Annotated in this window: 57 protein-coding genes and 1 pseudogene (1 of these 58 cut by a window edge); 40 read left to right on the top strand and 18 right to left on the bottom strand. The window is 56.2% G+C overall.

What is annotated here, in order from left to right; translation table 11 throughout:
- Positions 1–262: 262 nt before the first annotated feature.
- Positions 263–991, bottom strand: a complete 729-nt coding sequence (locus tag ACW17M_RS10170) for a CDP-alcohol phosphatidyltransferase family protein (protein WP_041157840.1) — start codon at positions 989–991, stop codon at positions 263–265.
- A 360-nt stretch (positions 992–1351) separates the two neighbouring features.
- Here ACW17M_RS10170 and ACW17M_RS10165 point away from each other — a divergent pair, with 360 nt between their 5' ends.
- The 4 genes and pseudogenes from ACW17M_RS10165 to ACW17M_RS10150 all read left to right on the top strand — a co-directional run.
- Positions 1352–2371, top strand: coding sequence for a zinc-dependent alcohol dehydrogenase (locus ACW17M_RS10165; protein ID WP_190373716.1), 1020 nt, complete (start codon positions 1352–1354; stop codon positions 2369–2371).
- A gap of 27 nt (positions 2372–2398) precedes the next feature.
- Positions 2399–2797: a 6-pyruvoyl trahydropterin synthase family protein gene (locus tag ACW17M_RS10160; protein ID WP_027959807.1), complete on the top strand. Its 399-nt coding sequence runs from the start codon at positions 2399–2401 to the stop codon at positions 2795–2797.
- On the top strand, positions 2794–4746 hold the full coding sequence (locus ACW17M_RS10155) for a glycosyltransferase (RefSeq protein ID WP_457547338.1): 1953 nt from the start codon (positions 2794–2796) through the stop codon (positions 4744–4746). The genes ACW17M_RS10160 and ACW17M_RS10155 overlap by 4 nt, the downstream gene beginning before the upstream one ends.
- A pseudogene (locus ACW17M_RS10150) lies at positions 4667–5677 on the top strand (lysylphosphatidylglycerol synthase transmembrane domain-containing protein); the annotation flags it as partial. The gene ACW17M_RS10155 and the pseudogene ACW17M_RS10150, both read left to right, overlap by 80 nt.
- 57 nt (positions 5678–5734) lie before the next feature.
- On the opposite strand, the gene ACW17M_RS10145 reads toward ACW17M_RS10150, so the two are convergent.
- Positions 5735–6358, bottom strand: coding sequence for a RibD family protein (locus ACW17M_RS10145; RefSeq protein ID WP_457547376.1), 624 nt, complete (start codon positions 6356–6358; stop codon positions 5735–5737).
- A 331-nt stretch (positions 6359–6689) separates the two neighbouring features.
- On the opposite strand from ACW17M_RS10145, the gene ribA reads away from it, so the two are divergent.
- Positions 6690–7793 (top strand): GTP cyclohydrolase II RibA, encoded by a 1104-nt coding sequence (gene ribA / locus ACW17M_RS10140; protein ID WP_009287250.1) that lies wholly within the window; start codon positions 6690–6692, stop codon positions 7791–7793.
- 194 nt (positions 7794–7987) lie between these two features.
- Here the strand turns inward: ribA and ACW17M_RS10135 are convergent, their stop codons facing one another.
- From ACW17M_RS10135 to ACW17M_RS10125, 3 genes are all read right to left on the bottom strand, one after another.
- Positions 7988–8779, bottom strand: a complete 792-nt coding sequence (locus ACW17M_RS10135) for a creatininase family protein (protein ID WP_009287251.1) — start codon at positions 8777–8779, stop codon at positions 7988–7990.
- 21 nt (positions 8780–8800) lie between these two features.
- The gene (locus ACW17M_RS10130; protein ID WP_457547337.1) at positions 8801–9583 is read right to left on the bottom strand and encodes an FkbM family methyltransferase; all 783 of its coding nucleotides are present in this window, start codon (positions 9581–9583) and stop codon (positions 8801–8803) included.
- A gap of 72 nt (positions 9584–9655) precedes the next feature.
- Positions 9656–11218: a glucan biosynthesis protein gene (locus ACW17M_RS10125; protein ID WP_457547336.1), complete on the bottom strand. Its 1563-nt coding sequence runs from the start codon at positions 11216–11218 to the stop codon at positions 9656–9658.
- 238 nt (positions 11219–11456) lie between these two features.
- On the opposite strand from ACW17M_RS10125, the gene ACW17M_RS10120 reads away from it, so the two are divergent.
- Positions 11457–13061 carry an alkaline phosphatase family protein gene (locus ACW17M_RS10120; protein WP_009287254.1) on the top strand — a complete coding sequence of 535 codons (1605 nt, stop codon included), beginning with the start codon at positions 11457–11459 and terminating at the stop codon, positions 13059–13061.
- Positions 13062–13081: 20 nt separating this feature from the next.
- On the opposite strand, the gene ACW17M_RS10115 is transcribed toward ACW17M_RS10120, so the two are convergent.
- From ACW17M_RS10115 to ACW17M_RS10100, 4 genes are all read right to left on the bottom strand, one after another.
- Positions 13082–13432: a DUF4870 family protein gene (locus tag ACW17M_RS10115; protein WP_039859293.1), complete on the bottom strand. Its 351-nt coding sequence runs from the start codon at positions 13430–13432 to the stop codon at positions 13082–13084.
- 19 nt (positions 13433–13451) lie between these two features.
- Positions 13452–14387, bottom strand: a complete 936-nt coding sequence (locus ACW17M_RS10110) for a lysophospholipid acyltransferase family protein (RefSeq protein WP_039859294.1) — start codon at positions 14385–14387, stop codon at positions 13452–13454.
- A 2-nt stretch (positions 14388–14389) separates the two neighbouring features.
- Complete coding sequence (locus tag ACW17M_RS10105) at positions 14390–14779, bottom strand: DUF4870 family protein (protein WP_022520530.1); 390 nt, start codon at positions 14777–14779, stop codon at positions 14390–14392.
- Positions 14780–14891: 112 nt separating this feature from the next.
- Positions 14892–15275: a VOC family protein gene (locus tag ACW17M_RS10100; protein ID WP_022520529.1), complete on the bottom strand. Its 384-nt coding sequence runs from the start codon at positions 15273–15275 to the stop codon at positions 14892–14894.
- A gap of 40 nt (positions 15276–15315) precedes the next feature.
- On the opposite strand from ACW17M_RS10100, the gene ACW17M_RS10095 reads away from it, so the two are divergent.
- The 12 genes from ACW17M_RS10095 (at position 15316) to ACW17M_RS10040 (ending at position 27102) form a co-directional block, all read left to right on the top strand.
- Positions 15316–15960 carry a class I SAM-dependent methyltransferase gene (locus ACW17M_RS10095; protein ID WP_039859295.1) on the top strand — a complete coding sequence of 215 codons (645 nt, stop codon included), beginning with the start codon at positions 15316–15318 and terminating at the stop codon, positions 15958–15960.
- Positions 15961–16140: 180 nt separating this feature from the next.
- Complete coding sequence (locus ACW17M_RS10090) at positions 16141–17514, top strand: MFS transporter (RefSeq protein ID WP_009287257.1); 1374 nt, start codon at positions 16141–16143, stop codon at positions 17512–17514.
- Between the two features lie 123 nt (positions 17515–17637).
- A complete protein-coding gene (locus ACW17M_RS10085; RefSeq protein ID WP_190373712.1) occupies positions 17638–19425 on the top strand; it encodes an acyl-CoA dehydrogenase in 1788 nt (595 codons plus the stop codon).
- Positions 19426–19556: 131 nt separating this feature from the next.
- Positions 19557–21185, top strand: coding sequence for an acyl-CoA synthetase (locus ACW17M_RS10080; RefSeq protein ID WP_427768631.1), 1629 nt, complete (start codon positions 19557–19559; stop codon positions 21183–21185).
- 55 nt (positions 21186–21240) lie between these two features.
- Positions 21241–22089, top strand: coding sequence for a 3-hydroxybutyryl-CoA dehydrogenase (locus tag ACW17M_RS10075; RefSeq protein WP_027959794.1), 849 nt, complete (start codon positions 21241–21243; stop codon positions 22087–22089).
- A gap of 117 nt (positions 22090–22206) precedes the next feature.
- Positions 22207–22980, top strand: a complete 774-nt coding sequence (locus tag ACW17M_RS10070; protein WP_457547335.1) for an enoyl-CoA hydratase-related protein — start codon at positions 22207–22209, stop codon at positions 22978–22980.
- A 100-nt stretch (positions 22981–23080) separates the two neighbouring features.
- On the top strand, positions 23081–23698 hold the full coding sequence (locus ACW17M_RS10065) for a LysE family translocator (protein ID WP_027959792.1): 618 nt from the start codon (positions 23081–23083) through the stop codon (positions 23696–23698).
- Between the two features lie 52 nt (positions 23699–23750).
- Positions 23751–24452 (top strand): glutathione S-transferase family protein, encoded by a 702-nt coding sequence (locus ACW17M_RS10060; protein WP_457547334.1) that lies wholly within the window; start codon positions 23751–23753, stop codon positions 24450–24452.
- Positions 24453–24521: 69 nt separating this feature from the next.
- Positions 24522–25061, top strand: a complete 540-nt coding sequence (locus ACW17M_RS10055; protein WP_039859297.1) for a YaeQ family protein — start codon at positions 24522–24524, stop codon at positions 25059–25061.
- Positions 25062–25325: 264 nt separating this feature from the next.
- Positions 25326–26315, top strand: coding sequence for a lipid A deacylase LpxR family protein (locus ACW17M_RS10050; RefSeq protein ID WP_041157849.1), 990 nt, complete (start codon positions 25326–25328; stop codon positions 26313–26315).
- Between the two features lie 55 nt (positions 26316–26370).
- Positions 26371–26700 carry a hypothetical protein gene (locus tag ACW17M_RS10045; RefSeq protein WP_027959788.1) on the top strand — a complete coding sequence of 110 codons (330 nt, stop codon included), beginning with the start codon at positions 26371–26373 and terminating at the stop codon, positions 26698–26700.
- A 78-nt stretch (positions 26701–26778) separates the two neighbouring features.
- Positions 26779–27102 (top strand): DUF6693 family protein, encoded by a 324-nt coding sequence (locus ACW17M_RS10040; protein WP_022520517.1) that lies wholly within the window; start codon positions 26779–26781, stop codon positions 27100–27102.
- 94 nt (positions 27103–27196) lie between these two features.
- Here the strand turns inward: ACW17M_RS10040 and yghU are convergent, their stop codons facing one another.
- Positions 27197–28069 carry a glutathione-dependent disulfide-bond oxidoreductase gene (gene yghU / locus ACW17M_RS10035; protein WP_027959787.1) on the bottom strand — a complete coding sequence of 291 codons (873 nt, stop codon included), beginning with the start codon at positions 28067–28069 and terminating at the stop codon, positions 27197–27199.
- A gap of 104 nt (positions 28070–28173) precedes the next feature.
- Between yghU and ACW17M_RS10030 the strand changes: the two genes are divergently transcribed.
- Positions 28174–28869 carry an aspartate/glutamate racemase family protein gene (locus ACW17M_RS10030; protein ID WP_138799953.1) on the top strand — a complete coding sequence of 232 codons (696 nt, stop codon included), beginning with the start codon at positions 28174–28176 and terminating at the stop codon, positions 28867–28869.
- Positions 28870–28884: 15 nt separating this feature from the next.
- Here the strand turns inward: ACW17M_RS10030 and ACW17M_RS10025 are convergent, their stop codons facing one another.
- A complete protein-coding gene (locus tag ACW17M_RS10025) occupies positions 28885–29316 on the bottom strand; it encodes an organic hydroperoxide resistance protein (protein ID WP_022520514.1) in 432 nt (143 codons plus the stop codon).
- 118 nt (positions 29317–29434) lie between these two features.
- Positions 29435–29878, bottom strand: a complete 444-nt coding sequence (locus ACW17M_RS10020) for a MarR family winged helix-turn-helix transcriptional regulator (RefSeq protein WP_022520513.1) — start codon at positions 29876–29878, stop codon at positions 29435–29437.
- 250 nt (positions 29879–30128) lie between these two features.
- On the opposite strand from ACW17M_RS10020, the gene ACW17M_RS10015 reads away from it, so the two are divergent.
- From ACW17M_RS10015 to ACW17M_RS09990, 6 genes are all read left to right on the top strand, one after another.
- Positions 30129–31202: a TRAP transporter substrate-binding protein gene (locus tag ACW17M_RS10015; RefSeq protein ID WP_009287266.1), complete on the top strand. Its 1074-nt coding sequence runs from the start codon at positions 30129–30131 to the stop codon at positions 31200–31202.
- Positions 31203–31272: 70 nt separating this feature from the next.
- On the top strand, positions 31273–31866 hold the full coding sequence (locus ACW17M_RS10010) for a TRAP transporter small permease (RefSeq protein ID WP_457547333.1): 594 nt from the start codon (positions 31273–31275) through the stop codon (positions 31864–31866).
- 2 nt (positions 31867–31868) lie between these two features.
- Complete coding sequence (locus tag ACW17M_RS10005; RefSeq protein ID WP_009287268.1) at positions 31869–33149, top strand: TRAP transporter large permease; 1281 nt, start codon at positions 31869–31871, stop codon at positions 33147–33149.
- 29 nt (positions 33150–33178) lie between these two features.
- Positions 33179–33706 (top strand): gluconokinase, encoded by a 528-nt coding sequence (locus tag ACW17M_RS10000; protein ID WP_022520512.1) that lies wholly within the window; start codon positions 33179–33181, stop codon positions 33704–33706.
- Positions 33707–33792: 86 nt separating this feature from the next.
- On the top strand, positions 33793–34788 hold the full coding sequence (gene gntR, locus ACW17M_RS09995; RefSeq protein WP_400668786.1) for a gluconate operon transcriptional repressor GntR: 996 nt from the start codon (positions 33793–33795) through the stop codon (positions 34786–34788).
- 71 nt (positions 34789–34859) lie between these two features.
- Entirely contained in the window at positions 34860–35708 is an 849-nt protein-coding gene (locus ACW17M_RS09990; RefSeq protein ID WP_027959783.1) for an MOSC domain-containing protein, read from the top strand.
- Here the strand turns inward: ACW17M_RS09990 and ACW17M_RS09985 are convergent.
- A complete protein-coding gene (locus ACW17M_RS09985; protein ID WP_022520509.1) occupies positions 35662–36567 on the bottom strand; it encodes a DMT family transporter in 906 nt (301 codons plus the stop codon). The two genes, ACW17M_RS09990 and ACW17M_RS09985, sit on opposite strands and share 47 nt — an antisense overlap.
- A 204-nt stretch (positions 36568–36771) precedes the next feature.
- Here ACW17M_RS09985 and ACW17M_RS09980 point away from each other — a divergent pair, with 204 nt between their 5' ends.
- Positions 36772–37194 (top strand): OsmC family protein, encoded by a 423-nt coding sequence (locus ACW17M_RS09980; RefSeq protein WP_027959781.1) that lies wholly within the window; start codon positions 36772–36774, stop codon positions 37192–37194.
- A 184-nt stretch (positions 37195–37378) separates the two neighbouring features.
- On the opposite strand, the gene ACW17M_RS09975 is transcribed toward ACW17M_RS09980, so the two are convergent.
- Positions 37379–37807 carry a PRC-barrel domain-containing protein gene (locus ACW17M_RS09975; RefSeq protein ID WP_138799955.1) on the bottom strand — a complete coding sequence of 143 codons (429 nt, stop codon included), beginning with the start codon at positions 37805–37807 and terminating at the stop codon, positions 37379–37381.
- 420 nt (positions 37808–38227) lie between these two features.
- On the opposite strand from ACW17M_RS09975, the gene ACW17M_RS09970 reads away from it, so the two are divergent.
- The gene (locus tag ACW17M_RS09970; RefSeq protein WP_190373709.1) at positions 38228–39184 is read left to right on the top strand and encodes a L,D-transpeptidase family protein; all 957 of its coding nucleotides are present in this window, start codon (positions 38228–38230) and stop codon (positions 39182–39184) included.
- Between the two features lie 14 nt (positions 39185–39198).
- Here ACW17M_RS09970 and ACW17M_RS09965 read toward each other — a convergent pair whose 3' ends face one another.
- Both ACW17M_RS09965 and ACW17M_RS09960 read right to left on the bottom strand, forming a co-directional pair.
- A complete protein-coding gene (locus tag ACW17M_RS09965; protein ID WP_022520504.1) occupies positions 39199–39867 on the bottom strand; it encodes a 2OG-Fe(II) oxygenase in 669 nt (222 codons plus the stop codon).
- Positions 39864–40535 carry a CoA pyrophosphatase gene (locus ACW17M_RS09960; protein WP_022520503.1) on the bottom strand — a complete coding sequence of 224 codons (672 nt, stop codon included), beginning with the start codon at positions 40533–40535 and terminating at the stop codon, positions 39864–39866. Before ACW17M_RS09960 ends, ACW17M_RS09965 begins: the two co-directional genes overlap by 4 nt.
- Before the next feature lie 94 nt (positions 40536–40629).
- Between ACW17M_RS09960 and ACW17M_RS09955 the strand changes: the two genes are divergently transcribed.
- Entirely contained in the window at positions 40630–41187 is a 558-nt protein-coding gene (locus tag ACW17M_RS09955) for an NUDIX hydrolase (protein ID WP_022520502.1), read from the top strand.
- A 20-nt stretch (positions 41188–41207) separates the two neighbouring features.
- Here ACW17M_RS09955 and ACW17M_RS09950 read toward each other — a convergent pair whose 3' ends face one another.
- The gene (locus ACW17M_RS09950) at positions 41208–41519 is read right to left on the bottom strand and encodes a hypothetical protein (RefSeq protein WP_022520501.1); all 312 of its coding nucleotides are present in this window, start codon (positions 41517–41519) and stop codon (positions 41208–41210) included.
- A gap of 141 nt (positions 41520–41660) precedes the next feature.
- Between ACW17M_RS09950 and ACW17M_RS09945 the strand changes: the two genes are divergently transcribed.
- The 12 genes from ACW17M_RS09945 (at position 41661) to ACW17M_RS09890 (ending at position 54253) form a co-directional block, all read left to right on the top strand.
- Positions 41661–42611 carry a sugar-binding transcriptional regulator gene (locus tag ACW17M_RS09945; protein ID WP_022520500.1) on the top strand — a complete coding sequence of 317 codons (951 nt, stop codon included), beginning with the start codon at positions 41661–41663 and terminating at the stop codon, positions 42609–42611.
- 192 nt (positions 42612–42803) lie between these two features.
- Positions 42804–44123: an ABC transporter substrate-binding protein gene (locus ACW17M_RS09940; RefSeq protein WP_022520499.1), complete on the top strand. Its 1320-nt coding sequence runs from the start codon at positions 42804–42806 to the stop codon at positions 44121–44123.
- A 70-nt stretch (positions 44124–44193) separates the two neighbouring features.
- Complete coding sequence (locus tag ACW17M_RS09935) at positions 44194–45084, top strand: carbohydrate ABC transporter permease (RefSeq protein ID WP_009287276.1); 891 nt, start codon at positions 44194–44196, stop codon at positions 45082–45084.
- Positions 45085–45113: 29 nt separating this feature from the next.
- Entirely contained in the window at positions 45114–45980 is an 867-nt protein-coding gene (locus ACW17M_RS09930) for a carbohydrate ABC transporter permease (RefSeq protein ID WP_427768658.1), read from the top strand.
- A gap of 12 nt (positions 45981–45992) precedes the next feature.
- Positions 45993–47144, top strand: a complete 1152-nt coding sequence (locus tag ACW17M_RS09925; RefSeq protein ID WP_027959777.1) for an ABC transporter ATP-binding protein — start codon at positions 45993–45995, stop codon at positions 47142–47144.
- The gene (locus tag ACW17M_RS09920) at positions 47141–47824 is read left to right on the top strand and encodes an HAD family hydrolase (protein ID WP_144810231.1); all 684 of its coding nucleotides are present in this window, start codon (positions 47141–47143) and stop codon (positions 47822–47824) included. The genes ACW17M_RS09925 and ACW17M_RS09920 overlap by 4 nt, the downstream gene beginning before the upstream one ends.
- Positions 47825–47837: 13 nt before the next feature.
- On the top strand, positions 47838–48623 hold the full coding sequence (locus ACW17M_RS09915) for an L-iditol 2-dehydrogenase (protein WP_427768662.1): 786 nt from the start codon (positions 47838–47840) through the stop codon (positions 48621–48623).
- Between the two features lie 7 nt (positions 48624–48630).
- Complete coding sequence (locus ACW17M_RS09910; RefSeq protein WP_427768665.1) at positions 48631–49251, top strand: nucleoside/nucleotide kinase family protein; 621 nt, start codon at positions 48631–48633, stop codon at positions 49249–49251.
- Positions 49252–49352: 101 nt separating this feature from the next.
- Entirely contained in the window at positions 49353–50858 is a 1506-nt protein-coding gene (locus tag ACW17M_RS09905; RefSeq protein ID WP_457547332.1) for a mannitol dehydrogenase family protein, read from the top strand.
- Positions 50858–52345, top strand: a complete 1488-nt coding sequence (gene xylB, locus ACW17M_RS09900; RefSeq protein ID WP_027959772.1) for a xylulokinase — start codon at positions 50858–50860, stop codon at positions 52343–52345. The genes ACW17M_RS09905 and xylB overlap by 1 nt, the downstream gene beginning before the upstream one ends.
- 20 nt (positions 52346–52365) lie before the next feature.
- The gene (gene tal / locus ACW17M_RS09895) at positions 52366–53319 is read left to right on the top strand and encodes a transaldolase (protein WP_414122470.1); all 954 of its coding nucleotides are present in this window, start codon (positions 52366–52368) and stop codon (positions 53317–53319) included.
- A 91-nt stretch (positions 53320–53410) separates the two neighbouring features.
- Positions 53411–54253 (top strand): fructosamine kinase family protein, encoded by an 843-nt coding sequence (locus tag ACW17M_RS09890; protein ID WP_414122468.1) that lies wholly within the window; start codon positions 53411–53413, stop codon positions 54251–54253.
- A gap of 18 nt (positions 54254–54271) precedes the next feature.
- Here the strand turns inward: ACW17M_RS09890 and cynS are convergent, their stop codons facing one another.
- A protein-coding gene (gene cynS, locus ACW17M_RS09885; protein WP_233973737.1) for a cyanase crosses the window boundary here: on the bottom strand, positions 54272–54660 show its 3' portion. Its footprint extends 52 nt past the window's final position; the window shows 389 of its 441 coding nt (coding positions 53–441); its start codon lies beyond the right edge, outside the window; the stop codon is at positions 54272–54274.

Here is a 54660-nt window from a genome sequence, read left to right as displayed (position 1 = left end):
AACAGCCTAAACTCCAAAAGGATAAGTGCCTAGCTCTCCCTGGGGAGCGCTCGACAGTAGCAAAGTCATCGCGTGATGAGGGCACGTGCGCGGCGGAATTCAGAAGGGCCGTGGGGAACTGTTGCTGAGTGATCCATAAGAGTCTCCCAGTACACGAAAGGCGAAAAGATAGCCTAACAATGACTATAGTCAGGAGGAAACAGCTTATCCAAACCGTTATTTCCCTGAGTCGCCAAGCGGCTCGCTAACAAGATGCAGTGGGCTAGGAGCGCTGTGTTTTTCGATACAGCCACCACACGTCAACACCAAACGAATAGAGCAATGAGATCAATGCACTAATGGCCAGCAGGCTGGCAACAAGGTGGGAGGTTAGTGGCGTTAATGCTAGCAGTAGCGCCACCGCCTGCCAGACACAAACGGCCTTACGGCGAAAACTTGCAAACAGCGGCTTTGAAAGCCACGGGAACTGCCAACTGGCGGCGATAAACAGGTAGCGCATTGCGCCTATCAACAGCACCCAAAACCCCAGTGATTCCAGCCGCAACAAACCTGCGCACAGTAGCAAAATCAGCAGGGCATCCAACTCCATATCAAAGCGCGCCCCGAATCGGGTGTGGCTTTTGGTGCGCCTGGCTATCCAGCCGTCAACGCCATCCAGCAGTAGGGCGATCACCGCGATCGCCAGCCATTGCCAGATTGCCCCTACAAAGGCATTGGCGGCGAGCGCACCTGCCACTAATGAAACCACAACCGCACGCACCAACGTGACCCGGTTAGCCCAACCCAGTGCGCCGTGGGGCCAGAAGATGATGACCAGAGCGGAAATAAACGTGTAGAAGGCAAAGGCCACCCACCAATTGGCCGGAGTAGCCATTAAAAGTGGTAAGCCTTTGCCTACAGCAATTAGCAGCAAGCTGCCCAGCAGTAGTTCTGCAGCGCCATAGAGACGCTTAGGCAGGGTGTAAGAAGAAGCGTTGGAAAAAAGCGGCATGGTGGCTCACGAAGCGGCGTCGCTATCCGCAGTTGAAATAAATGATGCAACTATTTTTATATGTACCATTCTTGTAGAAGAAGGTAGTGTTGTCCATAAGATCAAGAAATAGACGGGTTAGTTTCAATTGTTCCAAATGGTTAATCGAATATATTCTTTTCACCCGCTACGCTGAAGATGGTGAACCATTGAAAACTGTTCTGCCTAAGGCCATGCAATGCATGGCCACACATTATACTCGGGGGCTGAGACACACGGCGTGTCTCTTACCCCTAACTTGCAGCGCAATGGTGCCACGCCACATTCAACGGAATGAAAGAGAGCCCGAATCAAGTGGGCTCGTAACGAAAAGGAACGCTCATGTCGGCGCTTGACGATGTTGGCAAAGCTCCCAATGCCGCTAAAAAAACCTGGGCCACCGCCTTTTGGGTGACCAACCCAGCACAAGGCGAGATGAGGCGTGAACAACTAAGTCCTCCCGCCCAGGATGAGGTGCGTATACGTACCTTATACAGTGGTATCAGCCGCGGCACCGAATCGTTGGTGTTCAATGGTCGTGTGCCTGAAAGCGAATTCTCGCGCATGCGGGCTCCCTTCCAGTCGGGTGAGTTTCCTGCCCCGGTCAAATATGGCTACTGCAGCGTTGGCCGCGTTGAGCAGGGGCCAAGCGTTCTCCTGGATAAAACCGTTTTTTGCCTGTTTCCCCACCAGGATCACTACATTGTGCCTGCTTCGGCAGTGCTGGAAGTACCCACCAATGTGCCTGCTAAACGTGCCGTCTTGGCGGCCAATATGGAAACCGCCATCAATGGCGTGTGGGACGCCGAGCCGATGCTGGGTGAGCGAATCACTATTATGGGCGCCGGTGTCGTCGGTGCGCTGGTAGCGTACCTGTGCGCTCAGGTGCCTGGTGTTACCGTTCAGTTAGTCGATATTAACCCTGAACGTCGCCAGCTCGCCGAGCAGTTGGGCGCCACCTTCTGCACTCCCGAACAAGCTCTCCATGATCAAGATTGCGTGATCCACGCCAGCGGCCAGTCCGCCGGCTTGCGCCAAGCACTGGCGTTAGCGGGCAGCGAAGGGCGCATTATCGAAATGAGCTGGTTTGGCCAGGGGGATATTGCGATTCCATTGGGCGGAGCTTTTCACTCCCAGCGACTGACGCTCAAGGCCAGCCAAGTAGGTCAACTGCCGCCCAAGTTACGCCCACGCTGGGACTACCAGCGCCGCCTTCAATTAGCGCTGAGCCTGCTGGTGGACGAGCGGTTGGATGCGCTAATCAGCGGTGAAAGCGACTTTGCACAACTGCCCACGCTTGCTCCTCAGTTGTTTGGCCGTGGTAGCGTTGAGCTCTGTCACCGCCTGCGCTACCCCTCATAACCCATTTACCTCTCATTTGGAGTTTTTATGTTCCGTTTATGTGTCCGTGACCACTTTATGATCGCCCACAGTTTCAATGGTGAGATCTTTGGCCCTGCCCAGCGTACCCACGGCGCTACCTATGTTGTCGATGTGGTTTTTCAGCGCCCCGAGCTGGATGAGGACGGCCTGGTGATCGATATCGGCCTTGCCAGCGAAACGGTAAAATCAGTACTGGCGGGTTACAACTTCTGTAATTTGGATGAAGTGCCCGAGTTCGCGGGTAAAAATACCACCACCGAGTTCATGGCCAAGGTGATCTTTGACCAGCTCGCCAAGGCGATTGGTGAGGGCAAAATGGGCATCACCGCCAAAGGGATTACCCATATGGAGATCAAGCTACATGAATCCCATGTAGCCTGGGCAAGCTATGAAGGCGCTCTATGAGTAAGTGGTTTAACCTTATCGTTGCCGGTGACCCTGCTCAGCGTACCGGCGGCTATATTTACGACGCCCAAATTGTCTCGGCCCTGCGTGACCAGGGATGGGAAATTGACGTCGTCGGCTTGGCTGGCACGTTTCCTGATGCGGATGCCGAGGCAGCAGAAGCGCTCACTCAGGCCCTAGCGTCGCTTCCCGATCAGGCGGCGGTGGTGATTGATGGCCTGGCCATGGGAGCGCTGCCGGAGGTGGTTGCCCAACATGCCCAGCGGCTGGAAATCACAGCGTTGCTGCACCACCCCTTAGGCGATGAATTGGGCCTTGAGGAGGCTGATCAGCAGCGCTTTCATCGCAGCGAGTTAAACGCGCTTGCCCACGTGGCGCGGATTATCGTCACCAGTCACTTTACCGCCCGGCGCTTACCGGAGCTGGCGGCCCACTATGAAATGCCACTCAATCCCAGTGTCACTGTGGTTGAGCCGGGTGTTGCCCAGGCGCCGATCAGCCCCGCAGCAGAACCGGGTGAGCTACTACGTTTGCTATGTGTGGCAACGTTAACGCCGCGCAAAGGGCAGGATATTCTGGTAAAGGCATTGGCGGGCGTTAGCGGCGATCACTGGCAATGCGACTGCTACGGTGGCGCTCGGGATGCCACTTTTACCCAGCGTGTACAGCAACTGATTGATCAGAACGGCTTGCAAGACAGCGTACGGCTTCACGGCGAGTGCGATGGCGCTACGCTGGAAGCGGCCTATCGCAGCGCCCATGCGCTGGTACTGCCCTCTTGGTATGAAGGCTACGGCATGGTGGTCACCGAAGCCCTGGCCCACGGCCTGCCAGTGATTACCACTACCGGTGGTGCGCTTCGCGATACCTTGCCTGCAGGCGCTGGTTTGAGCGTTGAACCGGGTGACGTCGACGCGCTTCAAGATGCCCTCAGCCGTTTTTGCCATGACGACAAACTACGCCACCAACTGCGCCAGGGAGCGGCCCAGGCCCGGGATGCGTTAAGCGACTGGCAAGAAGCGGGGGCCAGGTTTGCCGCGGCGTTAACTGCGCCCGCCGATTCTCCAAATTTGCGCCCAGGCAGCCAGTTTGCGTCCGACTGGCTGACGCTGCGGGAGGCGGCTGATGTCGATTCCCGTAGCCAGCCCTTGGCTGAGCTTGCCGCGGAGTGGCTGAGCGCGCGTACTCCGGCGCCGCTGATAGCGGATCTTGGCTGCGGCCGGGGCAGTAATATGCGCTTTCTGGCGCCGCGCCTGAATGGCCAACAGCGCTGGAAGCTGATCGATCACGACGCCATTTTGTTAGCCCAGGCGCGCCAGCGTGCTGCCGGATTAAGCAATAGCCAAGGGCAGCCCGTGGCCGTTGAGACGCACTGCGTATCGTTGGAACTGCTTGCTGAGGTGTCGCTTGACGACGCGCACCTCGTCACCGCATCGGCGCTGCTGGATCTGGTCTCCGAGCAGTGGATCGATGCTTTTGTGGCTCGCATTGCCGGGCAGCAGCAGGCGCTGCTGATAGCGCTAAGCGTGACCGGTGAGTGGCACTTTATTGACCCCCAAGGCGCGCCGGTGCTGGATGACGAAGACCGCTGGCTGCAGGCGATGTTTATGGCTCACCAGCAGCGCGATAAAGGTTTAGGTGATGCACTAGGCGGGCAGGCGCACGGGGCATTAGCTGCCGCGTTAGAGAGGGCTGATTATCGCATTGAACAAGCTGAAACACCGTGGCAGCTCGCTGCTGGCAGTCAAGAACAACAGCCGTTGATGTTGGCGCTGCTCGAAGGCTGGGCCGAAGCCGCCACCGAGCAAGCCCCAGAAGCGGCGGCGCGTATTGCCACCTGGTTACAGCAGCGCCAGCAAGCGGTGGCCAATGGCGAACTGGGTATTTGGGTGGGGCACCGCGACCTGTTTGCTACGCCTCTGTTTGCCAACCCCAGGGAAGAGGCCTAATCCTATGGGGCCGGATCAAGGTATGTTCACTCGACTGGGGGCTTGTTATAAAAAGCTGGCGCGGAGAAGCCCATGGCTACGCCGCATGGTGGTCAGCATAGCGTTGCTGGGTGCGGTGGCGTTGTGGGTGGAGCCCCAGGCGATTGTGGCGGAGGTGCAACGTTTCTCCGCGGAGTGGGTCGTGCTGGCGTTAGCCATCAGCACGCTACAGATCATGCTTTGCGCCTGGCGCTGGCAGTTTACCGCGGGTCTTATTGATGTACCGCTGCGGTTTGCTTACGCGCTACGGGAGTACTACCTGGCCCTACTGGTCAATCAGCTGTTGCCCGGCGGTGTATTAGGCGACGCCGGGCGGGCGCACCGCCATGCCACTCAAGCGCAGTCTAGGGGGCGCGCCTGGCGAGCGGTGATTATTGAGCGCGCCTCGGGGCAGGTCGCCGTGGTGATGCTAACGCTAACCGCGCTGCTTTTCTCACCGCTCTGGCATGCCGCGCTGGGTGAGTCAGTGATCACAGCGGTGGGGTTAAGCGCATTCGCCGCTCTTGCGGCGCTCATCGCCAGCGGCCTGCTGCTGCGCCAACGTTTTAGCCATGGGCTGACAAGGCTGCCGAGCTGGTGCCAAGCCCTGGCGCGCGATGTAAGGCGTGGTTTGTTGCGGCACGGCGTGTGGCCCCAGCAGTTGCTTTCGTCTCTGGTGATTGTGTTGAGCTATGGTCTGGTAATGGTCTGTGCGGCTCGGGCGATTGGCGTTGAGCTACCGTCGCTGCAAGTGCTGGCGCTGACACCGGTACTGCTACTGGCCATGCTGATCCCGTTTTCGGTAGCCGGATGGGGATTGCGTGAAGGCGCCGCTGCCGGGGTCTGGGCGCTGGTCGGCCTGCCACCCGCTCAAGGCGTGGCGGTGTCATTGGCTTACGGGGTGCTGGTGTTGCTGGCGAGCCTACCGGGTATCTGGGTGGCGCTGAGTCGTCGTGAAAAAGCGCAACCTTCAGGCGGTAGTATCCCGCAGTCGCAGATCGAACAGCGTATCGTCACCGCAGCGGAAAGTTCGCGCGGGCGGGCGCAGCGCACTCTCAAGGGTCTCGATGGGCGTCATTTGCAGCCCTGGCCTACCGGAGCCGATCAGCAGCGGGGCGACCAGCAGATGCAGTCGATCAACGGTTCCCGCTTCGATAAACTGAGACACCGTAATGCCGCCGCCTTCTATCAACACCCGCGGCAGGCCCTTCTTGGCCAGCAGGGTGACAACACCATGGGGAGCGAACTGACCGCTGGCGTTCAGGGGCAGTACGCAACGTTCAACGTGGGCCAGGCTCGTCGTTGCCTGCAGCTCAGACCTTACGTCAGACCCCACGATATGCAGCGTCGGGGCGCTATCGGTGTTCAGCAGTGCCAAGTCGCTGGGAATGCGGCCGCGTGGATCCAGCACCACCCGCGTCGGGTTAGTGCCGCTAACATAGCGCACGGTCAGCTGCGGGTTATCGGCGCTGGCGGTACCCGCGCCGACCACCACTGCGTCGACCAAAGCGCGCAGACGATGCAGGTGAACCAAACTTTCATGGCCGTTGATGTAGTGGGAGTGGCCGCTTTCCGTGGCAATGCGGCCATCCATACTCTGTCCCAGCTGCGCCACCACCCACGCCGGTCGACTGGCCAGCGGGGTCAGGCAATCGAGCAGCTCTCGCGCCTCAGCGGTGATCGCTTTAGCCGTTTGCCACTCGCCGGTTGGCGCCAAGGTGATCGCCACATCGCAAGAGCGCCGATGACGCAACGCCAACAGCCATTCCCAAGCATCGGACAGCGCAATAATGTTGACATGGGATTCGGGCATGACGCCTCCGTGCTAGAAAATCCGCTTCATCATGCGGGCTCTCGTCAGTTGAGAGCAAGTTGTTTAGAGCAAGCATGCGCCATCCCCCTCGTAAGGAAGCCAGGAGGCCTACATGTACCAGATTGAACGCGCTATTTTCGACATCCGCCGTGGATTGCCAGTGGTGGTGAATGCCAGTGGGCAGCGTTTGCTCGTGCAGGCGCTGGAAGGCAGTGAATCGGTCGAAGCGCTGGCTTTGCTAGCAGGCGAGCGGCCTTCGCTGGTGCTTACTCGTCACCGCCTGACGGCGATGGGCATGAACTTGTCCGCCGAGGCCGCCAGCCTACCGCTGGTAGCTCACATTAGCACCAATGAGCTGAATGGCTTGGCCACGGCGGAAACGCTTTCACAACCTGCGGGTGGGTTACTGAGCGGGTTAAAGCCCGCCGGAATAGCCGAACTAGGCGCCGTGACGCTGATGCGCAGAGCCCTGCTGATTCCCGCAGCGCTCTGCGCTTTTGTTAGCCAAGAGGCTACAGCGACCATTGAGCAGCAGTTGGCAGAAGGACGCCTGCTGCAAGTCAGCGCTGAAGACGCTACACAATGCCTTGCCGGGGCGCCGGGCATGCTCAAGCGGGTGAGCGAAGCGAATATCCCCCTCGAGGATGCTGCCGACAGCCGCTTTGTGCTTTTCCGTGAGCCGGACGGCCTGCGTGAGCACGTTGCTGTGGTGATCGGTAAACCGGAGCGCTGGGAAGGCGCGGTGCCGCTACGCCTGCACTCGGCGTGTTTAACCGGTGACCTGTTCGGCAGTCTGCGTTGCGACTGCGGCGAGCAGCTACGCAACGCCGTGGCGGATATTCAAGCCATGGGTGGCGGTGTGCTGCTCTATTTGGCTCAAGAGGGCCGGGGCATTGGCTTAGCCAATAAACTACGCGCCTACACCTTACAGGATGGTGGCCTGGATACCGTGGATGCGGATCAAGTACTCGGTTTTGGTGACGATGAGCGCCAGTATGCGGTGGCGGTGGATATGCTTAACGCGCTTAACATTGACCAGGTGCAACTGCTGACCAATAACCCCTTGAAGATGGAGGCATTGCGTCAAGGCGGTATCGAGGTGGTCTCACGCCAGGCGCTTTACGGCAGCGTTACCGACCATAACCAGCGCTATCTAAATGCCAAAGCCACCCGAGGCGGGCACTTCTTGGAAGATGTGCTCAGTGGCCAGCGTTAAACGCACAACGGTCGCGAGCTAAAGCTGCCTTCCACTGGTGCAGCGGGCTAGGAGCCTGTCTGGCTTGGCCGATCGTCGCGAGAAGCATGGATTTTGAGCCAAATTTATCGATCGATTGAGGCGAATAGCGCGCTATTTAACGAAATCGATCGAATAAATTTGGCCAAAATACCGGGATTCGCAGTAGATCAGTGTTAAGTCAGGCAGGCTCCTAGGTTGGTTAGCGGTGGTAGGTGGGCGGTTTCCGTCACCACGGCCGCCAGTTGGCGGGCATAGTGGTGAACCAGCTGCTCGCCTAGTTCAGCGCTGGCCTTGCTGGCATCGCCCGCTACGCCTTGGGTGCTTAAGTCTTCTGCCAGCCAGGCAAAAGCCGCAGCACCTTCTGCGCTCACTAATGCATCGCCTTGGGGCGCTGCAGGCGGGGTGGCCTGATAGCCGTCCAGCTGCACCAGCGTTGGCGCTAAATAGAGCATCATAGCGGTTTCGAGCAGTCCTCCGTGTAAGCCGTAGCGCAACTCTTCAAAGGCAATCGCGCCCTCTAGCGGTGGTAGCCGTGTGTAAGTCGCTTTGACCACGCGCATACCATGCTGCCGACGCAGGGTTAACCCTGCCAAATCCATCACTGCCTTATTACCACCATGGCTGTTAATCAGCACCAGGCGGCGAATGCCGGCGTGGGCTAAGCTGTCGCCGTAGGCTTCAAGAGTAGCAATGGCCAGCGGCGCGGGTAGGCTGAGCGTGCCGGGAAAATTGGCGTGCTCGTCGCTGGCGCCCACCGCAATCGGCGGTAGGCAGATTACGTTCAGGTGAGTATCCAGCTTCTCCAACATAGCGGCCTGCAGTCCCTCACCAATAGTCAAGTCGGTGGCTAAAGGGAGGTGAGTGCCGTGCTGCTCAATGGCACCGAGCACCAGTACCGCTACAGGGTCGCATTGGGCGAACTCGGCTAACTGCGGAGCGGTGAGGGTTTGCCAGTGGTGAATCATAAAATGAGAAGCCTTTAGGTATTAAGCATTATACAGAAGTAACCGATGATCCGAGCGGCAGGCGTACAAGTCACCGGAAGGCAATCCTTCGGCTCCTGCGCTTAGCCACTCGCTAACCGCTTGTGGCGTTTGCCACTCGGCCCAGCGAAAGTGGCGTTGCTCACCAGCTACCACGTTGTAGCGGTACTCGCCAAGGCGGCTTAAGTGGTTCACGCAGGCGTTGTTTATTTCCAGGGCGCCTGCCACAAACTCCACCGACAGCGCGGCCACCGGGCAACTTAGCCCCGCCAAAACCTCCGCCTCAAAACCTTCAACGTCGATTTTTATAAAGCTGGGCTCGCCATACTCGTCAATTAACGCATCCAGCGTGGTCACCGGCACCCGTAAACGCTGCTCCCACCGTACCTGACTAAAGCCTGCGTTGCGTTCGCCGATCTGCTCCCGCCACTCGGTGGCCAGGGTAGACAGGGTCGGGTTGCTGGGGCTGATCGCTATCTCAGCAAAGCCCACCGTAGGGCCCGCCGCCATCGGCAGCAGGGTAATGGTCGGCGGCTTTACCAGGCGTTTAAACCATTTGGCGAGGTCGGGCTGGGGCTCCAGCGCCACCACCTTGGCGCCGAGCGCATGAAAAGCCGCGCTACGGTCGCCTAGATGCGCGCCAATATCAAAGGCAACGGTGCCGGGTTGTATGAAAGGCTGATAGAGGCGCTGCAGGCCACGCTGACGCCCAGGCCGCCAATAAATAAACAGCGAGCGGGCTAGCCCACCCGCGCTGCGCAGTCGTCGTAGCGCCATGCGCCGCATTAGTTGGGCTCTCTGAATGGACGTGCCTTGATCCACACAGGCGCTGGCGAGATAAGGTTTGCTTGATAAGTGCTATTCGTCATCGGGATACCACACGTAATTCCAGGTTTCGCTAACTGGTTCGCCGTTTAAGGTGAGCCTTAGTCGAACATCGCTGGGTTGATCGCTGGCGGGTAGCCGGAAGCTGGCTCGCCAGCCATTGTTGGGCAGCGCGGTGACCTGGGGGAGCAGTACCTCGCCGTGTTGGGCGCTAATGTCTAACTCGACGGGCTGGTCAGCGGTGAGTTCCTCTAAGGCACCTCCCTGAAAGTCGACAATAAACTGGCGCTGGCCTTGTGAGGCAGAGTCCGCTTGCCCCGGCACCGCCGCATTGCCATGACGAGTGCGAATGGCGCGGCCAAGATTGTGCGCATCAGGCTGAGTGTTCAGCGTGTGAGTGAGATAGTGCAGGCGGCGCGATTCGCCGGCATCCAGGGTGTCGTCCGCCACCCAGTAGGCGACTATATTGTCGTGAGTCTCATCGGGGGTAGGGATTTCGACAAGTTCCACGTGACCCGGGCCCCAATCATCCAGCGGCATAATCCATTGGCTGGGGCGACGGTGATACTGGGCTTCGGTATCCAAATAGCGGTTAAAATCCCGCTCCCGTTGCATTAATCCAAAGCCTTGAGGGGAGTCGTCTACAAAGGCGGATGTATGCAGGTGAGATGGGTTACTCAGCGGGCGCCAGATCCACTCGCCGCTACCGGCATGTATCAGTAGGCCATCGGAGTCATGCACCTGTGGACGAAAATCGTCCGGCCGCTCGCGGCTTGCCTCACCATAAGTGAACATACTGGTGAGCGGTGCAACGCCCAGCTTGGTAATATCTTGCCGGGCAAACAGCTCCGCTTCGACCTCGACCTGAGTATTCTCACCGGGTTGGATAACAAAGCGATAGGCGCCGCTGACCGAGGGGCTATCCATTAACGCCAGCAGTTCAATCTGTTCGGCATCAGCCTCGGGTTTATAGAGCCAAAACTCGCGAAATGCCGGAAACTCTTCGCCATCTGGTGAGGCGGTATCGATCGCCAGCCCGCGGGTAGAGAGTCCGTAAGCCTGGTCACGCCCCACAATGCGGAAGTAGCTGGCACCGAGAAATACACCAAATTCGTCGGCGTAGTCATCGCTGTTAAGAGGGTAGTGGAGGCGAAACCCCGCATGGCCGCTGCCGGCTAAGTCTTGCTCTTTCAGTGCGGCGGCATTGCCATCGTAGGTGTAGTCCTCTGCTGAAAAGGGCAGGGGCGTTACCGTGTCGTTTTCGATAACGTTCAAGGCAATCGGGGTTTGAAACAGAAAGCCGCTATGAAATAACTGTAGGTTAAAAGGGCTCTCGTCTTTCCAGTAGGCGTGTTCGGGATCAAAGCGAATTTGCCGGTAGGTATCGTAGTCAAGCTCACGCAATACCTCTGGTAAGGTCTCTTCCGGGGCTTGGTAGGTTTCTTGAGCAAGCTGTTTGGCGCGTTCAATAACCTGCCTGAAGTGCGCATCGTCTGCGGCCAACGCTGGCAAGGTCAGCGCGCAGCCAATTAACACTATCCATTTGCCAGGCCGCCACTTGGCAACCGGCTTCCTACCAACTTGATTACAACGCATGGGCGAAATCCTTTCCGGTGAGGGCCTGCAAAGCGCATGGCCTAAAGCCAAGCAAAGCGTGAAATTTTTACACAACAACTATACGATAAAATATTACAGTACATGATTGTTGCGCTTTTCAGCAGCCTTATTCCTTGCTCTCTTATCTTGCGATTGGGTACAGCTACTCAACGAGACCAAGCGCTGACAGACTGTACCTTTGACACTGTAAGCTAAAGTAGGCACCTATGGGGATGCGATGAGTCGATTATTACTAATGCTTCTAACGCTGAATTTCTTACTCATCGCGCCGCTCTGGTGGCGTTTTGGCGAGATCAGCTCATATTTGCTCGCTTGGGAGGCGCTTATCATTGCGCCGCTCATGTTGCTGCTTCCTGTCGGCCAAACGCGCCGCATAGTGTCCATCGGACTCGTTAGTTGGGTGATGTTGGCAACCGCCGCGAATCTAGGCACAGCCGCCACCCAAATGGCCTTTGCCCGGCCACTTAATCTTTATCTTGATATACCTTTGCTGCGCTCAATTTATCACCTGCTAGTAGGTAATGTAGGTCAACTGTTGGCAGTTTGCGCAATGCTGCTGGGGGTTGCCCTGCTGATAGCCATCACTCTGGTTTTGGCACGCCTGATGATGCCACCCGTTGCCTACTCTGTTAAGCGCCTGCCTGGCGTGGTCGCGTTAACGCTGCTGGCCACTGCCACTACCGGTGCGGCGCTTGAACTCAATGGAGTACGGCTGATAGAAAGCGCGCGCTTGCCAGCGGTGGACACCACGCGTTTTCAGTGGCAGCAAATTACCGATACCCACGCCGCCCGCCTCGCCTTTACTGCACAGCTGGAGGCCGCACCAATGGAGGCGCGACCACTACCGGGGGTGGCGGGGCGCAATGTACTGCTCACTTTTATTGAGTCCTACGGTATCTCGGCGCTGGAAAACCCACGTTACTCCGACGTTCTACTGCCTACTCTAGCCGAGATGCAACAGCGCCTGGGGGAGCATAACCTCCACGTGGTCTCTGGCATGTTGGCCTCACCCATTCGTGGTGGGCAGTCATGGCTAGCCCACGCGACAGCCCTCAGCGGCCGCTGGATCGACAACCAGCTGTGGTATCAGCTGATGTTGGACAGCGGCCACTCCACTTTGATCGATGATTTTCGTGCCACTGGTCAGCGAACCCTCAGTGTGATGCCCGCCATTACCCTGGCGTGGCCGGAAGGGGAGGCCTACGGTTTCGATGAAATTGCCGCAGCGAAAGATATCGCTTACGCCGGGCCTGCTCTCAACTGGGTAACCATGCCGGATCAATTCACTCTCGATTACACCCAGCGCTACTTGCTAGGTGAGACACCGGTGTTTGCCCAATTGGCACTGATCTCCAGCCATGCCCCATGGACGCCGATTCTGCCGGTACTGGACAATTGGTCATCCATTGGCGATGGGCGTATTTTTGCCCCCTGGGAGGATGCCGGTGACCCACCAGAAGTGCTGTGGCAGGACATTGAGCGCATTCGTGACCACTACGCCTGGTCGGTGGACTACGCTGTGAAAGTCACCGGCCGCTGGGCTGAACGTGTAGTGGATGATAATACCTTGATGATAGTGCTGGGGGATCATCAAGCCGCGCCGTTGATTACCGGTGACGATGCCAGCGCGGCAGTACCGGTGCATATTATTAGTGGCGACCCTGAGCTATTGGCGCCCTTTATAAAGCGTGGCTTTGTTCCCGGCACGTTGCCTACGCTCGAAGAGTCGCGCGACGCACCTAGAATGAGCCAATTACGCCACTGGCTACAAGCCGATTTTGGAGAGTTAAATGATGTTTACACCGAGGATGGTGATGAGTGAAGGGCGGAATGACTTGCGGCTTACCAAAGCCAGCTATTAGGGCGTGCCGGTGTTAGCCCTTTGCGAACATCGACCCAGCCGAGTACGCAGCGCACGCCTAGCCATACCGCTAGCAGCGGCCAGAGCAGGGTGCCGACTATCACAATGCTGAGTAAAAAGGCGATGCCGGCATAGAGCGTGCCGATCCAGAAGGTGCGGATCAGATACCGGTAGTGCTGCTGCAGCCAGGGCGCCGCTTCTTTACGATAAACATAGGCGATGATTACGCCAATCAGCAGGGTGATATTGGCAGTGACAATACCCGCTAAGTAAAGCGCGTAGATAATCTGCGGAGCGCGTATCTCATCGCGGGGTGTAGGGGGTTGTGCCATCAGTTCTCTCTTTTTCAGCCTAATAAAGACGATAGTCGCGAAAGTTGGCTAGATTTTGCTGCTCCTGCACTACTTTACGGTAGCGCTTGTACTCCCATTGATACTGTGCAGGCTCCAAGGCAATCGCACTCTCGACGCTGGCATTGACGCCTGTGGCAGACTGCACATCATCGTCGCTATAGACCCGCTCGTCGGCATCCAGAAAATGGATCTCAAACCCTTTACCAGGAATACGTAGCGCGACGCCGGTGACTACCCGTGCCTGGGTGCGGGCGACCAATTTCGGCAGCAGGGTGGCGGTGTAAGCCTCGCGACCAAAGAAGGGTGCAAAAACGCCGCTGCCCCAGTCGGGCTCCTGGTCAGGTAGTATGCCAATCGCTTCGCTGCGTTTAAGCGCTTTAAGTAATGCCGCAACGCCGCGGGGGTTGGTGGGAACCAAACTTGCCCCCATACGCTCGCGGCCATGACGAATGACGGGATCGAGGGCGGTGATTTTGGGTGGCTCGTACATGGCGGTGAAAGGGAAATGGCTCGAGAGCCAAAAGTTAAGCACCTCCCAGTTGCCGAAGTGCGGGGCAAGCACAATCACGCCGCGGCCTTCGGTGCGGGCGTTATCGAGCTTGTCGCGACCGTGCACCGCTAAAATGCTGGTCTCTACCTTGTTTGGTTCCGCCATCCAGGCGTGGCCCAGCTCCAACATCGTAGCCGTTGAGTGGTGTAAACTGTGCTGACCAAGGGTTTTACGTTCAGCAATGGAGAGGTCTGGGTAAACGATCGCTAAGTTGCGATCGGTTACCCAACGCTCACGCTTATTAAAGCGGTAAACCAGGGGGCCGAGCGCCGAAGAAATACGCCACAGGCGCGCAAGCGGCCAGCGTGACAGTTGACGCCACAGCCAACTGATCGCACTGGCTTTGGAAAAACGCCTAGCGTTATTAGCCCCCTGTGGTGTCATCGTTAAATCAACCAAGTATCTACATTGGAAGGTGCGCGCTTCTCTTGCAGCCCTTTGAAACCTTTAACACAGCGAATAATGAACCACACGGCTAGCGCCAGCAAAAGTGGGAAACCGATCACTGCAAAGAGCAATATCGAGAAAATAATGCCGTACACCAATCCTATCCAGAAGGTGCGGATCTGGTAGCGGTAGTGCTCGTCCAGCCACGTAGGGCCTTTGCCCTTATAGACATAGGCAATGACCACACCAATAATCGACGTAAAACCAAGGATAAAACTGGCCAGATAGAGCGCATAAATAACCATTGCCATGGTTGTGTCGGGCTGGGAGCTCTGCTCTTCGCTTACGACTTGGCCGTCGAGTGGGGATTCACTTTCGTTATCAAGCATAACGTTTCCTTTCATTCAATTGTATAGATGCTGAAGTGGGTGATGGTGCTTGGCACATCAGTGCGCGCTATTTAAGCGCGATATATAATACCTTGATTCATTAGACTTAGCATTAACGCGAAGAGGGGCGGCAAATCTCTAGCAGGTTACCGTCCGGGTCACGCAGATAAATCGACTCAATCGGGCCTGTGGCGCCTTGGCGGGCGACGGGGCCTAGCTCTACGTCTATCGCCAGCGCATCTAAATGCTGCTTGAACTCATCCAGCGGCAGCTGGCAGCGCAGGCATAAGTCCAGGCTGCCAGGGGTGGGTGTGGCTGAAATGGGGGCAATATCGGTGTCGGTTTGATGTAGGCGAAGTGCCGTATCACCGAGCATTAAATCGACCCGTTGGGCATCGCGATAGCGCACGTCTAGGCCCAAAACGCGTGAGTAAAAATCGACTGCGCGACCCATATCGGTCACGGTTACTACAAGATGATCCAGACCTGATAGCATGCCACCTTCCTTAATACGTAACGATAAGCCAGAGAATACGATGATGCGCTGCTGTCCGCTCTGTGTGGAGCCCACTACTGCGCCCTACCACCGGGATCGGCGTCGTGACTACTACCAGTGTGCCACGTGCAAGCTGGTATTTGTCCCCCCCGAGCAGCATTTAAGCGCCGCTGCAGAAAAGGCCGAATACGATAAACATCAAAACTCGCCGCATGATACGGGATACCGGCGCTTTTTAGGGCGTTTATTTACCCCGCTGTTAGCTAAGCTCGAACCCAACGCCCGCGGTCTTGATTTTGGTTCAGGGCCAGGGCCGACGCTGTCGGTTATGTTCGCAGAGCAGGGGCACTCGATGGCTATTTACGACCTTTTTTACGCCCCCGATGCCTCAGTTTTGACACAAATATATGATTTTATCACCGCCACAGAAGTTGTTGAGCACTTGGCGCAGCCCGGCAAGGTGCTTACGCAGTTGGCGGCTCAGCTCTCGCCAGGTGGCTATCTGGGCTTAATGACCAAGCGCGTCACTTCGCCGGAGGCTTTTGCCCGCTGGCACTATATTAGCGACCCCACCCATATCAGCTTTTTTAGTGAGGAGACCTTCCGTTGGTGGGCACAAAAGAATAGTTTAGTAGTGGAATTTCCTGGGCCAGACACGGTTATTCTACACAAAACGCTAACGTGAATAATTATAACGTTAGAAAAGCATTGACTTTGCCCCCTTTGGGGTAATAATTGCGCGCCGCTATCCCGGCCTGACTCGATGTGCCAGGTGAGATGACGGTTCCTGTGAACACGCTTAGTAGCGTTTTTACGCCTGTTTTCAGTCCTTTGTTTCACCACTTTTAGGCAAGACGAGGTTTTCATGTCGCGGCAACTGCTAGCCATGGCGCTGGCGCCCCTGTTAGGGCTCTTCATTCTCGGGATTGGCAACGGTTTTCTTGCCACCTTAATTACCGTGCGCTTGGATGCTGCCGGTGAGTCGGCCACGGTCATCGGTATTGTCTCGTCGGCTTACTTTATCGGTTTAGCGTTGGGCGCAATGGTGAATGACCGCCTGTTGCTGCGCATTGGCCATATTCGCGCTTACGGTAGTTTTGCCTCATTAGTGGCCGTCACGGTGCTGCTGCAAGGCTTGTTCTTCGACCCCTGGGCCTGGTTTGTACTGCGCCTTATCGGCGGCTGGGCCACGGTTGGGGTTTATCTGGTTATCGAAAGCTGGCTGCTCACGTCAGGCGACCAGAAGGTTCGCGGCCGCCTGCTGGCGCTTTATATGATTTCACTTTACGCCGCCGGTGTATTGGGCCAACTGCTGCTGGGTGTTACCAACGCCATGGGCGTCACTGCGCCCTTTATGGTGATTGGGCTACTGGCCTCGCTCTCTGTGCTACCTATGGCGATGATTCCTCGCGTGTCACCGATTATGGAGCACGCCGAACCGCTTCCCCCGCACCGTTTGATCACCCTGACGCCCACCGGTGTGATGGGTAGTTTAGGCTCTGGGATGGTGGTAGCCGCAGCGTACACACTGCTCCCGCTCTATTTACAGCGTATTGGCATGAGTGTCAGTCAGGTGGGGCAGATGATGGCGGTGGTGATTATGGGCGCGATGCTGCTGCAGTACCCGATTGGCCGTTGGTCGGATCGCCATGACCGACAAATGGTACTGATTGGCATTAGCGGTTTCTGCGTGCTGATCTCGGCGGCGATGCTTTGGCTGCCGCTCTCTACGCCGCTGTTGGCGGTACTGCTATTCTTGCTTGGCGGTGGGGTATTTGCGCTCTACCCGGTGGCGGTGAGCCACGCCGCCGACCGCGCCCCCGCAGGGGCGCTGGTGCGTATGAGCCAGGGCCTGTTGCTGATCAACTCCATTGGCGCCACGATCAGCCCGCTAATGATTTCTCCGGTGATGACCGCGATGGGCGATGCGGGTTTGTTTTGGGCCTTCGGCTCACTAAGTCTGTTCTTTGTTATGTTCTTCTCCTGGCGGCGTAGCGTGCGCCCGGCGCCTGTGCCTGTGGCACCCTTTACGCCGACTACGCCAATGACCGCTGCTGGTGCTGAGCTGGTGGTCACCGAGGAGTTGATGCAGGGGGCACTGGAGCACGAGCACTTGGAGGATCTCTCAGATGCCGTATGGGACGTCGACGCCGCTGAACCGGTGGTAGGGCCGCCTGCGGAAGATGAGAGCCATATCACTTATTATGATGATGTGGAGCAAGCAAGTGAGCGAAAGTAAAGACGGGTGAGGACGCTAATCATAGCGGGTGATACCTTGGGCTAATGGTGTGGGCAAGAGAGTGTTACTACTATCAAGGGTACACTTTCAAACAATTGTTTAATTTTCAGCCCGAGGTTCGCTATGAATGTTTACGCCGCACCGGTACGCGATTTGCGCTTTGTGCTTGAAGAGCTGCTAGCGCACCGTTCGCTTAGCCTGCCGGGCTTTGAAGAGGCCACGCCAGACTTGGTCGAGGCGGTACTCGAAGAGGCCGCAAAACTGGCCGGTGACATTTGGGGCCCGCTTAATAAGATTGGTGATCAGCAAGGGGCCAAGCGCCACTCCGATGGCAGTGTGACGACGCCAGAAGGCTTCGCGACGGCTTACCAGGCTTATGTCGAGGGTGGCTGGAACGGTATTGGTGTATCAGAAGCACTAGGTGGTCAGAACCTGCCAGAAGTGGTTGCCAGTGCGGTGCAGGAGATGCTTCACGGTGCCAATATGGCGCTGGGGCTCTGCCCCATGCTGACCGCTGGCGCTATCGAAGCGCTGGCCCATCACGGTAGCGATGCGCTCAAAGCGACCTACTTGCCCAAACTGGTGGAAGGCACCTGGACGGGCACTATGAACCTGACCGAATCCCAAGCGGGCTCGGATCTCTCCCAAGTACGCACTCGCGCGGTACCTGAAAACGACCATTACCGCATCAGCGGCCAGAAGATCTATATCACCTGGGGCGAACACGATGCCGCCGAAAATATTATCCATCTTGTGCTAGCCCGCAAACCCGATGCGCCGGAAGGCAACAAAGGTATTTCCCTGTTTCTGGTACCCAAGTTCCTGATCAATGAAGACGGCTCCTTGGGCGAGCGCAACGACGTCACCTGCGCCTCTATCGAGCACAAACTGGGCATTCATGGCTCGCCCACCTGCACCCTGAGCTTTGGTGAAAACGGCGGGGCGATTGGCTACCTTGTTGGCGAAGAAGGGCGTGGCCTTAATCATATGTTTACCATGATGAACGAGGCGCGTCACAAAGTCGGTATTCAGGGTATTGGCGTGGCCGAACGTGCCTGCCAGCACGCCTTTGCCTATGCGTTGGAGCGTCGCCAAGGGCGCTCTCCCAAAACCCGTGGCGGCGCTGAATGCAGTATCAGCGATCATTTAGACGTGCGCCGCATGCTGCTCTCCATGCGTTCCCGCACCGATGCGCTGCGCGCCCTGGCGCTCTACTGCGCCGCAGAGTTGGATACTGCCCGCCACGCTGAAAGTAACGAAGCCCGCCAAACCGCCCAGGCCCGCGCGGATATTTTGATTCCAGTGATCAAAAGCTTCTCTACCGATCAGGCAGTGGATATCGCCTCCATGGGGATTCAGGTGCACGGTGGGATGGGCTATGTGGAAGAGACCGGAGCAGCGCAGCTACTGCGCGATGCCCGCATTGCGCCTATTTACGAAGGCACCAACGGTATTCAGGCACTCGACTTGGCGGGACGTAAACTCCAGCGTGACAATGGCGAAGCGCTCGCTGCGCTGCTTCACGACGTTTCCGCCACCGTGGAACAACTCAATGCCGACCCCGCTTTGTCAGCGTTGGGCAGTAGTTTGGCCGCAGGGCTTGAGGATTTGAAAGCTGCCCAGACAATTGTGCAGGAACAAGGCAGTGACCCTGAAATCGGCGCAGATGCGGTGCAGGCTTACGCAACGCCGTTCCTGAACTTGGCGGGCCACGTGCTGTGTGCTTGGCAGATGGGGCTGGCGGCTCTCAGCGCCCATGCTGCCCTTAACAACGGCAGTGATGATCCCTTCTATACTGCCAAGATGCGCAGCGCCGAATTTGCCATCACTCAATGGCTGCCGGTAGGCCGCGCCCAGCGTACGGTGATTGAGGCGGGTATGCAGTGCTTAAGCGATTTTGAGGTTCACTAACGCTAATTTTCAGCTTCACGCCGCCGCCTCTTGAGGCGGCGGCGCTGTTTCTAAGCGATCAAAACAACCATTTTAAACAAACTCTTAAAACGAACGCTTTCAAAAACATCAACAAAAGTCAGGAGCCGACCATGACCGCTATCTTTGAGCAAGGCTTGCCCAAAACTGTTGCCAATCACGTGCCGCTTTCACCGCTGACCTTTATCGAGCGCTCGGCGTCGATCTATCCCGATTACCCGGCGGTGGTACATGGCAGTACGCGACGCACCTGGAGCGAAACCTGGTCGCGCTGCCGCCAGCTTGCCTCGGCGCTCGAAAAGCGGGGCATTCAGCCGGGTCAGACAGTGGCGGCGATGCTGCCCAATATCCCCGCCATGTTTGAAGCACACTTTGGCGTGCCGCTGGCCGGCTGCGTGCTTAATACGCTGAATATTCGCCTGGATGCTGAGGCGATCAGCTATATGCTGGAGCACGGCGAGGCTAAAGCCATTTTGGTCGATCCCGAGTTTGCTGAAGTCATCCAGCAAGCCGTTGCCAAGCTAACCCACAAGCCGCTTATCATCGATGTGACCGATGTGGAGTTTCTTGGTGAGACCCCGAGCATTGGGGAAGTGGAGTACGAAGCGCTGCTTCGAGAGGGCGACGCTGACTTTGCCTACCAGCTTCCTGCCGATGAGTGGGATGCGATCTCGCTCAACTATACCTCTGGCACCACCGGCAAACCCAAGGGCGTGGTCTACCACCACCGCGGCGCTTACCTCAATGCGGTGAGCAATATCATGGAGTGGGCGATGCCCCACCACCCGATCTACCTGTGGACGCTGCCGATGTTCCACTGCAACGGCTGGTGCTTCCCATGGACGATTGCCGCCAACGCCGGGGTAAACGTGTGTCTGCGCCGCGTCGATCCTAAAAAGATCATGCAGCTCATTGCCGAAGAGAAGGTCACCCACTTCAGCGGGGCGCCGATTATTCTTAATGGCCTCGTGAACCTGCCTGCGGAAGATAAGCATCAGTTCGATCATCCGGTCAAAGTCACCACCGCCGGTGCCGCGCCGCCTGCCTCGGTGATCGCCGGGGTGGAGAAGCTGGGCATTGAGGTAACCCACGTTTATGGCCTGACGGAAGTCTACGGGCCGGTAACCGTCTGCGCCTGGCGGGAAGCGTGGGATGAATTGCCGCTGGAAGCGCGGGCCAAAATCAAAGCCCGCCAGGGGGTGCGCTACCACATGCTCGAAGCGCTGTGCGTGGCTGATCCGCTCACCATGGAGCCAGTCCCCAAGGATGGCCAAACCATGGGTGAAATACTGATGCGTGGCAACAACGTTATGAAGGGCTATTTAAAGAACCCGGAGGCCACCGAGCAAGCGCTGAAGGGCGGCTGGTACCACACCGGCGACCTGGCGGTTTGGCATCCGGATGGCTATATCGAGATTAAAGACCGCTCCAAGGACATCATTATTTCTGGTGGTGAAAATATCTCCACCATCGAGGTGGAGGACGCTATTTATGGCCATCCCGCCGTTGAAGAGGCCGCGGTGGTCGCTAAGCCCGACGAGAAGTGGGGTGAAACGCCCTGTGCCTTTGTGAAGCTCAAAGTCGGTTACGGCGAAGTCACCGAAGCTGACATTATCGCCCACTGCCGCGAACATTTGGCGAGCTACAAAGTCCCCAAAACGGTCATTTTCAGCGAACTCCCGAAAACCTCAACGGGCAAGATTCAGAAATTCGTATTGCGCGAAGAAGCTAAGCAGCATTGATAACCCCCCAGTGGTAATAATAGATAGTAGTGATAATAGATAGTGGAGAGCGTGCATGAGTGATCAACAAATTGGCGTTGTAGGGGCTGGCACTATGGGGCAGGGAATTGCCCAAGTAGTGGCTGCCAGTGGTTTTCAGGTGCACCTTTACGATGTGGCCGAAGAGCAGCTTGGCCGTGCCAAAACGAACATCGAAAAAGGCATGGCAAAGCTGGTGGCGAAAGAGAAAATCAGCGAGGCGGATAAAAGCGCCGCTCTAGCCCGTCTCTCTACCACTACCACACTCAATGCCCTAAGCGACTGCGCAATTATTATCGAGGCCGCCCCCGAACAGCCTGAACTAAAAGAGAAATTGTTTCGCGATCTTAGCCAAATGAGCAGCACGGCTATCTTAGCCTCCAACACCTCATCGCTGTCGCTCACCCGGCTGGCTGCAGTATGCGAACACCCCGAGCGCGTAGTGGGTATGCACTTCTTTAACCCGGTGCCAGTGCTCAAGTTGGTGGAGGTGATTCGCGCCGAGCAAACCTCAGACGCTACCGTAGCCGAGGTTGAAACCCTCGCTAAGGCGCTGGGGAAAACCGCTGTACCGATAGGTGACGCGCCGGGCTTTGCAGTGAATCGCCTGCTGGTACCGATGATCAACGAAGCGGCGTTTATTGTTCAGGAGGGCACCGCGACCCCCGAAGCGATTGATAACGCCATGAAACTAGGCGCGGCTCACCCCATGGGGCCGCTGGCGCTGGCGGATTTAATTGGGCTGGATGTCTGCCTGGCGATTATGGACGTGCTTCAAGAGGGCTTTGGCGACCCCAAATACCGTCCTTGCCCACTGCTTAAGCGCATGGTCGCAGCGGGCTACCTAGGCCGTAAAAGTGGGCGCGGCTTCTACTCTTACGATTAGCTTGTACTGAAGGGAAGAGTGCGGCGTAAAGAAGTGATTGCCACTCAACCAAGCGTTCGCTAGGGTTGAGTGGTGTTCACTTTAATGTTCCATAACAAATCAAATAAGGAGTCCGCCATGAGCGAAGCAGTGATCGAAAAGGTTGATAACCATGGGATGGTGCGTCTGACCATCAATCGTCCCAAAGCACTGAATGCGTTAAACAGCGAAGTGCTTGCCGCACTGGAAGCGCACTTAGTAGAGCTTGAGGCTCACCCGAACCTGCGCGCCGTGCTGATTACCGGTGCGGGCGAGAAGTCTTTCGTCGCGGGTGCTGATATCACTGAAATGCGTGAAAAAACGCCCGAAGAAGCGCGAGTTTTCGCCAGCCAAGCGCTGCGTACTATTAAACGCCTAGAGACTCTCCCCGTGCCGGTGGTCGCGCTGGTGAACGGGTTTTGCCTTGGCGGCGGCTGCGAATTGGCGCTGGCCTGCGACTGGGCCGTAGCCAGTGACAACGCCGTATTCGGCCAGCCTGAAGTACTGCTGGGCGTCATCCCCGGTTTTGGCGGCACCCAGCGCCTACCACGTCGCGTTGGCCCTGCCATGGCGATTGACCTGGTGACTACCGGGCGCAAAATCGATGCCCAAGAGGCGCTGCGTATCGGCCTAGTCAATCGCGTGATGCCGCAAGCGGAGCTGGAAAGCTACGCTGAGGAGCTTACCAAGCAACTCAAAGGCAACGGCCCGCAATCAGTGCGTGGTGCCAAGCAGGCCGTTCACGATGGAATGGATCAGGATCTGGATAGTGCACTGGCACTGGAAACCAGCTTGTTCGCCTTCTGCTTTGCCGGTGACGAGCAGAAAGAGGGCATGTCAGCCTTTGTTGAAAAGCGTAAAGCTAACTTCTAAACCACGCCTCATTCCAGCTTTACTTATTTAGGGGGTGGCGCTTACGTCACCCCCGTTTTATTCTCGAAACCTAACCATTACCTTCAAGAGAATCGCCAATATGCAATGGGCCGCATTCATCCTCGCCGCGCTGGGTTTCGCCTATCTCCCTGGGCCTGCAATGCTGTATACCGCAGCGCAAACCCTGGGGCGCGGCCGACGAGCAGGATGGTTAGCGGTCATGGGTGTGCATATGGGCTGCTACGTTCATGTGGTGGCGGCCGCATTGGGCTTGGCGCTGCTGTTTGCAGCGATTCCGCCTGCTTATATCGCCATGAAAATCATCGGTGGGCTTTATTTACTCTGGATGGGGCTGAGGCTATGGCAGCAGGGCATTCGTGCCCATAATGATGAGGTGCCGCTGGCAACCACTAAACGCGTGCTTCGCGACAGTTTTTTGGTGGAGGTGCTCAACCCTAAAACCGCGCTTTTCTTTGTTGCGTTTCTGCCTCAATTTGTGCAGCCCGAGAGCGCTATGCCGGTAGCGTGGCAACTGCTCTGGTTAGGTATCGCCACTAATGTGCTGTTCTCATCAGCGGATGTTGTTGTGGTGCTGCTGGCCAGCCCGTTGCGTGAGTGGCTAAAAAAATCCCATGGCTCCTCCCAGCTCATACAGCGCATTGGCGGTGGCGTATTAATGGGATTAGGCGGTAATACACTGGCTCAGGCAGCACGTTAAGGTGGCTGCCTAATTGATCGGCTAATTCGATTTCCCACATAAGGAGCGCTGCATGTTTGATCTCTATATTGCCAACAAGAATTACTCTTCTTGGTCGCTGCGCCCTTGGGTGCTGATGAAAGCGCTGGAGATTCCGTTTAACGAACACCTGATGCCGTTCGAGGGTGGTTTGGGTGCAAGCCATGCCACCTTCATTCGCTTCTCACCTTCAGGTTTGGTGCCCTGCTTGGTGGATGTGACGGATGAAGGCGAGCTGGCGGTGTGGGACTCCCTGGCGATTATCGAGTATCTGGCCGAGCAGCACGCTAATGTTTGGCCGAGTGATAAAACCGCCCGCGCCTGGGCGCGCTCAGCCACAGCAGAGATGCACAGCGGCTTTAGCGCCCTGCGCGACGAGTGTCCAATGAACTGCGGTATGCGGGTGGAATTGAATAGCTTATCGGCCAATCTTAAGGCCGATGTGGCACGCTTGGATGCGCTATGGCAGCAGGGGAGTGAGCGCTTTGGCGGGCCGTTTTTAGCGGGTGAGCACTTCTCAGCAGTAGATGCGTTTTATGCGCCTGTGGCGTTTCGCGTGCAGACATTCAACCTGCCGATCCATGAGAAATCCCAGGCATATGTCGAGCGCTTGCTAGCGCTGCCAGCAATGCAAACTTGGTATCAAGCCGCGCTCGAAGAGCCATGGCATGAGCCCATGCACGAGGCCGATACGCTGAAAAATGGCACAGTCACGGACGATCACCGCAAAGCTTAACCTGTCAGACTATTCACCAGAGACACCCACCATCGGGTACACTGACGCAAATTTCGTTTGGACATTTTCATGGCTCTTAGTGCAACGCCCTACAAAGTTGATATCAATCTGACCGATCTGGATCGCGGGGTGTATGAAACGCTGCGCTTTACCGTGGCTCGCCATCCGTCAGAGACCGAAGAGCGCATGACCGCGCGCTTGCTTGCTTATGTGTTGTGGTACAGCGAGACGCTGGCCTTCGGGCGTGGGCTTTCAGATGTAGATGAACCGGCACTGTGGGAGAAAAGCCTAGACGGTCGCCTACTGCACTGGATCGAAGTGGGTTTGCCCGATGCCGAGCGGATTACCTGGTGCTCACGTAGGGCAGAGCGCGTGTCGCTACTTGCTTACGGCCGGGTAGATCAATGGGAGAGTAAAGTGTTGCCCAGCGTGGCATCACTGAAAAATGTGCATGTGGCGGGGCTGCCACAAGAGGCCCTAGCGATTATCGCTAAAGACCTGCCTCGGGCGATTAACTGGGCAGTAATGATCAGCGAAGGATCGCTGTTTATTACCGATGAAAACGGCCAACATGAAATCACTCCGCAGTGGCTTCTGCGCGACAGATAGTGATTCAACTAAGTCATTAGCCTACCAACTTTACTCTAGTCGACTACGCTAATAAATCTAAACAAATGACAGCAGAAGGGGTGGCCTACAAGCCACCCTTTGATGTTAGTGACTTAGCTCTTTTCTGTAGAAGACAGTAAAAGTATGCTTGCTATCTTTTTGCACAATTACATACAATCAACAATGTTTGTTGATGTTCTTCAAAAGTGGCCTCAAAACACAGCCCCAAAAAACACTCCCCAGGACAATCTCAAGGAACGAGCAATGAAAGATACCCCCCCTCTACGATGGCAGCTGCTACCGCTAGTGGCTGTAGTAACCCTGCTGTCAACGCTGGCACAAGCCGACGATAGTGTCCTCTCGATTAAGCACGCAAATGATGGCATGGCCAGCAGCGATGATGGCCACTTTACCAGTGGCTTTGAACTCAATTGGACGTTTCAGCCTGAAGCACAAAGCTGGACGCAACGCTTGGCCACCGCTTTACCCGATAGCCTTATTGGCAGCGCTGATATGGCAGCTTTTCGTTTGGTGCATCAGATTTATACGCCAAACAATATTGAGCAGCGTGGACTGATTGAAGATGATCGCCCCTACGCCGGGATTGTTTACGGCGGTATCTCACTTTACGAAGACGTGCCCATGGGCAATTGGCGCCAAGCGACTGACCTGCACCTGGATATTGGTTTGGTAGGGCCTTCGTCGCTTGCCGATAGCATTCAACGCGAAGTGCACCGCATCACCGAAAGCGACCGCCCCAGCGGTTGGGATAACCAGCTTGGCGATGAAGCCATCGTCAACGTCGCCATGCGTCGCCAGTGGTGGTATAGCTCCCCTTTGATGGGTAAGCAGTTTGCCCATGGCCCCAGCGTTAGCGCCGCTTTGGGCAACCTTTACACCTATGCAAGCGCCGGGTATAGCGTTCGCTGGGGTGATGAGGCGCCTAGCATTCCTACGCTAACGCCAAGCCCTGGTAGCCGCTACCACATGACCGGTAAAGAGGGGTGGCAGTGGTACCTGTTTGCCAGCGTAGACGGTTACTACATGGCGCAAAACCTGACGCTTGACGGCAATACGTTTAGAAATAGCCACTCGGTTGATCGCAAAGAGTGGGTAGGCGACGTATCAGCAGGGCTGGCGCTGGCCTGGGAAGATTGGCAAGTCACTTACGCGGCAGTTCAGCGCTCACGTGAATTTGACGGCCAGGAAGAGCAGGATAAATTCGGCTCTATCACGCTATCTAAGCGCTTCTAAACGGTTAGGTGAAATGAGGTGAGTAGAAGCGCCCAACGGGAAAGGAGTATTGCTTATGGCTAACAAGTATCCTCACACTCCCGATGGACGCTATTTTGTCGCCAAAAATCGGCTTTGGCGCTGCACTGACCCGCGCTTAGATGAAGACGAAAAGCGAACCCATATCAAAGCATTGATGAAAGCCCGTCGGGCGGTTAGGACAGCCCAGCAGCAAGACGATGAAGATGCGCTTCGCCAAGCCCGCAACATGGTGCAGAACGCCAAAGAAGCCCTCGGAGAGCGTGGCCCGGTATGGTGGGATGATGACGCCCCCGATGAAGGCGGTTTGGCGCCCCATAACAGTTCCTATGCCGAGTGGTGGGAGAGTAAACGACAGCTTCCCTAATTTATATTAATTTATAATTCACGGTTGGGGCTTGCGGTGTTACTCTCTGCCGCTTTCCACGCATACTAAGGGCAACCTGTGAAGATCAAAGCCGACCTCTCCATTCTAGATATCATTGGCCATCTACTTGTCTGGGTGGTGTTGAGTATTATCACGTTTGGCATAGCGTTATTTTTCTTTCCCTATTCGTTTGCGCGGTTTGTCATCAATCGCACATCGCTAGTTGATGCCAGCACTGGCGTCGAGCGAAAAATGGTTTGCGATATCAACCTGTTCAGCAATATCGGCCATATCATCCTATGGATGTTGATTTCGCTGGTCACCTTTGGTTTAGGGTATATTTTCTACTTCTATCGAGTTTGGAATTACGCGTTGAATAACTCGCGGATTGAGTCAGTTTAGTTTTTCTCGTTAAACAGAACTCGGCTTGGAGTATTGATGCTGCACCGGGGCCTACGCTGAGAGTTCAAGCGTAGGCCCTTTTTTGGGTGACTAATTACTCGCTATCAGCCAGCTTATCTTGTGTGCGAAGCTCAAAGTCGCTGGCATCATGACGTTCATGCAACTGCTCGTGCGGCTCGCCAAAAGAGCGGTTGACCATACGGCCACGTTTAACGGCGGGACGTTCATCAATCTCTTCTGTCCAGCGCAGAACGTTCTTGTAGGTATGGGCTTCCAAGAATTCAGCCGCTTCGTAAACGCGATTTTTCACTAGTGCGCCATACCAGGGGTGAATCGCCATATCGGCAATGGTGTACTCATCACCCGCCATAAAGCGGTTTTCCGCCAAGTGGCGGTCAAGCACATCAAGCTGGCGTTTTACTTCCATGGTGTAGCGGTCAATCGGGTACTGATACTTTTCCGGTGCGTAAGCGTAAAAGTGGCCAAAGCCACCGCCTAACATCGGTGCGCTGCCCATTTGCCAGAACAGCCAGGAGAGACACTCGGTGCGTTTCGCCGGGTCGCTGGGTAAGAACTCGCCAAATTTTTCAGCCAAATAGAGCAGGATTGCGCCAGACTCAAACACCCGCTGGGGGGGATTGGTAGAGTGATCCATCAGTGCGGGAATTTTGGAGTTGGGGTTCACCTCGACAAAGCCGCTGCTGAACTGACCGCCTTCGCCAATTTGAATCAGATAAGCGTCGTACTCGGCGCCTGCTACGCCTTTCTCCAGCAGCTCTTCCAGCATCACGGTGACTTTGACACCGTTGGGTGTGGCAAGGGAGTAGAGCTGAAGAGGGTGTTTGCCTACTGGCAGCGCCTTGTCATGGGTAGGGCCTGCGATTGGGCGATTGATATTGGCAAATTTACCGCCGTTGCCAGGTTCCCACTTCCAAACGCTCGGGGGAGTATAGGTGTTGTCGCTCATTAGTTTCCTCGCTATAAATATTCTATCGGTGACAAAGCGGCTACAAGGGTTAGCTAGTGCTTAGCCTGATAATAAAGTAGTGCATTTTCTCAAAGAGGTGGCGGATGCGTGTTATTGGTGTGCTAGGCGGTATGAGTTGGGAATCTACCCAAGGCTACTACCGAGCCTTAAATGAGGGCGTAAAAGCAGCGCTAGGTGGCTTCCATTCGGCTAAGATCGTGATGGTTAGCGTCGATTTTGCCGAAATTGAAGCGCTCCAGCAGCAGGGCGATTGGCACGCTGCTGGTGAATTGCTGGCCAGCGCTGCCCAAAGCGTCGAGCGCGCGGGTGCCGACTGCCTGCTGATTGCCACCAACACCATGCATAAAGTGGCGCCCGCTATTGAGCAGGCAGTGACTATTCCGCTGCTGCATATTGCCGATGCCACGGCTGAACAGCTCACCGCCGACGGAATCACTCGCGTTGGCCTATTGGGTACGCGCTTTACCATGGAGCAGGACTTTTATATTGGCCGCTTAGAAAAGCAGTTCGGTATTGAAGTCGTGGTGCCCGATCAGTCTGAGCGCGACACTATTCATCGGGTGATCTTTGATGAACTCTGCCAGGGCCGTATAGAAGATGTATCGCGGCAGCGCTACTTGGCAATCATTGACTCCCTGCATGCTCATGGCGCCCAGGCGGTGATTTTAGGCTGTACTGAAATCGCCATGCTGGTGGGCCAGCGTGATACCAAGGTACCCCTTTACGACACCACCGCTCTGCATGCACAGAGAGCGGTGGCGTGGGCACTAAATGATTAATCTAGGTAACGACGCTTAGACCAGTGTCAGGGTGACATTAATATTGCCACGGGTGGCATTGGAGTAGGGGCAGACAACATGGGCTTTCTCGACCAACTGCTGGGCAACGTCTTGCTCAAGGCCGGGCAGACTGATTTTTAGCTCGACTTCGATGCCAAAGCCGGTAGGAATGGCGCCGATACCTACGTGGCCATCAATTTTCGTATCCTGAGGAAGCTTTACTTTCTCCTGGCCAGCGACATGCTTAAGCGCACCTAAAAAGCAGGCCGAGTAGCCAGCAGCAAATAGCTGCTCAGGATTGGTGCCATCACCGCCTGCGCCGCCCAGCTCTTTGGGCGTGCTGAGTTTAACATCCAGCGCGCCATCGGACGATTTGGCCTGGCCTTCACGGCCGCCAGTAGCAGTGGCGTGGGCACGATAAACAACGTTTTCAATAGTGGTCGTCATTCTGTATCTCCTGTCGGTGTTTTCATTATGAATCTGCGCTATTAACTTAGCGCAGCTTTATTTTGCGCGCAATATAAATGGTGAATAAATCTCTATGCCCTGCGCTAGAAAGCGAAGGCTATTGGTTCTTTTGCAGGCTATCACGCAGCCGCACTAAGTCCTCTTTCAGCGTGGTCAGTGCCTCGATCGATTGCTCGCTGGCATGCACCACACAGCTTGGAATATGGCACGCCTGTTCGCGCAACGCTTTGCCTTTTTCAGTGAGATAAAGCTCGACCACGCGTTCGTCTTCGTGGCTGCGTTTGCGATTCAACAACTGATCGGCTTCAAGGCGCTTGAGCAGTGGCGTCAGTGAGCCAGGATCGGTTAGTAGGCGCTTACTCATTGTGCCTACCGTGATGCCATCGTTTTGCCACAGCACTAGCATCGCCAGGTATTGCGGGTAAGTAAGTCCCAGCTTTTTGAGCAAGGGTTTATAAACTTTGGTCATCATCAACGAGGTTGAATAGAGCGCAAAGCAAAGTTGGTGATCGAGCTCTAATTCGCTACAAGATGGTTGCACAAGTATGGTTCCGATCCGAAATACATCGCCTAATGTAGCGCGGGAAGCAGTTAGTGGCTATCCCTAGACGTTGGTCGTAAGTTGGCAGTTTTGTTTTGACACGCACAAGGCAGGTAGCTAGCCTTCGCATACTCAATGTTACCGGTAACAAATTGCCGTTCATTGAATCGGCCATTAACAACATCGCTATTAACGACTCAGCTATTAACAACCCAGTCATTAACAACAATGAGTATTTGGAGACAACGCTATGACCTCTATTTGGCGCAACACGCTGACCTTAGTCGGCGCGACCACCCTGACATTTGGTATGGCCCATGCCCAAAGCCCGGAGCTCTCTGATCCGCCTGAAATTGAAGGCGAGGTAGTCGGCGACCACGGCTCGCATACTTTGCGCATGGGGATCGGCCTGGCGGAAAGCTCTCCGCAGTACCTATCCAGCCAATACTTTGGTGAGATTCTGGAGCAGCGCACCGACGGCCGCATCACTGTTAACGTTTTCCCTAACAGTCAGTTAGGCGACGACGTTCAAATGATGGAGATGCTACAAACCGGTACGCTGGATATGACCTATCCGTCGAGCTCAGCCACCACGGGTTACGTTGAAGAACTGGCCGCTTTTGATCTGCCCTTCCTGCTACCTAGTCGTGAAGCCGCTGTAGCGGTCATGCAGAGCGATGTTGCCCAGGACATGCTGGACGCCTTTGAAGGCACCGGTCTGAAAGCACTCGCTTTCTCTGAAAATGGCTATCGTCAGCTTTCGAACAGCGCTCGACCGGTGGCTAGTCCTGATGACGTTGCAGGTCTAGATGTGCGCGGTTTAAGCGTTCGTACCATGGAAAACCCGGTACACCTAGCGATTTGGGAAGCCTTAGGTGCCAACCCCACGCCAATGGCCTTTGGTGAGCTGTTCTCCGCCATGGAACAGGGCGTGGTTGATGGTCAGGAAAACCCCTGGAGCACCATCCTGACCTCTAACTTCAACGAAGTGCAGGACTATGGCACTGAAACACGCCACGTCTATACTCCCTTTATCATGATGCTTTCCGAGCGTACTTGGGATCGCATGGCGCCTGAGTATCAAGAGTTGGTGCTGGAAGCCGCTCGCCAGTCCGCTGAATATGAAATTCAGCTGTCTGCTGAGTATGATGACTGGTCTCGGGATCAGCTAGCAGAGCGAGGAATGGAAATTACTCGCCTGGACGACGAGCAGTTAGCCGCGTTCCAAGATGCCGTTCAACCGGTTTATGAAGAGTGGGCGCCGCGTATTGGCGAAGACCTGATCGCCGACATTCAAAAGATCGTTGAAGAGAGCAGCAACTAAACCTTACGTTTAGCGCACCGTTGGGCAGGCCATCGAGCCTGCCCAACGTGTCAGTGCTTCTGGAGCTCCTATGTCACTCTCCTCTACACCCCCAAATATCCCCACGCCGATTGAAGATCCATCGGTGTATCTGGATGACCCCAATCGCAAGTTGCTGGAAATCGATACCGATACCCGCCAAGGCCCTGCACTGTTCCGCTGGCTAACCTTAGGTATGGAGTATCTTATCGGCGTTATTTTAGTGGCGTTGATTGTGTCCGTTTCTTGCAACGTGGTAGGGCGCGCGCTGTTTAATTACTCACTGCCCTGGGCCGATGAGCTGGCGCGCATGCTGTTTATATGGCTGGTGTTTATCGGGGCCGCTGCGGCGTTTTCCCGTTACGAGCACATTGCCGTTGATGCCTTAGTACGGCGCTTGCCGCTGCGCTTGGCACACATGCTCTATTTACTGCAGCACCTAATTATTACCGGCCTAATGGTGGTAATGATTTGGGGTGGCTACCAAGTGCTGTCGCGTTCAAGCGGGCGCTCAGCGATTATGGATGTGCCATTGAGTTTTATCAGCCTTTCTCTGGTGCTGTGTGTCATCTTTATTGCGGTGGTAGCGGTGTGGCGAATGTGGGTCAGCCTTAACGTTATTCGCCACTCTGAGCGGGAGCGCTAATCATGCTATGGATTTTCCTGGCCATTTTATTGGTCTCTATCGTTATTGGGCTGCCCATTGCCTTTGGTTTAGGCGTGGCGGCGCTGGTCATGGCGGTACTCTCAGATATTCCGCTGTCGATTATGATCGAGCAGTCGATTCGTGGGGTGAACAGCTTTCCGCTGCTCGCCATTCCGTTCTTTATTTTAGTCGGTGAGGTGATGAGTAATGGCGGTATTGCTCGTCGCTTGATGGAACTGGCTGGCGCTATGGTCGGCTTTATGCGCGGCGGGCTAGGGCAGGTTGCCATTACCGGTTCGATGTTCTTTGGCGGCATCAGTGGGTCAGCGGTGGCCGATACGGCCGCTACTGGTGCGATGATGATTCCCTCTATGAAAGAGCAGGGCTACACCGCAGCTAATGCTACCGCAATCAATACCGTGTCGTCGGTGATCGGAATTATTATTCCGCCCTCCATCCCGCTGATTCTGTACGGCATCGTCACTGAAACCTCGATTAGCCGCCTGTTTATAGCCGGTATCATTCCAGGGCTGTTGATTGGCTTTGCGCTGATGGTGACCACCTATATTCTTGCCAAAAAGGATGGCGGCGGCGTGCAGCAGTTCCGCTGGGATCGTCTCTGGAAAGCCTTCAAAGATGCTTGGCTTGCACTTGTTCTGCCGGTCATCGTGATTGGCGGTATTATTGGCGGCGTATTTACCGCCACCGAAGCGGCCGTGGCGGCACTGCTTTATGCGCTGGCTATTTCGCTGGTGGTTTACCGTGAGTTCAAGATCAAAGAGCTCGGCGGTATGCTGATTCGCACTGCTCGTTTGACCGGCATGGTGATGATGCTGCTAGCGTTTGCGACGGTTATTGCTTGGTTCCTTACCATCAATATGGTGCCACAAACCCTGGTCAGCCAAGTGCAAGCGATCACTCAAGATCCGTTTATGCTGCTGCTGATTGTGGCGACTTTGCTGCTGTTGGTAGGTTTCGTAATGGACTTAACGCCGGCCATGGTCATCATGGCGCCCATGCTGGCACCGATCGTGACTTCGGTAGGTGTTGATGCCGCTTACTTTGGCGTACTGATGGCGTTTGTATTGGGCATTGGGCTGCTAACCCCGCCGGTAGGTACCTGCCTTTACGTAGGTTGTGGTGTGGGTAAAGTCTCCATGGAGTCGTTAGTCAAAGCCATGCTGCCTTACTATGTGGCGCTCTTAGTCGTGCTGGTAATTCTGATCGCTTTCCCAGGCATCGTGACTTGGCTGCCTGATCTTACCGCCGTGCGCGGCAATTAAGGTTCTTGGTAATGAATAGGAGAGCCGCAGTGAAGACCCACTCGCATCGTATTTTGGTGATGGGCGTGTCCGGCTCCGGAAAGTCGCACATTGGTCACCAGTTGGCGTTGACTCTGGGTGCCACGTTTATCGATGGTGATGACTATCACTCACCCGCCAACGTGGCCAAAATGGCCAGTGGCAAGCCGCTCAACGACGATGATCGGAGTGAGTGGTTGGACACCTTGGCGGCGCTGTTTGCCGAGTATCGGGCAAGGGGGGAGTCACTGGTGATTGCCTGCTCCGGATTAAAAAAGCGCTACCGTGATCGGCTGCGGCAAGGTGACCCAGCGCTGCAGATTCTCTATTTAGAGGGCAGCCGGGAGCTACTGCTTGAACGGCTTGAAACCCGGGCTGGGCACTTCTTCAAAGGCGATACCATGTTGGCCAGTCAACTGGCCGACCTGGAACCGCCCAGTGAAGAGGAGGCCTTCAATGCCTCGATTGCCTTATCGCCCCAAGCGATCATTACGCAATTTGCTGCCACGCTACCGACGCCCAGCCGCTCGCCCATTTAAAGGAAGTAAGTTAAAGGAAAAATAAGCATTGGGGTCAGCTTTAGGGAAGACCTCAATGCTTACACCTTGAATAAGGCAGTTACTTTTTGAAGAAAAAACGTCCCACCCTGCAGGATATTGCCGACCACGTAGGGGCTACCAAAATGACGGTAAGCCGCTGCCTGCGTGACCCTGAAACGGTCTCGGAAGGCCTGCGCGAACGCATCTTCTCGATTGCCGAACAGATTGGTTATATTCCCAACCGTGCGCCGGATCTGCTTTCCAGATCGACCAGCCACTCTATCGGGGTGCTGGTACCATCGCTTACCAACCAGGTATTCGCCGATGTTATCCTCGGTATCGAAACGCTGACGGAGCCGGCGGGGTATCACCTGATGCTTTCTCACTATGGCTATAGCCCAGAGCTTGAAGAGCGCAGCCTGGCATCGCTGCTCTCCTATAATGTCGACGGCATCATTCTGTCAGATCGTGACCATACTTCGCGCAGCCTGCGAATGCTGGAAACCGCCGGTATTCCGATTGTAGAAATCATGGATACCCACCGCCCTCCGCTACAGCAGGCGGTGGGCTACGACAACGTTCAAGCTGCCTACGACATGGTCAGCGAGATGATCATACGGGGTCGACGCCAGGTGATATATCTGGCGGTACGCTTGGATGAGCGTACTCGCCAGCGCGAACAGGGCTATCGCCGCGCCATGGAAGAGCACGGCTTGACGCCCGTTACCCTGCAGAGCACCCAGCGCTCCTCTTACAGTGTGGGAGCGGCGCTGCTGCAACAGGTGATCACTGACTACTCCACGGCGGATGGTCTGTTCTGCACCAACGATGACGTCGCGGTTGGGGCCTATTTCGAGTGTCAGCGGCGGGGCATTGACGTACCAGGGCAGATGGCGCTGGCGGGCTTCCACGGCCACGATGTAGGCCATGTAATGACACCACGCCTAGCCAGTGTGGTCACCCCCCGTCAGGCCATCGGTGAAGCAGCTGCGGGGGAGCTATTAGCGCGGCTTCGCGGTGAGAAGCAGACCCAAAAAGTGGTTGATTTGGGCTATCGTATTGAAGTGGGGATGACCTTATAGAGCGCGTTATCAAGTAGCCGTTAGCGGCGTAAATGACTAAAGTAGCCTTTTACATTTGTCGCGAGGCCGTCGTGCAGATTACTCAACTCAATATTTACCCCGTCAAATCGCTAAAAGGCATCAGCGTGACTCAAAGCGAGCTGCAAGAGCACGGGCTAGCCTGGGATCGCCGCTGGATGCTGGTAGACGCGCAGCAGCGTTTTGTGACCCAACGCCAACTCCCGGCGCTTGCCACCGTTGAGGTCGCGCTGACCGATGAGCACTTGGTGCTGTCGCATCCTAACGTCGAGCCTATGAGCGTACCGCTGGCCGAGCCAGAGGGAAATTTGCGCCTGGTCAGCGTGTGGAATGACCACTGCAAAGCTCTGCCGGAGAGCGATGAAGTATCGCGCTGGTTGGTCGCCGCCCTAGGCGAGCAGGTTCAGGGGTTTAGCATGGTGCGCTTTGCTACCGAGTTTACCCGTGCCGTTGAAGAGGATTTCCTTGATGGCGGGGCGGCGCATACCTACTTTTCCGACGGTTACCCTTTTTTGGTTGCCACTACGGGGTCGTTAGACGCTCTAAATCAAGCGTTAGTGGCAGGCGGGCATGCTCCTGTGCCCATGAACCGCTTTCGGCCCAATATCGTCGTAGAGAGTGACGAGGCGTGGGCGGAAGATCGCTGGGCAACGTTGACTCAGCAAAACGGCACCTTTCAGCTAGCGTTACGTAAGCCCTGTAAGCGCTGCAAAATCACCACCATCGATCAGCATACGGCGGCAGTGCCTGCCCCTGCTGAACCGCTAAAAACCTTGATTGAACTCAATACGCAACCCAACCTTAAAGGCGCGCATTTTGGCCAAAATGCCACGCTGCTTGAAGGCGCAGGCAGCGTTATTCGTGTGGGGGATAGACTGGCGGCGGCGACTCGCGACGCTTAATGCGCAGCAGCTTAGTGGCAATCGCCGTGCCGATAAGGGTTATCACCATACCGGCGATAATCTGAAGGTTGAGCGTTTCGCCAAGCAGCAGATAGCCCCATATCAGCGCGCTCACCGGCACCAGAAAAGTGACCGTTGAGGTGGCAGTAGCGCCCGCGCTGGCGAGTAAGCCAAAGTAGAGCAGAAAAGCCAGCGTGGTGCTAAGCGCAGCCAAGGCCAAGGCATTGCCCCACGCCAGTGGGCTAATGGGTTCGCTTGGCCACAGCAATATGCCGGGAATCATCAGCACCAGCGCCGACATGGCGCTGCTGCCTGCGGCCAGCACACGGGTTGGTAGATGGCCAAGGCGTGTTTTTGAGTAGTTGCCCGCAATACCGTAGCAAAACGTGGCGCCTAAAACGGCCAAAATGAACCAGCCGTCGCCGCCCAGGGCAAAATCGAGCCGATCGGCAGAGAGCACATAAACACCCAGGAGTGCCAAGGCAAGTCCTAGGTACTGCTGGCGCTGTATCGCGGTAGCGAAGAATAGCGCACCAATTAGTGCAGTGAAAATCGGCGTGGTGGCATTAATCAGCGAGGTAAAGCCCGCTTCAAGGCGCGTGGTGGCAAGTGCCAGCAGTGAAAAAGGCAGTACGTGATTGACTACCCCTAAAAACAGCAGCGGCCCCTTATGCTGCCAGATGAGTCTCAGGTAGTGCAGGCTGATCAGCAGCGGCATCAATAGCAGCGCGCCAATGCCCATGCGCACCAGCACTAAAGGCACTGCACCGAATTCGGGGGCGGCCACGCGCATAAAGATAAATGACAGGCCCCATAGCGAAGAGAGCAGTATCAAGCGCAGCGCATCAGCCGACGACATGGCGAGTCCTTAACGTTCAAGAGGTGATCCAGTTAGGTAGCTAACTAGCTTAAGGCCGAATAGAAGGGGATGGAAGTGATTGAAGCACGGGTTCGGCAGAACAGGAGAAAATCAGCTACGCTGGTTAGGTGGTCGAGCGGCAACTGCCGTTAGGCCTTGTCTGATAACATGTCTATGCATAATCGCACACACAAGGAGTTGTTCATGGATCGTAAAGCTAGCGCACGTTGGGAAGGTGGTCTCAAGGATGGTAAAGGCACCGTTTCAACCGAAAGTGGCGTTTTAGATGCCAAGTACTCCTTCAGCAAGCGCTTTGAAGATGAAAAAGGTACCAACCCCGAAGAGCTGATTGGCGCAGCGCACGCCAGCTGTTTCTCAATGGCGCTCTCAATGATTTTGGGCGAGAAAGGCTATACCGCTGACGCCATCGAAACCAGCGCCAAAGTGACTCTTTCCCAAAGCGATGCTGGGTTCAGTATCTCGAAAATTCACCTGGACGTGGAGGCTGAGATCAGTGGCGCTGACGACGCCGCATTCCAGGAAGCAGCGGAAACGGCTAAAGCGAATTGCCCAGTTTCCAAAGTACTTAATGCGGATATTAGCATGACGGCTAAACTGAAGGCCTAAATTTTTTTTAGACTGTGATTTGCTTATAAGAAGATAGTTTTTTAATAGAGATGGCTCGCGTATAAACAGTGTGCGCGAGCCATTTTGTTGACTAAACTAATTTTAGCCTCTTAGGTATTTTTTTAAGTTATAGGCATTAAAAAAGCCTTGGCAATTGCCAAGGCTTTTATTTGCTGACTGGTGCTTATTTGTTGTCTTCGTCTTCGTTGCGATTGTACTCTTCAGCTGCTTCTAGCGCATCTTCTGACGCATTAACGGTAATGACATAATCATCGTCATCTTCGTTTTTGGTCAGCTCAAGCGAGTCCCATTCAATAGCGACGTTTTTCTCGCCCATACCTAAGAAGCCACCAACGCCAACAACAACAGCATTGATTTGGCCGTCTTCACCGATTACCAGATCAGTGATGGTGCCGATATCTTCGTCATCTTCGACGCTGCTTTTGACTTGGTTGCCGGTTAAAGCGTCAGCATGGAAAGTGTTTTCTGGCGTTTCCGTCAGGTAAGTTGCTTCCATGGTGGTGGTACTCTCTTCAGCATTTACACTGCCAGCGGCAAACATAAAGGCCGGAACCATGAGCGTACCTAGAATAGCGGGTTTGATCGTTTTCATTTTGCTTGCTCCTTGCGATTTTATTGGGCTTAACGACTCCGCGTAACAACCCGAATAAATCAATAGTGGCGGTATTGGCTTCGTCTAAAATAAGCGATAGCAACGCCGATACTATTATTCCTAAGTGTGTTAATTACCCTGGTTATTTAATGCACTAGGATAATTGACGCTATCTTGCGCTTCACTGCGCCAAGACGACTATCAGATTAGTCGCTGTGTTCAAAAATACAACCTTTCAAGTGAAATTTTTAAGTAACATAACCGCTGCTGTTCCGCCCTCATGGGCCTACACCGCGCCGTCGTGCGGCAGTCTGTCGAGTTGACCCGCCCTCGTTCAGTGTTCATATTCGTCCCCAAATGGCTCACTTTTTATTCTTGGTTTGATAAAAGTGAGGTCGCATAAAAAGGAGACCCCAGACCATGACTTCCCACCCTTTGCAGATTATTAAGCAGCTCTGCGTCAGTAGCGTTGCGCTAGGCGCTTGGCTATTAGCCTCAAGCGCAGTGGCCGATAGCAGCGAGCTGCCCAAAGGGCATTTTCTGCTGCCTGAAGAGGGCAATATGGTGGGCCAGATGTATACCGTCACGGCGACCGAAGAGGATACGCTGCTGGATATTGCCCGGGCACACAACGTGGGCTACGAAGAGATTCGTATGGCCAACCCGGATACCAGCCTCTGGGTACCGGGAGAAGGCACCGAGGTGACGATCCCCGGGCAGTATATTCTTCCCGATGAGACGCGTAGCGGCATTGTGATTAACGTGGCAGAGCTACGCCTTTACTACTACCCCGAGGTAGCAGAGGGCGAGACGCCGCGGGTCGAAACATACCCTATTGGTATCGGGCGGGATGCTTATAACACCCCGCTGGGAATTACCGAAACCACCATGCGGCTTGAAAACCCGGCCTGGTATCCACCTGAGTCGATTCGTCGTGAAGCCGCCGAGCGGGGCGACCCAGCCCCTGCGGTGGTTCCCCCTGGCGCCGATAATCCCTTGGGTGAATACGCTATTTTGCTGGATATTCCCGGTTACCTGATCCATGGCACTAACCAGCCAGATGGCATCGGTATGCGTGCCAGCCGTGGCTGTATACGAATGCACCCGGAAGATATTGAGTCGGTCTTCTGGCGGGTACCGGTAGGCACTCAGGTCAATATTATCGATTCACCAATCAAAGTCGGCTGGGGTGAAGGGGGGAAGCGTTACATACAAGCCTTCACTGCGACGGATGAACAAGTATTTGGTATGGAAACGCTGTTAAACGTTGTTGGCTTAATTGAAAAGCATGACGGTAGTGGTGCCTTCAGCGCCAACTACGAGCAGGTAAGTGAAATATTAGAGCGAGCGAATGGCCAGATTGTGCCGATTAGCTAAACGATCGTGCAGCGCTAGCGTGCTGGATCCAACACCCCACCAAGCGATGCATTGCGCCGAAACCAGCCCGCGATGCTGGTACGCGGGCAGCGAGTAGGCAGTACTTCGTGGGGAATGGTCTCAGACAAGAAGCAGGCGAAGGTACCCGCTTCGGGTACCACCCGGGCGACCTCTTGGCTGGGGTCGTCCGGATGGTAGATCACCATCTCACCGCCACCGTCGCTGGGCCAGTCCGGCGTCAAATAGCCGACCGTGGATATCACGCGGTTAGCGCGACCACGAAAGCTATCCAGGTGGCGCTGATAAAAAGCCCCCGGCGGGTAGTGGGCAAAGTGGGCTTCGTACTCAAATAAGCCCAAAAACAGCGCGTGGTTAAGCGCCTGCTGTAGCTCGCTCATGGCGTCTAAGTAACGCCGCTGGGCAGCGCTTTCTCGATCAAGCCAGTGAATAGCGTCACCGCGGATATCTTTACGCAGCAGGTGCTGTTGACCGCGGCCAATGCCCGCTTCATCCAGTCCGTTATAGGCCGCCCGGTGTAGAAGCTCATTATTCAGCGCGCCGCATAGCTCCAGGTCAATAACCCCGCGGCCCACATACCAGCCCTGTTCAACCAGCGCATCCACAAGAGCGACCTGCGTCGTGGGCTGAAGCGCAGGTGAAGATGTAGCAACACTGGGTGTCATTGGTTGGATCTCGATGGCGCCGAACTGGAAACGGTTGTCGAGGGTGTCGATAGGCGGTTTTTGCGCTCAGGGTGGTGGCGCAGCGGCCCCTGGGGGCGCTGATATAAATCAATTGGCATACCGAAGCCCTCGGCCAGTAACTCGACCAGCATCATGGCAGATAATCCCCAGATCACATGGCCGTCCACATGATAGCTGGGCACGTAGTGGGCAACGCCATCCACGGTAATCACGTCGGTATGGGTGCGGTGATCGTCTAGAAAGTGACTTAGCGGCACTTCAAAAATAGCGTCTAGCTCGCCGGGGTCGGCAATCAGCGGTAAATCCGGCGGAATAATGCCCACCCAGGGGGTAACGCGAATACCGTGCAGCGAAATAACGTCCGACAGCCGCCCCAGGGGTTGCACCAGAGCGGGGTCGAGGGCAATCTCCTCTTCTGCCTCGCGCAGTGCCGTGGCGTAAAGGTCGCTATCAAAGGGCTCGCGCTTGCCGCCTGGGAACGCCACTTGGCCGCTATGGGTGCTCAAATGGCTGGCCCGCCGGGTAAACAGCAAGGTAGGCGCTGGGCGCTCGACAATCGGCAACAGCACGGCGGCCTCGGGCATCACGATGTGATCCAAGCGTTGAGGAGTCAGCTGTTGCAGCTGTTTACGCAGTTTCTCTAACATGGGGTATCCCGTTACTTTGTTCTCTTTTACCCAGCAGCGGTCATTGGCGTCAAGCGCGTCGAGGCTTCTATTCACTAGCCGTTGAGAATACGCGATGAACTTTTGCAGCCAGTGTGGTGATAAAGTACGTTTTGCCGTCCCGGAAGGCGATGACCGGCCTCGCTACTTGTGCGATGCCTGCGGCACGATTCACTACCAGAACCCTCGCATCGTGGCCGGCACGCTGCCCGTCAGCGGTAGTAAAGTACTGCTCTGTAAGCGGGCGATTTCACCGCGCAAAGGCTACTGGACACTGCCCGCCGGCTATATGGAAAATGCCGAATCAACCCAGCAGGCAGCTTCCAGAGAGACCCGTGAAGAGGCCTGTGCCGAGGTCGAACTGGCCAACCTCTACACCCTGATTGACCTGCCGCATATCAATCAGGTTTATATGATTTTTCGTGCCGAGCTAGTCGGCGGCTTCAGCGCCGGGCCGGAAAGCCTTGAAGTCGCGCTGTTCGAAGAGCATGAAATCCCTTGGGATGAGCTGGCCTTCATGACGATTGAACGCACCCTCAAGCATTTTTACGCCGACCGCCCCCGCAATGAATTTCCGCTGCATATCAGCATGGTAACGCCAGAAGATCGTGAGCGTTACTTTGGCAGTGCGTAATACTTTATTTAAAAGTCTGGTTATAGGTCGGCGAGTTGCCACACATCATAAGCGACTTCTTCGTAGGGGTGGGCAAGCTTCAAGGCCGCGATGGCGCCGTGAATGTGCGCTTCATCGCAGAGCAGTTCGACTTTGAACTCTTCGACCTTTTCCAAACTGCCCACCGAGCCGATGTGCGGGTGGGCGCCTTCCGTTGGGCGAAACTGCCCCGTGCCTCGGGTTTGAAAACAGGCGTGTTCGTACGCTCCTATACGCCCGGCTCCGGCTTCGAATACCGCCTGCTTAACGCTTTCGGCATCTTCTACGGGGACAAAAAATGCGAGCTTATACATACTGTACCTCCAAACGATCAATCCAGTGTGAAACGTTGAACTCTGGCTATGTTAGCGGATAGGCGACTACTGGTCGCGGGCTTGGCTTTGTATGATGATGCTTTTATGACGTTTACCCACGACTGTTAGATGAGCCATCCTATGGATAAATTTGAGGTAAAGCTGGATCAGGCGGCCAGAGCCGCGTGGATGTCCTATGTAGGTGGAATGACTCAGGATGAGATCGCCAGCCAACTGGGTGTCTCAAGACCCGGTGTGCAGCGTTTATTGGCGTTGGCTCGCCAGGAGGGGTTAGTCAAAGTACATATTGATCATCCTATCTCTAACTGTATGGCGCTGGGCAGCACGCTGCGTGATCACTTTGGCTTGACCTTCTGTGAAGTGGTACCTGCCGATAGCCACGCAGCCGACGGCGCCGCCTCCTACCTGGCAGTCGCCGCTGCCGAGCGCATTGCGCAGCTGGTTGAACGCAGCGAACCGTTGACTCTGTCGCTAGGCACCGGGCGTTCGGTGCGGGCAGCGGTGGAAGCACTTAGTCGTGTTGAGCGGCCCCAGCATCGCTTTGTGTCGCTGGTGGGTAATGTCGCCCGAGATGGTTCGGCCAACCGCTACGATGCAGTAATGGTGATGGCGGATAAAACCGGTGGTGAGCGCTTTTTACTGCCCGCGCCGGTGGTGGCAGAGTCGCTGGCTGAAAAAGAGGCAATGCTGGCCCAGCGTCTCTTTACGGCGATTGCCGATGTGGCGCGGCAGTCAGAAGCTGCCTTTATCGGCGTTGGGCGCATCGACCGCCAGGCCACGCTGTTTCAAGACCATTTTATTAGCGAAAGCGAGCTGGATGAACTGCTGGGACTGAAAGCGGTAGGGGAGTTGCTAGGCTGGCCGCTGAACCGTGACGGCGAGGTGATCGACTGTTCGATTACGCGGCGAGTTACCAGCCTTCCCCTGGAACGTTTTGGTAAGCATCATATGGTGGCGATTGCCGGTGGCCGCGAAAAAGCCCCGGCGATTCACGCCGCGTTGCGCGGCGGCTGGCTGAAGGGCTTGGTGACTGACGAAGTGGCTGCTCGGCAGATCGTTGAAGCACTCTAGGGCTTTCAAACCGCTCTAGGTCTTTAAAACCTAAGTGGGTGCACTGCAACATGCGTTAGAGGTAATGAATTAGCGTAAAGTCTAAGCTAATCAGCTTTGCTTTTTTTTGGCTTACGTACGATCATTTGTTCGATAGATGATCAATAAGATCAAGGCGACAACAATGCCAATACCAGCCCATAGGAGTGCTTTATGCGACTCGCACGTCACTTGCCCGTTACCACGCTAGCGGCCGCCATTGCCATGTCGGGCCATGCCCAGGCGCAAACCGAAATTACCGTGGCTACGGTCAATAACAACGATATGGTGATCATGCAGAGCCTCACCGAGGCTTTCGAAGAAGCTCACCCCGATATCACCCTGGACTGGGTGGTGCTCGAGGAGAACGTGCTACGTCAGCGGATGACCACCGATATTGCCACCGATGGCGGCCAGTTCGACGTGATGACCATCGGCACTTACGAAGTGCCTATCTGGGCAGAGCGCGGCTGGCTGTCCCCCCTGGATAATCTGCCCGACGACTATAACGAAGACGATCTACTGACCTCAGTGCGCGATGGTTTGAGCTTGGATGGCACGTTGCATGCGCTGCCTTTCTACGCCGAAAGCTCAATGATGTACTACCGTCAGGATCTGTTTGAGAAAGCGGGTATTGAAATGAGCGATCAGCCCACCTGGGAAGAGGTGCGTGAGTGGGCGGGCGAGCTGCACGGCAGTGAAGAGGGGGTAGCAGGGATCTGCCTGCGTGGTAAACCAGGTTGGGGCGAAAACATGGCCTTTGTTTCCACACTGGTGAATACCTACGGCGGTCGCTGGTTTGACGAAGAGTGGAACCCTGAACTCAACTCTGAAGCCTGGGTCAACGCTATCCAGTTTTATGTCGATCTGCTCAACGACTACGGCCCGCCAGGCGCTAGTTCCAACGGCTTTAACGAAAACCTGGCGCTGTTCTCCCGCGGTAATTGCGCGATGTGGGTAGATGCCACCTCGGCAGCGGGCAAGCTGTATGACGGCAATGAGTCCGATGTGGCGGACAGCTTAGGCTTTGCCCCAGCACCCGTGGCAGAAACACCCAAAGGCTCACACTGGTTGTGGTCCTGGGCGCTAGCTATCCCAGCCTCTTCAGAGAATCAGGAAGCGGCGCTTGAGTTTATTACCTGGGCGACCTCGCAAGAGTACATTGAGCTGGTCGGTGAAACCGAAGGCTGGACCAGTGTCCCCCCCGGTACTCGTGAGTCGACCTACGCCAATGAGCAGTACACCGAAGCAGCCCCCTTTGCAGACTTCGTGCTGAAGGCTATTCAAGACGCCGATCCTACCGACTCCACCCTGGAACCCAATCCCTATGTGGGCGTGCAGTTTGTGGGCATTCCAGAGTTCCAGTCGATCGGCACTCAGGTAGGCCAAACCATTGCCGCGGCGTTGACCGGTGACACCACGGTGGAGCAGGCGCTAGACAGTGCTCAGCGTGCCACCGAACGCACCATGCAGCGTGCCGGTTATCTAGACTGATGTGACCCGCAGTGCCTGCCTTGGCTAACCCGGCAGGCATTGCCCCCACACTGTTTCTGCAGGTATTTCCATGAATAAAACACGTGCTTCTGGCCGGACGGTCGGCGGGCTACGGACGCTTTCGCTTCAAGCGCCTGCTGTAACGTTGCTATTGCTTTGGATGATTGTGCCACTGGGTATGACGCTATGGTTCTCCTTCCAGCGTTATAACCTGCTAATGCCCGGTATGACTGGCTTTGCCGGGTTGGAAAACTATGAATACCTTCTCACCGACCCTGCCCTATGGGCCGCTATGGGCAACACGCTGCTGCTGGTGGGATGGGTACTGGCGATTACCGTGGTGGGCGGTACCCTGCTGGCGGTGCTGTTTCAGCAGGAGTTTGCGGGGCGCGGGATCGCTCGTGTGCTGGCGATCTCACCTTTTTTTGTAATGCCCACCGTAAGTGCCCTGGTGTGGAAAAACATGATGATGCATCCCTCTAACGGGGTGCTGGCGTGGCTGTCTGAGTCCATTGGCCTGCCCGCTGTCGATTGGTTCTCCTCGCTACCGCTGACGTCGATTGTGATCATCGTTGCATGGCAGTGGCTGCCATTTGCACTGCTGATTCTGCTTACTGCCATGCAATCGCTGGATGAGGATCAGGTGGAAGCGGCGCGGATGGACGGCGCAGGGCCGGTGGCGATTTTCTTCTTTATCACTCTGCCGCATCTAAAGCGTGCCATCAGCGTGGTGATCATGATCGAGATGATCTTCCTGCTGACCATCTTTGCCGAAATTTTCGTCACCACCTCCGGTGGGCCTGGCTTGGCGACGACCAATCTGGCTTACCTGATTTACATTCGTGCGTTGCTGGATTTTGACGTAGGCACTGCCTCCGCCGGTGGGGTGATTGCGATCATTCTCGCCAATATCGTGGCGATCTTCCTGGTTCGTATGGTAGCCAAGAATCTGGAAGATTAGACCGGCACTTGTGTCTTGGGAGTACTTCGATGACAACATTAAGTTCCAAAACCGCAGCGCCACGCTCGGTGTCAGGGTGGCGGTCGGCGCAAAGCAAGCGCATCTTGCTGACACTTTTGGGGTGGTCGGTGGCGCTGGTGATCTTCTTTCCGATTTTCTGGATGATCCTGACCGGCTTTAAAACGGAAACAGCGGCGATTGCCGACCCCTCGCTGATTTTTTCGCCCACCTTAGAGAGCTACCAGGACGTGCACGCGCGTTCCGGCTATGCACGCTTTGCGCTCAACAGCGTTGCGGTGGCATTTGGCTCAACGTTCTTCGCGCTGCTGATTGCGATTCCTTCAGCCTACGCCATGGCCTTTTTGCCCACTAAACGCACCAAAGGCACGCTGCTGTGGATGCTCTCTACCAAAATGCTGCCCTCGGTGGGTGTGCTGGTGCCGATTTATCTCATTTTCCGTGACGTTGGGCTGCTCGACACCCGCACCGGGTTAATCATCATCTATACCCTGATGAACCTGCCGATTGTGGTGTGGATGCTCTACACCTTCTTCAAGGATATGCCCAAAGACATTCTTGAAGCAGGGCGTATGGACGGCGCCTCCACCGTCCAGGAAGTGTTCTTTCTGCTGCTGCCGCTCACGCTGCCGGGTATCGCCTCAACGGGCCTGCTATCGGTCATTTTGAGTTGGAACGAGGCGTTCTGGAGTCTCAACCTAACGACCTCAAGTGCTGCGCCGTTAACCGCCTATATCGCCTCATTCTCAAGCCCTGAGGGGCTGTTCTGGGCCAAATTGTCCGCCGCTTCCACCATGGCGATTGCGCCGATTTTGATACTTGGTTGGATGACCCAAAAACAAATGGTACGTGGCCTGACCTTTGGTGCCGTCAAGTAAAGGATATTCCTCATGGCAACACTACAACTGAACAATATTACCAAGCGTTTCGGCGACACCGAGGTGATCAAGGGCATCGACCTTGAGGTCAATGACCGAGAGTTTGTGGTCTTCGTTGGTCCCTCCGGCTGCGGTAAATCGACCCTGATGCGTATGATCGCCGGGCTGGAAAGTGCGACCGACGGTGATATTTTGATCGACGGACAGCGCATCAATGACGTCGGCCCCGCCGACCGTGGCCTCGCCATGGTGTTTCAGAGCTACGCGCTTTACCCGCATATGACGGTCGAGGGCAACATGGGCTTCAGCATGCGCCTGGCCGGGGTGCCCAAGGAGGAGCGACGCGCCAAGGTGCTGGAGGCGGCCAAGATTTTGCAGCTGGAGCCGCTGTTAGACCGCAAGCCCAAAGCGCTCTCCGGCGGTCAGCGCCAGCGGGTGGCGATTGGTCGGGCGATTGTGCGTAACCCCAGCATCTTTCTGTTCGACGAGCCGCTCTCCAACCTGGATGCCGCGCTGCGGGTGCAGATGCGTATCGAGCTGGCGCGTCTGCACGATGAGCTGGACGCCACCATGATCTACGTCACCCACGACCAGATCGAAGCGATGACCATGGCGGATAAAATCGTTGTGCTCCACGACGGCGTGGTCGAGCAGGTGGGCTCGCCCATGGCGCTCTACCATCATCCGCGCAATCGCTTTGTAGCGGGTTTTATCGGCTCGCCGAAAATGAACTTTCTGTCGGTAACGCTGACCAGCGTTTCGCCTGAAGGCGTGGGGATTCGTATGCCCGGCGGCGGTGAACGCAGCGTGCCGGTGGACGGTCAGCACCTGGAGGCCAACGCCCCTCTTGAGCTGGGTGTTCGCCCGGAACACTTAGTGCTCGAAGAGCAGGGGCCCCTGAGCGGCGAGATCAAAGTGCTGGAGCGGCTAGGTGGTCAAACCTCGCTCTATGTCCAGATGGACGACGAACTGATCACGATTATGGCCGATGGCGACGTGGCCTATCGGGTTAACGATACGGTGCATTTCGGCTTTGCCCCCGAGCGCGCCCACCTGTTTGACGCTGGCGGCCTGGCCTTGCCCAGCTTGCAACAGCATCCCTTGGCAGGGCTAACCCGACACGATAACCGCGCGCCCGGTTCGCCTTCTGAGGAGCCTGCATGAGGACACTCATCTTTGACTGTGATGGCGTGCTGGTCGACAGCGAGGCGCTGGCTGAAGGTACGCTGGTGGAGTACCTCTCCCGCTGGCTGCCCGATCTGAATATCGACCAGGAACTAGGCCAAGCGCTGGGGATGACCACGGCGGCTATTCTTGCTCATCTTGAAGCGTTAAGCGCCCACACGCTGCCGTCTGATGCCACCGAGCAGGTGGATACTGCTATCGAGGCCCGTTTGGCGCAGGAGCTTAAAGCTATAGACGGCGCCGACAAGGCGATTCGTGGCATTACCTTGGAAAAGGCGGTGGTTTCCAACAGTCGACGCAGTCGTGTATTGGCATCACTGGCAAGCACAGGGTTGGCCGATGCGTTTGGCGAGGTGCCTATTTTTACCGCTGATCAGGTAGCGCATCCCAAGCCCGACCCCGCACTCTACCGATTGGCGGCATCCCATTTAGGCCAAGTGCCGCGTGACTGTCTAGTGGTAGAAGATAGCGTGGCCGGGGTGACGGCCGCCCGTGCTGCAGGTATGTGCGTGATTGGGTTTATCGGCGCCAGCCATGTGGATGTTGATCAAGCGGCGCGCCTTACTCAAGTCGGTGCCTGGCGTATTTTAGAGCATATGCACGGCCTGGAAGCCTTGGTGGACGAGTGGCAAGCCAAGGCTTCCAGCTGTTCGCCTTAACGAGAGCATGACGATGAAACTAACCAATAAAATCGCGGTGATTACCGGTGGCGCGCGGGGTATCGGCCTGGCCATTGCCCAGCGTTATTTAAGCGAAGGCGCCAGCGTGGTAGTGGCGGATATCGATCGGGCCGCTATCGATGATGCTTTAGCGACGCTGCAGCAGCAGGCGCCTGCCGAAAAAGTGATGGGGGTCGAGCTGAACGTCTGCGATCAGACATCGATTGACGCCATGGTCAAAACGGTAATAGAGCGCTTCAGTGGTATCGATATTTTGGTCAACAACGCTGCCATCTTTGATATGGCGCCGGTGCTTGAGGTGACCGAGGAAAGCTTTGATAAGCAGTTTGCGGTCAATACCAAAGGTATGTTTTTTACCCTGCAGGCGGTTGCCCGTTCGATGGTGGCCCGTGGTCAGGGGGGCAAAATTATCAATATGGCCTCCCAGGCAGGTCGCCGCGGTGAAGCCCTGGTAAGCGTTTATTGCGCCAGCAAAGCGGCTGTCATCAGCCTTACCCAATCCAGTGGTTTGGATCTCATCAAACACCGCATCAACGTCAACGGCATCGCCCCGGGCGTGGTGGATACGCCGATGTGGGAAGAGGTCGACGCGCTGTTTGCCCGTTTTGAAAACCGCCCGCTCGGTGAGAAGAAGCGCTTGGTGGGCGAGGCGGTGCCGTTTGGGCGTATGGGGCTTCCCGAAGACCACACCGGTGCGGCGCTGTTTTTGGCCAGCCAAGACAGTGATTACGTTGTTGCCCAGACACTCAATGTCGATGGCGGCAACTGGATGAGTTGAGGTGGCCATGACCCCTGATCTTGATACTTTAGCCCATCAGATTATTCGCGCCGCCGAAGGCGCCTCACGCTATCTAGTCGCGCTGGCAGGGCCGCCGGGGGCGGGGAAGTCCTATCGCAGCGCCCAGCTCTGCGATGCCATTAATCAGCACCTGCCGGGCCAGGCTGGGCTAGTGCCCATGGATGGCTATCACTTCGATAACGCTGTGCTGGGTGAAGAGCAGGTGCCGGTAAAAGGGGCGCCCCATACCTTCGATGTAGAGGGGTTGCGCTGCGACCTCGAGCGTATCCGCCAAGGGGTTCATCCGGTAGCTGTACCGGTTTTTGACCGCCCACTGGATCTAGCCCGCGCCGGTGGACGACTGATCACCCTTGAACAGCGCATCGTCATTGTCGAGGGCAACTACCTGCTGCTTGACCGCTCCCCCTGGCGTGAACTGCGACCGCTGTTCGATTGGACGCTATTTCTAGACGTCGATGACGTCGTGTTGGTCGATCGGCTGATCAATCGCTGGCTTGAGATGGGCCAGGATCGCACCGGTGCACTGGAGCGCACCCACCACAAAGACATGCTTAACGCTCAATTAGTGAAGAGTTGCTGTTTACCGCCTGACCAGCGCTGGCGCTAGTACTTTGTGTTAGCCCCTTTGTGTTAACCCATTGATAGCGTCACTTGTTACCTGCCTTTATTCACCCCATCGCGCCAAGAAGGCCTTGGCTGGAGAGTCCCATGACCCGACTTAACAATCACAACCTGGGCAAGCTAACCGACGATGTTGCCAAATCTAATTACGTTGCCAAACCTCAATATGACCGCAAGACGCTCACCCCCGGCATCGTACATATTGGGGTAGGCGGCTTTCACCGCGCCCACCAAGCGATGTATCTGGATGCATTGATGAACCAGGGCGAAGCGCTGGATTGGGGCATTGTTGGTGTGGGCGTGATGCCCGGCGACAAACGCATGCAGCAGGCACTGGCAGCGCAGGACTATCTCTATACCCTGGTGGTCAAACACCCCGATGGCAAGTATGAGCCACGGGTCATTGGTAGTATGGTGAATTACCTATTTGCACCGGAAGGCACTGAGACAGTTATCGAGCAGATGGCCGATCCGGCGATTCGCATTGTGTCATTGACGGTGACCGAAGGCGGTTACAATTTTCACCCGGTGAGCGGCGAATTCGACCTCGATAACCCCCAGGTACGCGCCGATCTTGCTAACCCCACCCAGCCCACCACCAGCTTCGGGCTGGTGGTGGAAGCGCTCGCCCGCCGGCGTGCGCGGGGTATCCCGCCATTTACCGTGATGTCTTGCGATAATATTCAAGGTAATGGCGATGTAGCCAAGCGTATGTTTGGCGCCTATGCCCAGGCGCGGGACGCCGAGCTAGGCGCCTGGGTTGCAAGCGAAGTGGCGTTCCCCAACGCCATGGTGGATCGTATTACCCCGGTGACGTCGCCTACGGATATTGATGAACTGAATCAGCGCTTTGGCGTAGAGGACGCCTGGCCGGTGGTCTGCGAACCCTTCACCCAGTGGGTGTTGGAAGATCACTTCCCCCTAGGACGTCCGGCGTTTGATAAAGTGGGTGTCCAAGTCGTGGAAGATGTCGAACCCTACGAACTGATGAAGCTGCGCCTGCTCAACGCCAGTCACCAGGCATTGACCTACTTTGGCTATTTAGCCGGATACCGCTACGCCCATGAGGTGTGCCAAGATCCGCTATTCGTTGATTTTTTACTGGGCTATATGCGTGAAGAGGGCACGCCGACCTTGGCGCCGGTACCGGGGGTTGATTTGGAAACCTACCGATTAACGCTGATTGAGCGCTTCGCCAACCCGCAAATCAAAGATACCCTGGCACGGCTTTGCGCCGAGAGCTCTGACCGCATTCCTAAATGGCTAGTGCCGGTGATTCGCCAACAGTTGGCCCAGGGTGGTGAAGTAGAGCGCAGCGCCGCCGTGGTGGCCAGCTGGGCGCGCTACGCTGAAGGGGTCGACGAGCAGGGCCAGACCATTGAGATCGTCGATCGCTTGAAAGCGCCGTTAATGGCGATTGCTGCCGAGAACCGCCAACGGCCAACGGCCTTTATCGAAAACCGCGAGCTGTTTGGTGACTTAATCGACAGCACTCGCTTTGTTGAAGCCTATTTAGCGGCCCTTAGTTCACTGCACGAACGTGGCGCACGCGCTACGCTAGAGGGTCTGGCGTCGTCCAAAGGAACAGTGTGATGTATATCGGGGTGGATTGCGGTACCCAAAGTACCAAAGTAGTGGTGGTAGACGTTGAGCGAGGCAAGATTCTCGCTGAAGCAAGCCGTCCTCACCGCTTGGAAGAGGGCGAAAATGGCCGCCGGGAGCAGGCGCCTGCGGAGTGGTTAGCCGCATTGAAAGCGGCGTTTTTTGCCGCGTTGGATAAAGCCGCTGTATCGGCTAGCCAAGTGCGCGGCATTGGTGTCTCAGGCCAACAGCACGGCATGGTCGCGCTCGATGGCGAAGGCGTGCCGGTCTATCCCGCCAAGCTGTGGTGCGATACTGAGACCAGCGCCCAGAATGCCGATTTAGTTACCCGCCTGGGCGGCGAGCCGGGCTGTTTGGAGAAGCTGGGGCTGGTGCTACAAACCGGCTATACCGCGTCTAAAATCGTTTGGCTGCGCGAGCATCATCCGGATGCGTATCGGCGCATCGAGAGCCTGCTGCTGCCCCACGACTACCTTAATTTCTGGCTCACCGGCGAACGGGTCACTGAGGCGGGCGACGCCTCCGGTACTGGCTACTTCGATACCCGTAAGCGTTGCTGGCAGCTGGATGTTTTTGCCGAGATGGCCCCAGAATTAGACCCGGCGCGGGTATTGCCCCGGGTGCTGGAAGCCCATGAACCGGTAGGCTTTGTACGCCCGGCCGTGGCCCGCGAGCTTGGGCTTGGCGACCAGGTTGTCGTCTCCTCCGGCGGCGGTGACAATATGTTGGGCGCCATTGGCACCGGCAATATTACTCCAGGGCTGATCACGCTGAGTTTGGGCACCTCCGGCACCGTTTGCGCTTACTCGGCTAACCCTGTTGAATGCGATAACGCCATGGTCGCCAACTTCTGTTCCAGCACCGGTGGCTGGCTGCCGCTGATCTGCACGATGAATGTTACTTCGGCCACCACGCGGGTGCGCGAACTGTTTGGCTTGGATCTGGCAGCCTTTGGCGAAAAAGTAGCCAGCGCGCCGATAGGCGCCGAGGGCGTTACCGTATTGCCGTTTTTCAACGGTGAGCGAGTGCCGATGCTGCCCGACGCCTCCGCGGACTTTCTTGGCCTGACCAGTCTGAATACCACCCAGGCTAATTTGTGTCGGGCCGTGGTGGAGGGGGCCACTTTCGGGCTACGCTATGGGCTGGAATTGTTGGGTGATTTAACCGCCGGCGCCAGCCAGATTCGTTTGATCGGTGGCGGCGCTAACAGCCCCGTTTGGCGCCAGATGGTCGCGGACATTACCGGTACCCAGGTGATTTGTCCTGAGATTACCGATGCGGCCGCGCTTGGCGCCGCAATACAGGCGGCCTGGTGCGACCAGCGTTCAGAGGGCGTAACCCTGGAAACGCTGTGTGAAAGATTAGTCCACTTGGATGCGCAGTCACTTGCTGACCCCCATCCTGAGCGAGTGGCCGCGTACCAACCGATTTATATGCGCTACTGCGCAGCACTTGAACAACGCCATGGCGGCGCTTAAACGCATACCAAGGAGATTTTATGACTAGCCAGCTGCAACAGTTAAAGCAACATTCGCTTGTCGTCGCCGACACCGGTGATCTTGAGGCTATTCGCCGCTATCAGCCGCAGGATGCCACCACTAACCCGTCACTGCTGCTCAAGGCGTTTAGTCTGCCCGGTTATCAAGCGCTGATCGACGAAGAGCTGAGCAATGTAAAAGCCTCGGTTGGCAGCCGTGAAGAGCAGGTCAAGCATGCCGTTGACCGCTTGGCGGTGGCCATGGGCAGTGAAATTTCCGCCGTTGTACCGGGGCGTGTTTCCACCGAAGTGGCGGCCCGTTTGTCTTTTGATACCCAGGCCAGCATTGCCAAGGCCCACGAGTTAATCGAGCTGTACGATGCCCGTGGCGTGTCACGTGACCGCGTGCTAATCAAGCTGGCGTCTACCTGGGAAGGCATTCGCGCCGCCGAGGTGCTTGAACGCGAAGGTATTCAGTGCAACCTGACGCTGCTGTTCAGCGATGCCCAGGCTCAGGCCTGTTTTGATGCCGGAGTGTTTCTGATTTCACCCTTCGTAGGCCGCGTGACCGATTGGTACAAAAAAGAGACCGGCAACGACTACACGTCGGAAAACGACCCGGGCGTTCAGTTCGTGCAAGGCGTTTGCCAACGTGCCAACCAGGGCGGCTACGACACCGTGGTAATGGGCGCAAGCTTCCGTAATACCGGGCAGGTACTTGCATTGGCAGGCTGCCCACGGCTGACCATTTCGCCTGCATTACTGGAAGAGCTGGATGCCACCGAAGGCAGCGTTGCTGCGCAAATTCAAGCGGGTGAAGGCAGTGGCAAGCCTACCGAGCCATTGAACGAAGCCGCTTTCCGCTGGGGCCACAATCAGGATGCCATGGCCAACGACAAGCTGGCCGATGGCATCCGCCGCTTCCACGACGACCAGCTTGAGTTAGAAAGCCTGATCGATAAGCGGTTAGGCTGAAATATAAGCTAGCCCATAGCTTAAGCGCGTCGGGACTAGGGGGCCCCTAACCCTGACGCCGTTATACATTCGGGTACAGGGAGAAAGCCTTATGGATGCCACCCTGAGCCAACTGTTGGAATCTATCAAATTAACCCCCGTCGGCGGTTTGCAGTCGCTCAGTGGGGGTGACATTGCTGCTGTATACCGCCTGGAGACCCGTCAGGGGCAGGTGGTGATTAAACACGACGATACGGCGCGGCTGCGTGGCGAAGCCGAAGGGCTGCGTGCGTTGCATGGTGCCTGTTCATCGCTGGTAGTGCCAGAGGTGTTAGGTTTGGCAGAAGGCTGGCTGATCATTGAGTCATTGGACACCGTGCCCGCTGGGCAGAAGAGCGAAGCGGCGCTTGGCGAAGGGCTGCGCGGTTTGCACAGCGTGATTGGCGATGCCCACGGCTGGCATCAGGATAACGCTTGTGGGCGCACACCCCAGCCGAATGCCCCGCTCAGCGACGGTCGAGCTTTCCAGCGCGAGCGCCGCTTGCTCCCTCTGTGTGAGGCATGCCACCAGCGTGGGCTATTGGACAGCGAGCTGCGTGGCCGTATCGAACGCTTGGCCCACGATTTGGAGCGCTGGCTGCCCGATGCACCGCCCAGCTTGCTGCACGGTGATTTGTGGTCAGGGAATGTACTCTTCACTACAAAAGGGCCGGCGATCATCGATCCGGCTGTGTATCGCCACTACCCGGAAGTGGACGTGGCGATGCTGACGCTATTTGGCTCGCCGGGAGAGGCATTTTTTGACGCCTACTGGAACGGCGACGCCCCGACCAGCTGGCCGAGGCGTGAAGCTCTGTTTCAGCTTTACCCACTGTTGAATCACCTGGTGCTGTTCGGTGCCGGCTATCGTTCTGCGGTTGAACGCTGCGTGGCGAGGCTTGAGTCCTTCGCCTGACTTACCAGGACTTACGTTTTACCAAGATTTATAGGGCAAAAACTTACCATTCAAAGTTAATAGTACCCGGTCGCCTTTGGGGTCTTCGATTTTGTCGACCTCCATGGTGAAATCGATGGCGCTCATAATGCCGTCGCCAAATTTCTCCTGCACCACGTCTTTTAGGGTCTCACCGTACACACCGACGACTTCATAGAGGCGGTAGATAAATGGATCCTGGGGGATCGCTTCATCCCAGGCTTTAGTGGGAAAGGCCACTAAAGCCTCTACCGCATCGCTCTCCACGCCAAGGGTGTCACACAGCTTAGCGGCAACTTCTTGGCTGGCGCTGTTCATGCCGTAACAGGCGGAAGCCACCCATACCGGCGACATGCCGACCGCTTTGCCAATATCTTCCCAGCTCATTT

This window comes from Vreelandella sp. 2A-K22 (assembly GCF_054065485.1).
This window is presented reverse-complemented; position numbering and strand designations above follow the sequence as displayed.

What these genes read in the sequence shown, in the direction of transcription:
- ACW17M_RS09935 (WP_009287276.1), top strand. Translation starts at nt 44,194, where the DNA reads ATGAATAAAACACGTGCTTCTGGCCGGACGGTCGGCGGGCTACGGACG.
- ACW17M_RS09930 (WP_427768658.1), top strand. Translation starts at nt 45,114, where the DNA reads ATGACAACATTAAGTTCCAAAACCGCAGCGCCACGCTCGGTGTCAGGG.
- ACW17M_RS10100 (WP_022520529.1), bottom strand. Translation starts at nt 15,275, where the DNA reads ATGCTATCAGGTCTGGATCATCTTGTAGTAACCGTGACCGATATGGGT.
- ACW17M_RS10115 (WP_039859293.1), bottom strand. Translation starts at nt 13,432, where the DNA reads ATGGCACAACCCCCTACACCCCGCGATGAGATACGCGCTCCGCAGATT.
- yghU (WP_027959787.1), bottom strand. Translation starts at nt 28,069, where the DNA reads ATGAGCGACAACACCTATACTCCCCCGAGCGTTTGGAAGTGGGAACCT.
- ACW17M_RS10065 (WP_027959792.1), top strand. Translation starts at nt 23,081, where the DNA reads ATGCAATGGGCCGCATTCATCCTCGCCGCGCTGGGTTTCGCCTATCTC.
- ACW17M_RS10075 (WP_027959794.1), top strand. Translation starts at nt 21,241, where the DNA reads ATGAGTGATCAACAAATTGGCGTTGTAGGGGCTGGCACTATGGGGCAG.
- ACW17M_RS10160 (WP_027959807.1), top strand. Translation starts at nt 2,399, where the DNA reads ATGTTCCGTTTATGTGTCCGTGACCACTTTATGATCGCCCACAGTTTC.
- ACW17M_RS09915 (WP_427768662.1), top strand. Translation starts at nt 47,838, where the DNA reads ATGAAACTAACCAATAAAATCGCGGTGATTACCGGTGGCGCGCGGGGT.
- ACW17M_RS10095 (WP_039859295.1), top strand. Translation starts at nt 15,316, where the DNA reads ATGATGCGCTGCTGTCCGCTCTGTGTGGAGCCCACTACTGCGCCCTAC.
- ACW17M_RS10130 (WP_457547337.1), bottom strand. Translation starts at nt 9,583, where the DNA reads ATGCGGCGCATGGCGCTACGACGACTGCGCAGCGCGGGTGGGCTAGCC.
- ACW17M_RS10060 (WP_457547334.1), top strand. Translation starts at nt 23,751, where the DNA reads ATGTTTGATCTCTATATTGCCAACAAGAATTACTCTTCTTGGTCGCTG.
- ACW17M_RS10045 (WP_027959788.1), top strand. Translation starts at nt 26,371, where the DNA reads ATGGCTAACAAGTATCCTCACACTCCCGATGGACGCTATTTTGTCGCC.
- ACW17M_RS09920 (WP_144810231.1), top strand. Translation starts at nt 47,141, where the DNA reads ATGAGGACACTCATCTTTGACTGTGATGGCGTGCTGGTCGACAGCGAG.
- ACW17M_RS10015 (WP_009287266.1), top strand. Translation starts at nt 30,129, where the DNA reads ATGACCTCTATTTGGCGCAACACGCTGACCTTAGTCGGCGCGACCACC.
- ACW17M_RS10125 (WP_457547336.1), bottom strand. Translation starts at nt 11,218, where the DNA reads ATGCGTTGTAATCAAGTTGGTAGGAAGCCGGTTGCCAAGTGGCGGCCT.
- ACW17M_RS10070 (WP_457547335.1), top strand. Translation starts at nt 22,207, where the DNA reads ATGAGCGAAGCAGTGATCGAAAAGGTTGATAACCATGGGATGGTGCGT.
- ACW17M_RS10170 (WP_041157840.1), bottom strand. Translation starts at nt 991, where the DNA reads ATGCCGCTTTTTTCCAACGCTTCTTCTTACACCCTGCCTAAGCGTCTC.
- ACW17M_RS09970 (WP_190373709.1), top strand. Translation starts at nt 38,228, where the DNA reads ATGACTTCCCACCCTTTGCAGATTATTAAGCAGCTCTGCGTCAGTAGC.
- ACW17M_RS09905 (WP_457547332.1), top strand. Translation starts at nt 49,353, where the DNA reads ATGACCCGACTTAACAATCACAACCTGGGCAAGCTAACCGACGATGTT.
- ACW17M_RS10135 (WP_009287251.1), bottom strand. Translation starts at nt 8,779, where the DNA reads ATGATTCACCACTGGCAAACCCTCACCGCTCCGCAGTTAGCCGAGTTC.
- ACW17M_RS09925 (WP_027959777.1), top strand. Translation starts at nt 45,993, where the DNA reads ATGGCAACACTACAACTGAACAATATTACCAAGCGTTTCGGCGACACC.
- ACW17M_RS09985 (WP_022520509.1), bottom strand. Translation starts at nt 36,567, where the DNA reads ATGTCGTCGGCTGATGCGCTGCGCTTGATACTGCTCTCTTCGCTATGG.
- ACW17M_RS10085 (WP_190373712.1), top strand. Translation starts at nt 17,638, where the DNA reads ATGAATGTTTACGCCGCACCGGTACGCGATTTGCGCTTTGTGCTTGAA.
- ACW17M_RS09945 (WP_022520500.1), top strand. Translation starts at nt 41,661, where the DNA reads ATGGATAAATTTGAGGTAAAGCTGGATCAGGCGGCCAGAGCCGCGTGG.
- ACW17M_RS09955 (WP_022520502.1), top strand. Translation starts at nt 40,630, where the DNA reads ATGAACTTTTGCAGCCAGTGTGGTGATAAAGTACGTTTTGCCGTCCCG.
- ACW17M_RS10005 (WP_009287268.1), top strand. Translation starts at nt 31,869, where the DNA reads ATGCTATGGATTTTCCTGGCCATTTTATTGGTCTCTATCGTTATTGGG.
- ACW17M_RS09965 (WP_022520504.1), bottom strand. Translation starts at nt 39,867, where the DNA reads ATGACACCCAGTGTTGCTACATCTTCACCTGCGCTTCAGCCCACGACG.
- ACW17M_RS09980 (WP_027959781.1), top strand. Translation starts at nt 36,772, where the DNA reads ATGGATCGTAAAGCTAGCGCACGTTGGGAAGGTGGTCTCAAGGATGGT.
- xylB (WP_027959772.1), top strand. Translation starts at nt 50,858, where the DNA reads ATGTATATCGGGGTGGATTGCGGTACCCAAAGTACCAAAGTAGTGGTG.
- ACW17M_RS10050 (WP_041157849.1), top strand. Translation starts at nt 25,326, where the DNA reads ATGAAAGATACCCCCCCTCTACGATGGCAGCTGCTACCGCTAGTGGCT.
- ACW17M_RS10105 (WP_022520530.1), bottom strand. Translation starts at nt 14,779, where the DNA reads ATGCTTGATAACGAAAGTGAATCCCCACTCGACGGCCAAGTCGTAAGC.
- ACW17M_RS10110 (WP_039859294.1), bottom strand. Translation starts at nt 14,387, where the DNA reads ATGACACCACAGGGGGCTAATAACGCTAGGCGTTTTTCCAAAGCCAGT.
- ACW17M_RS10145 (WP_457547376.1), bottom strand. Translation starts at nt 6,358, where the DNA reads ATGGATGGCCGCATTGCCACGGAAAGCGGCCACTCCCACTACATCAAC.
- ACW17M_RS09960 (WP_022520503.1), bottom strand. Translation starts at nt 40,535, where the DNA reads ATGTTAGAGAAACTGCGTAAACAGCTGCAACAGCTGACTCCTCAACGC.
- ACW17M_RS09890 (WP_414122468.1), top strand. Translation starts at nt 53,411, where the DNA reads ATGGATGCCACCCTGAGCCAACTGTTGGAATCTATCAAATTAACCCCC.
- ACW17M_RS10080 (WP_427768631.1), top strand. Translation starts at nt 19,557, where the DNA reads ATGACCGCTATCTTTGAGCAAGGCTTGCCCAAAACTGTTGCCAATCAC.
- ACW17M_RS09910 (WP_427768665.1), top strand. Translation starts at nt 48,631, where the DNA reads ATGACCCCTGATCTTGATACTTTAGCCCATCAGATTATTCGCGCCGCC.
- tal (WP_414122470.1), top strand. Translation starts at nt 52,366, where the DNA reads ATGACTAGCCAGCTGCAACAGTTAAAGCAACATTCGCTTGTCGTCGCC.
- ACW17M_RS10010 (WP_457547333.1), top strand. Translation starts at nt 31,273, where the DNA reads ATGTCACTCTCCTCTACACCCCCAAATATCCCCACGCCGATTGAAGAT.
- ACW17M_RS10155 (WP_457547338.1), top strand. Translation starts at nt 2,794, where the DNA reads ATGAGTAAGTGGTTTAACCTTATCGTTGCCGGTGACCCTGCTCAGCGT.
- ACW17M_RS09950 (WP_022520501.1), bottom strand. Translation starts at nt 41,519, where the DNA reads ATGTATAAGCTCGCATTTTTTGTCCCCGTAGAAGATGCCGAAAGCGTT.
- ACW17M_RS10090 (WP_009287257.1), top strand. Translation starts at nt 16,141, where the DNA reads ATGTCGCGGCAACTGCTAGCCATGGCGCTGGCGCCCCTGTTAGGGCTC.
- ribA (WP_009287250.1), top strand. Translation starts at nt 6,690, where the DNA reads ATGTACCAGATTGAACGCGCTATTTTCGACATCCGCCGTGGATTGCCA.
- ACW17M_RS10120 (WP_009287254.1), top strand. Translation starts at nt 11,457, where the DNA reads ATGAGTCGATTATTACTAATGCTTCTAACGCTGAATTTCTTACTCATC.
- ACW17M_RS09975 (WP_138799955.1), bottom strand. Translation starts at nt 37,807, where the DNA reads ATGAAAACGATCAAACCCGCTATTCTAGGTACGCTCATGGTTCCGGCC.
- ACW17M_RS10030 (WP_138799953.1), top strand. Translation starts at nt 28,174, where the DNA reads ATGCGTGTTATTGGTGTGCTAGGCGGTATGAGTTGGGAATCTACCCAA.
- ACW17M_RS10025 (WP_022520514.1), bottom strand. Translation starts at nt 29,316, where the DNA reads ATGACGACCACTATTGAAAACGTTGTTTATCGTGCCCACGCCACTGCT.
- ACW17M_RS10165 (WP_190373716.1), top strand. Translation starts at nt 1,352, where the DNA reads ATGTCGGCGCTTGACGATGTTGGCAAAGCTCCCAATGCCGCTAAAAAA.
- ACW17M_RS10055 (WP_039859297.1), top strand. Translation starts at nt 24,522, where the DNA reads ATGGCTCTTAGTGCAACGCCCTACAAAGTTGATATCAATCTGACCGAT.
- ACW17M_RS09940 (WP_022520499.1), top strand. Translation starts at nt 42,804, where the DNA reads ATGCGACTCGCACGTCACTTGCCCGTTACCACGCTAGCGGCCGCCATT.